Genomic DNA, 52,324 nt, shown 5'->3' on the forward strand with positions numbered 1-52,324 from the left:
CTCCCGCCACCGCATCGCCATCGCACGGCGCATGGTCAACCAGTATCCATGGCTCTATGAGCGCGCAGGACCCTTCGCCTGGCGCGAGCGCACCCCGGCCCGCGGCTGAGCGGCTACTTTTCTGATGCGGCTCGGCTTCTGAAATATAACCGATCCGAGCCAGGAAGAAATAACTCGAAAGAAGAAGACGATCCGGAATACCGATGATTCCGGCAGATAAAGGCGCCGCATCGTCAAAAAGACAACGGCGCCTTCATTTTACCTGCATCAACACAATACTTTCGTCTTGCCTGCCAACATTGGCAGTCTTCCGAAAGTCAGAGAAGAAGGTCATGGCACATGTCGTGACATTCTGTTACAATACCATTTAAATATTGCAATTCGTTGACGCTTCGACAGTGAACGCCGGCCCTGCCGGCGGCGCGTCGGCGCGCCCTGGCGTCGCGGCGTTGCACCGCCGGCAGGGCGGCGGCCGGAGACAGGCGAAGGCGGCACGGGAAGGGACAAGAGCATGGCAGTGGACAAGGCGGCCGCATCCCGGCCGCGTCGGTTCTGGAGTGTCGGCCGCAAGGTGACGGTGGCCTTCGTCGCGGCCATCGTCGGCGGTTTCATCGTCATCATGGGACTGCAGGCCAAGATGCAGTATGACGACGCGGTGCGGCTCGCCACGCACGACGCCCGCGTCAAGACCGACATGCTGGCGAACGCCACCAAGACCAGCTTCGTCGCCGGCGACGGCGCCTCCATCGAGACGGAGTTCATGCCGTTGGCCGACAGCAGCGAAGTGCAGCTCGCTTCGCTGCGCGCCGCCTCGTCATCAGCCACGCTGGCCGACTATTCCAACCCGCGCTTCGCCAAATACGACCTGACGGCCGACCGGGACCTGATCGAAGGGGTGCTGGCCGGCAAGGGGGCGCAGAGCCGCTCCGCCAACGGCCACATCGTGGTGACGGTGCCGGTGGTGACCGGCAAGAGCAACCGGCTGGTCGGCGCCCTGCAGATCGCCTGGAGCCTGGACCAGCAGGTCGAGGCCATCGCCACCCAGATGCGCAACCAGATCGCCATCTGCCTGATCGCGCTGGTGGTTCAGATCGCCCTGCTGAACGTCCTGCTCGGCCGCATCGTCATCCGCCCGCTGCGCGCCATGTCGGCGGCGATGGCGACTCTCGCCGCGGCGACACCGCCATCGAGGTGCCCGGCACCGGCCGCTCCGACGAGATCGGCGCCATGGCCGGCTCCGTCACCGTCTTCGCGACATGCCCGCGCCATCGAGCGCATGCACGCGGCGCAGGCCGAAGCCGATGCCAAGGCGGAACAGGCCAAGCGCGCTGCCCTGCTCGACCTTGCCGACCGCTTCCAGGGCACGGTGAAGCGGCTGGTCGAGGGCATCGCCGAGTCGGCCGCCGGCATGGCCGACAGCGCCGACCGCATGGCGATGGTGGTGGGCGAGGCGTCGAGCCAGACCCGCAACGTCGCCCGCGAATCGGACGAGATCCAGTCCAACGTCCGCTCCGCTGCCGCCGCAGCGACCGAGCTCGCCAGCTCCATCGGCGGCATCACCGATCAGGTCGGCCATTCCGCCCGCATCGCCGGCGAGGCGGTGTCGCACACCGACCGCACCAACGCCACCGTCCAGGGGCTGATCGCCAATGCCGAACGCATCGGTCAGGTGGTCGGGCTGATCCACGCCATCGCCAAGCAGACCAATCTGCTGGCGCTGAACGCCACCATCGAGGCGGCGCGGGCGGGCGAGGCCGGCAAGGGCTTCGCCGTGGTGGCGACCGAGGTGAAGGGGCTGGCCGACCAGACCGCCAAGGCCACCGACGAGATCGCCGCCCAGGTCACCGCCATGCAGTCGGTCACCCGCGAGGCCGCCGACGCCATCGGCACCATCGGCGCGACCATCACCGAGATCGACGGCATTTCCGGCACCATCACCCAGTCGGTGCAGGAACAGAACTCCGCCACCCAGGAGATCGCGCGGGCGGTGGAAATGGCGGCACTCGGCACCCAGGACGTGTCGGCCACCATCGCAGCACTGGCCCACACGGCGGAGAGCGCCGGCAGCACCGCCCTTGGTGTCCAGGACGCCGCCCGCGGCCTGTCCGGCCAGACCCGCGCCCTGGCGGCGGAGGTCGAACGCTTCCTGACGGAGGTACGCCAGCAGGCGACGGGGACTTGAAACGCCCTCTCCCGCCCTGGGGGAAGGAGGGAAGACCCGACGCCGTCGGGCGGGAAAGGACAGGATCGCTCCGAGCAACCCGCAACCACACCGATCCTCGGAGCGTCCCTCACCCTCCCGCCGTTTAACGGCGGGTCCCTCCCTCTCCCGGGGCGGGAGAGGGCGTACTTAAACCCTTAGAAGAACGCCTGCAGGCCCGTCTGCGCCCGGCCCAGGATCAGGGCGTGGACGTCGTGGGTGCCTTCGTAGGTGTTCACCGTCTCCAGGTTCACCATGTGGCGGATGACCTGGAATTCCTCGGAGATGCCGTTGCCGCCATGCATGTCGCGGGCGACGCGGGCGATGTCGAGCGCCTTGCCGCAATTGTTGCGCTTGATCAGCGAGATGGCTTCCGGCGACCAGCTGCCGTCGTCCATCATGCGGCCGACCCGCAGGCAGGCCTGCAGGCCCAGCGAGATCTCCGTCATCATGTCGGCCAGCTTCTTCTGCACCAGCTGGGTCTGGGCCAGCGGGCGGCCGAACTGCTTGCGGTCCAGCGTGTACTGGCGGGCGGCGTGCCAGCAGAATTCCGCTGCGCCCAGCACGCCCCAGGCGATGCCGTAGCGCGCCTTGTTCAGGCAGCCGAACGGACCGCCCAGACCCGTCACGTTGGGCAGCAGGTTCTCGTCGGGGACGAAGGCCTCGTCCAGCACGATCTCGCCGGTGATCGACGAGCGCAGCGACAGCTTGCCCTCGATCTTCGGGGTGGAGAAGCCCTTGGTGCCGCGCTCGACCACGAAGCCCTTGATCTTGTTGTCATGGGCGTCCGACTTCGCCCAGACGACGGCGAGGTCGGCGATGGGGGAGTTGGTGATCCACATCTTGGAGCCGGACAGCAGATAGCCGCCGTCGACCTTGGTGGCGCGGGTCTTCATGCCACCGGGGTCGGAGCCATGGTCCGGCTCGGTCAGGCCGAAGCAGCCGATCAGCTCGCCGGTGGCCAGACGCGGCAGCCACTTCTTCTTCTGCTCCTCGCTGCCATAGGAATAGATCGGGTGCATGACCAGCGAGGACTGCACCGACATGGCGGAGCGATAGCCGCTGTCGACCCGCTCGACCTCGCGGGCGACCAGACCGTAGGCGACGTGGCTGACGCCCGGCCCGCCATACTCCTCCGGAATCGTCGGACCCAGCAGACCCAGCTCGCCCATCTCGGTCATGATCTCGCGGTCGAACCGTTCCTCGCGGAAGGCGGAGATGACACGGGGCTGCAACCGGTCCTGGCAGTAGGCGCGGGCGCTGTCGCGCACCAGCTTCTCATCCTCGGTCAGCTGGGCTTCAAGGAGGAAGGCGTCGTCCCACTGGATGCTCTGCACGGTGCGTCTCCTGGTCGTGTCACATGGCGGTTCGGCCATCGATTGAGCGGCACTTTGCCGCGCCACCACCATATCTGCAAACACATATTTTCTATCATGCCCATACCGTTTCCATATGGCCCAAAAGAAACAGTCGCCATGTCGCACGGTTCCATAAAAGTTTTAACGTGAAGCTTACCATTTCCTATGCAATTTTGCCGAAGGCACCGTAGCCGCCCCCTACCCAACGGACACCCGCCCCGTGTTTGCTGCATTGCAACCAATAACCGCCTTCGCTGGCTTTCCCCTATTGCTGGGCCTTGCTTTGCTTACGCTTTTGCACGAAGACGTTGCAATTGCGGTTGGCGCGAGCCTCGTCAGCGTCGGCACCGTCAGCATCGGCGTGACTGCCATCACGTTGCTGTGTGGGATTGTTATCGGCGATTTGTTCATTTATGTCCTTGGACTATTGTCCCTGCGGATCAGTTGGATCCGGCGGCGGACCGAGGGACCTATGCTTGAACGCTGCCGCGGCGCCTTGCAGAGGAACCTGCTGCCGACGCTGGTGACTTGCCGTCTGGTGCCCGGTGTCTTGTTCCCCACCTATTTCGCCTGCGGCGTGATGCGGGTGCCGCTGCTGCGCTTCGTCGCCATCACGCTGGCGACCGCCGGCGTGCATGTCGGGCTACTGCTGACGCTGATGACCTCGTCGCTGGAGGCGGCGGCGCTGCAGGTCCAGGTGATCGGCATCGGCTGCGCCGCCATGCTGGTGCTCCTGCGCACCAAGCGCGCGCAGTCCATCGCCCGCGGGCTGATCGGCCGCATCCGGGCGCGGCTGGAGCCGCTGCTGCCCGGGGCCTTGCGCGATGCCCTGCACGGCAGCCCGACCCCGCGCGACATCGCCCTGCCCGGCCTGCCGCTGGTGCCGGCCGGTGCCCGCACCATCGGCTGGGCGGAGCGCATCCCGCCGCTGCTGTTCTACATCCCGCTGGTGGTGCAGTGGTTCGCGCTCGGTGCCCGTTACCGCAGCCTGTCCCTGCCGACCGCCGCCAACCCGTCGATCGAGGCGGGCGGCCTGCTCGGCGAATCGAAGATCGCCTGCATGGACCTGATCGGTCCGGAGGCGCGCCAATGGGCCGCGAGGTCCGTCGACCTGATCAACCGGCCGTCGCTGACCCCGGCGCTGCTGGACTCGCTGGCCTCGGGCGCCGGCCTGTCCTTCCCGCTGGTCGCCAAGCCCGACATCGGCTGGCGCGGCATCGGCGTGCGGCTGGTGCGCGACAGCACCGACCTCTGCGCCTATCTCCGCGGCTTCCCGGCCGATGTCCGGCTGATCCTGCAGGAGCATGTGCCCTATGCCGGGGAGGCCGGCATCTTCTACGTCCGCAAGCCCGGCGAACGGCACGGGCGCATCTTCTCGATGACCTTCCGCTATTACCCGCATGTGGTGGGCGATGGCCGCTCCACCCTGCGCCAGCTGATCGCCGCCGACCCGCGGGCCTCCTGGAAGGCCGACCTGCATCACGAGGCGCTGGCCGACCGGCTCGACGAGGTGCCGGAGTCCGGGCGCACGGTGCGGCTGTCGCTGGTCGGCAGCAGCCGGGTCGGCGGCCTCTACAAGGACGCCTGCGGCCATGTCACGGCGACGCTGACCGCGCGCTTCGACGAGATCGCCGACAGCATGCCGGGCTTCCATTTCGGCCGCTTCGACGTGCGTTTCGCCTCGGTGGAGCGGTTGGCGGTGGGCGAGGATTTCCGCATCATCGAGGTGAACGGCGCCGGGGCCGAGGCCATCCACATGTGGGATCCGGAGTTCAAGCTGGGCGACGCCTATGCCACCCTGTTCCACCAGCAGGCGTTGATGTTCGAGGTCGCCGATGCCTGCCGGGCGGCGGGGGCGCGGCCGCTGACCGCGCTGGAGCTGGTGCGCTATCAGCGCCGCCAGCAGACCTTGCTTCCGCTCTATCCCGCCTCCAACTGAAGCGCTGCGGCTTCGGCTGCGGACAATCGTTGGAGTAGAGATGCGCGGCAGCCTGACCCATCTGCGCAACCGCCCGTCGCTCAGCGGGGCCTTGGCGACCGCCCTGCTCGCCGGCGCCGGCGCCGCCGTCTGGCTGCGGCCGACCAGCGCGCTGCTGATCGGCTGGGACAGCGGGGCCGCCGCCTATGTCCTGCTGGCCAGCATCCTGATGAGCCGGGCCACGGTGGCATCGATGCGGCGCCGGGCGAGACTGCTCGACCCCGGCAAATGGGGGGTGCTGGCCGGGGCGGTGCTGGCCTCGCTCGCCGCCCTGGTCGCCATCGTGGCGGAGCTGGTGTCGGCCAAGGGCTCCCCGCACGAGGGCGCGGCGGCAATCCTGTCGGCGGTGACGGTCCTGCTGTCCTGGGGCTTCCTGCACGTCTTCTTCGCCCAGCATTACGCCCATGATTACTGGCTGGGCGGGCAGGCGGTGGAGGAACGCAGCCTGGACTTTCCCGGCAACGACGCGCCGGATTACCTGGAGTTCCTCTATTTCAGCTTCACCGTCGGCATGACCGCCCAGGTGTCGGACGTCACCACCCGCGGTGCCGGCATGCGCCGGCTGGTGCTGATGCACGGCGCGCTGTCCTTCCTGTTCAACACCGCGGTGCTGGCGCTGGGCGTCAATCTCGCCGCCGGGCTGGTCAGCTGAGGGCGGTTTTCAGAATGCCGTGATGCGGTTAGCGACGATGAAGATAGCGGCGGCAGTGAGCAAGGAGAGAACGACCCGTCCGAGCCTATCCTGCCGTCGATCCAGGCGTTTGTTGGCGAGCAGCCAAGCGCAGCCGTGCCCGACAACGCATCGGACCTTGCCGAGCCCGGAGCCGCAGGGCTCGCCGATCTTGCGGATGTACGGTTGAACCCCGTCACGTAAACAGAGCCAACGGTCATCGGCACTGTCGTAGCCTGCGTCGGCATAGAGCCTGCCGATGGCGGCGCAGACGACCTGGGCCAAGCGCAGCAAGTCGGGGAAGAGCATGGTGTCATGGACATTGGCGGCAGACGGCATGACCGCCAGCGGCAGGCCGTCAGTCGAGACGACGACGTGATGCTTGGTGCCGGGTTTGCCTCGGTCGGTGGGGTTCGGCCCGGTTAAGTCACCACCGTACCTACCCCGTACTGAGCAACTGTCGACCACGACGTCCCAAGCGGCGGCGCAGGGTTGAGCCTGAGGCGCGCCCGTCCGCCACCCGAAGCTTGCGCCGCTGGACGCCCTCACGCAGGAAGAAGCGAAGCGTCTCGATGATCTCCACAGCGGGCATCGGCGGGCGCCCGGAGCCGACAGGCCGAGCCTCACTAGGGCCGATGATCCCCGCCACCACTTCCGCAACTGTCGGTCCCATGCCCGCCTCTCTCCGCCAAAGGCACAGGAAACCGACAGTAGATCAGCCGGTTTCCAGAGGGGGACATCGGATGAGGGTTCTGGAAACCGCCTCTAACAGGGTGCGGAAAAAGGCTTTTGCGTCGCGAGAGAGGGGGCTTTTCGGCAAGATTAGGAATGACCTTGCAAGATACTGGTGGTATCTTGCAAGGTCCTGACACGAGATTGCCGGAAAGAACCCGACCGCAGCAGCAAAATGGCTTTTTCCGCACCCTGCTAAGGCGAGACCGGCGCAGAGCCTTCGTCGCGGATCGTTTTGCCTTTGACGGCCAATCGCCCACGAAGTTGGTCGATGGCACGTTGGAACACTGCCGGGTCATCCAGTGCCCGAGAGAGAACGATCGCCCCCTGGATGGCGAGAACGGCGTCTTCGGAGAGGAGGCGCGCCTGTTCGGCCTCGCGGCCCTGCCGAACGAGCGCCGACTGCAGCGCGTCTACCCAGGCTACGAAGTACCCCCGGATCGCTTGCGCGAAAAGGTCACGTGTGTTGGCGACAGCCAGAGCACCAACAAGACAGACGCGCCTGCCCGACCTGAAATATTTCGTAGTTTCATCGAGCATCGCAGCGATGGCTGCATCGGCATCGGTCCCGTCTCGCAGAGGGGAATAGACGGAATCCTCAAACCATTGCTCAATTTCGGCAAGCACAGCCTGCACCATCTCCTCCTTCCCATTCGGGAAGAAGTGGTACAAGCTGCCCTTGCCAAGGCCGGTGGCCTTGCCGATCAAGGCAAGGCTTGCACCTTCGTATCCATGTTCGCGAAATACTTCGGCCAAGGAGGCGATGGCGTCGGATCTTTCAGCGACCATGCGGGCCATGATTTACAGACCCAGATCGCTGAGGCCGGGATGATCATCCGGACGGCGGCCGAGCGGCCAATGGAACAAGCGATCGCCTTCAGCAATTGGCATCTCGTTGATGCATGCATGACGGTGTGCCATCAGACCGTCCTCTGCGAATTCCCAGTTCTCGTTACCATACGCGCGGAACCACTGCCCATTGTCGTCACGATATTCGTAAGCATACCGTACAGCGATTCGGTTTCCGGTGAAAGCCCAGAGCTCCTTGATGAGGCGGTATTCGTGCTCTCTATTCCACTTGCGCGTCAGGAATGCCTGAGCTTCTTCGCGGTTGGTCGCGAATTCGACGCGGTTCCGCCAGCGGGTATCGACCGTGTAAGCCAGGGCGACCTTGGCGGCGTCGCGGCTGTTCCAGCCGTCTTCGGCCAGACGGACCTTCTCGATGGCAGTTTCGCGGGTGAACGGGGGAAGAGGAGGACGTGACATGTTGATTCTCCTTTGCAAATCTCTGATTTGTACCGATTGGTAATGTCTTTACTGATCGGTACAGTAGCCCCGGCGATTTTGAGCGTCAACGTGTTTCTTGCGGTGTCGCGAAACATTTTTTAAAAGCGATTCTCCTGGCCCGAACCGCGGGCTCCGATCTTTGAAACAGCCAGAAATGGCACCGCCGGCCGAGGCTATCGCCCGGTACGTGCCAGATCCTGTCGCCAAAGCTGCGTAGCCAGACCATGACGGAAGCGATCTCGACGAAAGCACGGTAGTAGGCGTCGAGCATGTCGTAGCGGGTCGCCACGCGACGGAATTGCTTCAATTTTCCGACCAACCGCTCGACAAGGTTAGGCCGCCGATAGGCCATGTGGTCGAAGTCTGGATTTACCGGCTGGTCGGCTCGACTGGGAATGATCGGCACGAAGCGAAGCGCTTCGATGATCTCCGCAGTGGGCATCGGCGGACGTCCAGGACCGCAAGACCGATCGTCGATCCGGTCGATGATCCTCGCCACCAGGTCCGCAACTGTGGGTCCCATACCCGCCTCCCTGTGCCAAAGGCACAGAAAACCGACGGCAGATCATCGGGTTTCCGGAGGGGGTATCGGATGAGGGGTCTGGAAACCACCTTTTAGAGTCCGCCCGCTGCTTCAACAAGCACCGGCCGGATTCTCAGCTTTTGGCCTTCCGTGTGAGTCAGGTNTCAANNGATANNGCNNGAANCCTGACTCACACTCCAGCCGTCTGGCGTCCCGGCCATTGCCGCCACAGCTTGACGAGGCAGACGGCCAGCGGCACCGCCAGCGTGGCCCAGCACAGCCAGTCCCAAACGCCATCGCCCAGGATGGCGGCGGCCAGCCCGAAGACGGACAGCCCGGCCAGCGCCGCCGGAATGCGCCAGACGCCGCTCATGCCCCCGGTCATGCCCCCGGTCATGCCTTGCTCCCCAGCTTGGCGCCGGACGCGCCCCTGTTGGCGGAGGCCGACCGCGCCCGCGGCCGCTTCAGCCAGACGACGAAACCGCTCACCGTCACCACGCCGGTGACGATGGTGAACAGCGCCCAGAGGATCTGCAGCGGCAGCCCGCCGTAATCGCCGAAATGGAACGGGCCCGACAGCATCAGCACCGTCATGTACCAGGGCGTGCCGGCCGCCTCCGCCACCACGCCGGTCTCGGCATCGACCAGCGCGACGCTGAGCAGCCGCTGGGTCAGTTCGGTGTGGCCGCGCACGATCACGCTGAAATGGCGGCTGCCGGCATATTCGTTGCCGGGATAGGCGATGAAGGCCAGTTCCTTGCCGGGAAAGGCGGCCAGCCCGGACGCGGCCACCCGGTCGATCGACACCGCCGGACCGGTCATCGGCTCGGGATGGCGGGCGGTCATCGCCGCCAGCTCGGTCTTCTGCCAATAGCCGGTGATCAGCGGCGAGAAGGACAGGATGGCGCCGGTCAGCCCGACGACGAAGGCCCAGACCAGCGTCGCCACGCCGAACAGATTGTGCAGGTCGATGGAGCCGATGCGGGTTCCCCGCCCGAAGCGCAGGATGCCGAAGGCCAGCTTCTTCATGAAGGGGCCGTAGACGACCAGCCCGCTGACCGTGCTGACCACGAACAGCAGCCCCATCATCCCGACGAACATCTGGCCGGCGAAGCCGGTGAACAGGTCGACATGCAGCTTCAACAGGAAGCCGACCAGCGTCTCCTCCGGCTGTTTCAGCATCTGGTTGGCGCCGGTGAAGCCGTTCAGCACCACCCAGCGCCCCAGGTCGAAGCCGCGCTCCTCCGGCTTGGCCAGATAGATGTAGTTGACCGCCTTGTCCTCCGGATCGAAGGACAGCAGCTTCGGCACCAGGGCGGGATCGGCCTTCTGTGCGATGTCGACCAGCGACTGGAGCGGCAGGCGGGCCTGCCCCTCCGTGTAGCTGCTGTCGAGATCCTCCCCCATCAGATGCTCGATCTCGTGGTGGAACACCAGGATCAGCCCGGTCACGCAGAGGATCAGCAGGTTCGCCGAACAGATCAGGCTGGTCCAGCGGTGGACGAGGCGCCAGCCCCGCAGGCTCGCAGGCGTCATGACGGCTTCCTTCGTCAAGGGGGGAGGAGGGACGGCACGGACGCTTACCAGCGGTAACGCAGGCCGGCGGTCACCGTCCGCCGATAGCCGTAGGCGCACCAGTCGCCGTAATAGCAGGAGGCGACATACTCCTTGTCGAACAGGTTCTTGCCGTTGACGGTGACCTCCGCCCCCTGGAGCTTGGAGGACAAGGCGCCCAGATCGTAGGACACCGTGGCGTCGACCAGGGTGAAGGACGGCACCTTGAAGCTGTTGGCGGTGTTCATGGTGCTGCCGGTGTAGCGGACGCCGGCGCCGACGCCGAGGCCGGTCAGCGGCGTGCCTTCCGGCATGTGGTACATCGCCCAGGCCGACGCCTGATGGCGCGGCACCGCGGCGAGGCGCTTGCCCTCCAGCCCGTCATTGTCCTTGGTGTATTTGGTGTCGAGGTAGGTGTAGGCGCCGATCAGCTCCAGCTCCTTGGTGACGCCGACCTTGGCCTCCAGCTCGACGCCGCGCGACCGCGCTTCGCCGCTCTGGATGGAGAAACCGGGATGGGCGGGGTCGCTGGTCACAAGGTTGCTGCGCGTCAGGTCGAAGGCCGACACGGTGAACAGGCTGTTCAGGCCGGGCGGCTGGTACTTCACGCCGACCTCGTACTGGGTCCCCTCCTCCGGCTTGAAGGGCGTGCCGGCGAAATCGACGCCGCTGCTCGGCGTGAAGGATTCGGCATAGCTGACATAGGGGGCGATGCCGTTCTCGAAGACATAGGTCAGCCCGGCGCGGCCGGTCCAGGCCTGATCGGACTGGGTGCTGCTGCCATAGGCGGTGGTCGAGGTGGTCTTCGCCCAGTCGCGGCGCCCGGCGACCGTCAGGATGAAACCGCCCAGCTTCATCTGGTCCTGCAGATAGACACCGGTCTGGCGCCCGTCGATGTCGGTGCGGTAGACCGCCGGCGGGGTGACGGCGATGCCGTAGACCGGATTGAACACGTCCAGCGACGGCGCCATCCCGAAGCCGGCGGTGTAATGGCCGTCCAGCCGCTGGTGGTCGACGCCGGCCAGCAGGGTGTGGCCGACCGGACCGGTGGCGAAGCGCCCCTCGATCTGGTTGTCGAAGGCGTAGGCGTTCATCTCCTCCCGCGAGGTGGCGACGCCGCGGAAGAGGCTGCGGTTGTCGGTGTCCAGCCCGTTGGCGTACAGGCTGTCGTAGGCGACCTTGGCATTCAGCCAGCGCCCGTTCAGCCGCACGGTCCAGACGTCGCTCAGCTTCTTGTCGAAGGCATAGCCGACCGAAGCCTGCCGACGGTCGAACTTCTCGTAATTCGGGTCGCCGTCATAGAAATCGGTCGGGATCCTGCCCAGCGGGTTCGGCAGCACCGTGCCCTGCGGCGGGATGCCGCCATAGGAATTGCCCTTCGGGTCATGCTGGTAGAAGCCCAGCAGGGTCAGGCTGGTCTCGGCGTCCGGCCGCCAGGTGAAGGAGGGAGCGACGGCGATGCGCTCATTCTCCGTCATCCGGATCTGGCCGTCCTCGCTGAGGCCGACGGCGGTCAGCCGGTAGAGGAACTTGCCGTCCTTGTCGATGGGACCGGAGAAGTCGGCGGTGCCGCGCCAATGGTTGTCGGTGCCGTATTCGATCCCGACCTCGTTCAGCGCGCTGGCGGTCGGACGCTTGGAGACCTGATTGATCAGGCCGCCGGCCGGCGCCTGTCCGTACAGAACGGAGGTCGGGCCCTTCAGCACCTCCGCCCGCTCCAGCAGATAGGGATCGATCTGCGAGGCGGTGTAATAGAGCGACTGGAGCTTCAGCCCGTTCAGATAGGTGTCGGCATCGAAGCCGCGGATCTTCAGCTGGTCGTAACGGGTCGCCACCGCGCCGCGGGTTTCCGCCGTCACACCGGAGGTGTAGCGCACCACCTGATTCAGCGTCTGGGCGTTCTGGTCGCGGATCTGGTCGGCCGGAATGACCGAAATCGACTGCGGCGTCTCGATCAGCGGCGTGTCGGTCTTGGTACCGGTCGCCTGCTGGCTGGCGACATAGCCGGTCACCGGCGTCAGCGCCGTTTCCCCCTGCCCGGTCACCGTCACCGCCGGCATCTGCATCGCGGCTCCACTGCCCGCGCCGCCGGTGCTTTGTGCCCCCGCGGCCGCCGGCACCATCAGGCCACCCAGCACCATGGCGCCGAACGCCGCCCCCCGCGACATCCGGCCACCGTCCACTCGTCTCTTCACCTGATTGCCCCCAAGAACGAATAAGAATCATTCGCATTCTCAGGCCGTCATAGTGCAAATGATTATTATCTTCAATACCTATTCGAGTATGCAAACCGATAATCGCTTTCACCGATCTCTCGGGAGGGGAGGCGGGCTGCGGGCCGGAAAAATATTTGCCGCCCCCCGACGAATCCGCCCCGCCGCCCCGTATCAGGGACGGACAGAAAGACCGGGGTGGCGACAGCGCCGCCCGGTCGAGCGTCGGGCAAGCGTCGGAACAGGTCATGACGATTCGTTGGAAGCCGGTGGTCACCGGCGTTGTTCTTGCCGGTCTGGTCGGCGGCGTCGGCTATGCGGTCCAGCAGAAGCTGGCGACCCCGGCGGCGACCCAATCGGGCCAGCCTCCCGGCCCTCCCGGCCCTCCTCACGGCGGCCCCGGCGGCGCGCGCAGCAGCGTGGTGGCGGTACAGGCCGGCACGGTGGCGCGCGAGGACGTGCCGATCTGGTTCGACGGCATCGGCACGGTCCAGGCCTTCAACACGGTCACCGTGCGCGCCCGCGTCGATGGCGAACTCCAGCGCGTCTCGCTTCAGGAAGGGCAACTGGTCAAGGCCGGCGACCTGCTGGCGACCATCGATTCCCGCCCGCTGCAGGCCCAGCTGGCCCAGGCGGTCGCCAAGAAGGCGCAGGACGAGGCGCAGCTCGCCAACGCGCGGCGCGATCTCGACCGCAACATGGGCCTGAAGGAATTCGCCTCCCGCCAGACGGTGGACACCCAACGCGCCCTGGTCGCCCAGTACGAGGCGCAGATCCGCGCAGACGAGGCGGCGATCGACGCGGTGCAGGTTCAGCTGAACTACACCACCGTCACCGCCCCGCTCAGCGGCCGCATCGGCCTGCGCAACGTCGATCAGGGCAATGTGGTGCATGCCAGCGACCAGACCGGCATCGTCACCATCACCCAGATCCAGCCCATCGCCGTCCTCTTCACCCTGCCGGAAAAGCAACTGCAGGCGGTGCTGGCCGCCCAGGCGCAGGGACCGGTGACGGTGGAGGCGCAGGACCGCGAAGGCCGCCGCGTGCTCGACACCGGCAAGCTGTCGGTGGTGGACAATCTGATCGACACCGGCACCGGCACCATCCGCCTCAAGGCCGAGATGCCCAACGACCCGCAGAAGCTGTGGCCCGGCCAGTTCGTCAATGTCCGCCTGCTGTCCACCATCCGCCGCGGCGCCACCACGGTGCCCGCCACCGTGGTGCAGCGCGGACCGCAGGGCACCTACGCCTACGTCATCAAGGACGACCTGACGGTGGAGCAGCGCCCGATCAAGGTCGCCCGCCAGGAGGAGACCAAGGCCATCATCGACGAGGGCCTGACCCCCGGCGAGCGGGTGGTGGTGGACGGCCAGTACCGCCTGCAACCCGGCTCGAAGATCCGCATCGTCGAGCCCGTCGCCTCGGCAGCCCCAGCCGGCACCGCTCCCGCCGCCCCCACCGTTCCCACCGCGTCAGAGGCCGCAACCGCCGACCGGCCGCAGGGCCAGCCACGCGACCCGGCCACCCGCGAGGAACGGCGGCGCGAACGGCAGCAGCAGCGCGAGAATACCGGAAGCGGCAACGCTCCCGCCCCCGGCACTGCCCCGCGTGAGGGACGGCAGCCCTCATGAACATCTCCGCCCCCTTCATCCTGCGGCCGGTCGCCACCGGCCTCTTGATGCTGGCGGTGGTGCTGCTGGGCCTGCTGGGCTACAGCGCGCTGCCGATCTCCTCGTTGCCCACCGTCGATTTCCCGACGGTGCGCGTCACCACCCAACTGCCGGGCGCCGCCCCCGACGTGATGGCCTCCTCGGTCACCGCGCCCTTGGAACGCCAGCTCGGCCAGATCGCCGGCATCTCGTCGATGGTGTCGACCAGCTCCTTCGGGCTGTCGGTCATCACCCTGCAATTCGACCTGACCCGCGACATCGACGCGGCGTCGCAGGACGTGCAGTCGGCGATCAGCGCCGCATCGGGCACGCTGCCCAAGGGGCTGCCCAATCCGCCGGTCTACGACAAGGTCAACCCGGCCGACACGCCGGTGATGGTGCTGGCGCTGAGTTCCGACTCCTTGCGCCTCGAAACCGTCAGCGACGCCGCAGACACGCTGCTGGCGCAGAAGCTGTCCCAGGTGGATGGCGTCGGCTATGTCGGGATCGAAGGGGGCCTGCGCCCCGCCGTCCGCGTGCAGGTCAACCCGGCCGCCGTCGCCGGCCTCGGCCTGACCTTGGAGGATGTGCGCACCACCATCACCCAGGCCAACGTCAACGCGCCGAAGGGCAGCTTCGACGGGCCGCGCCAATCCTGGTCGATCGGCGTCAACGACCAGATCGAGAATGCCGCCGCCTACCGCCCGATCATCGTCGCCTACAAGAACGGCGGCCCGGTACGGCTGACCGACATCGGCACCGTGGTCGATTCGGTGGAGAACACCCGGCTGGCGGCGTGGCATGACGGCAAGCCGGCGGTGCTGCTGAACGTGCTGCGCCAGCCCGGCGCCAACATCATCGACACGGTGGACCGCATCCACAAGCTGCTGCCCTCGCTCCAGGCCAGCCTGCCGCCGCAGATCCACATGGCGGTGCTGACCGACCGGACGGAGACCATCCGCGCCTCGGTGGTCGATGTGCAGAAGACGCTGGTGCTGACCGCCGGGCTGGTGGTGCTGGTGATCTTCCTGTTCCTGCGCAAGGCCTGGGCGACGGTGATCCCGGCGGCGGCGCTGCCGCTGTCGCTGATCGGCACTTTCGGCATCATGGCGCTGTGCGGCTTCAGCCTCGACAATCTGTCGCTGATGGCGCTGACCATCGCGTCGGGCTTCGTCGTCGACGACGCCATCGTGATGATCGAGAACATCGTCCGCTACATCGAGGAGGGCGAGACGCCGTTGCAGGCGGCGCTGAAGGGCGCGCGCCAGATCGGCTTCACCGTGGTGTCGCTGACCCTGTCGCTGATCGCGGTGTTCATCCCGCTCTTGTTCATGGGCGGGGTGGTCGGCCGGCTGTTCCGCGAATTCGCCATCACGCTGTCCATCGCCGTGCTGGTGTCGGCGGCGATCTCGCTGACGCTGACGCCGATGATGTGCGCCCGCCTGCTCAAGCCCGAGACGGAGACCAAGCCCAACGGCCTGTTCCGCTGGACCGAGCGCGGCTTCGACGCCCTGCTGGACGGCTATGCCGCCTCGCTGCGCTTCGTGCTGCGCCACCAGCCGGCGACCCTGCTGGTCACCATCGCCACGCTGGCCGCCACCCTCTACCTCTACGACGTGGTGCCGAAGGGCTTCCTGCCGCAGCAGGACACCGGCGTCATCATCGGCGTGACCGATGCCGCCCCCTCGATCTCGGTCAAGGCGATGGCGGAGCGCCAGCGCGAGGTCGCCGACATCGTGCGGCGCGACCCCGACGTCGCCGGGGTGGCGAGCTTCGTCGGCACCGGCACGGTGAACGCCACCACCAACACCGGCAATTTGACCATCGCGCTGAAGCCGCGTGACCAGCGGACCTCCTCGGCGGAGGAGATCATCGCCCGCTTGCGCGCCCAAACCTCCGACCTGAAGGGCGTGTCGCTGTTCATGCAGGCGGTGCAGGACGTGCAGATCGACAGCCGCGTCAGCCGCACCCAGTACCAGTATGTCCTGCAGGACGCCGACCCGCGCGAGCTGGAGAACTGGACCCCGCGCCTGCTGGACGCGCTGCGCGCAAGGCCCGAACTGACCGACGTGGCGACCGACCAGCAGCCCGACGGCTTGCAGGTCTATCTCACCATCGACCGCGACGCGGCGAGCCGCCTGCATGTGCTGCCGCAGGCCATCGACGACACGCTGTACGACGCCTTCGGCCAGCGGCAGGTCTCGACCATCTACACCCAGACCAACCAGTACCGCGTGATCCTGGAGGTCGAGCCGTCCTTCCAGATGGATCCGGTGTCGCTGTCGAAGATCTATGTGAAGGCCAGCGGCGGCACCGTCGTTCCCTTGAACGCCATCGTGTCGGTGCAGCGCAAGACAGCACCCCTGGTCATCACCCACCAGGGCCAGTTCCCCTCCGTCACCCTGTCCTTCAACGTGGCGCACGGCGTCTCGCTGGGGGCGGCGGTGGCGGCGATCCAGCAGGCGCGCGACGGCATCGGCATGCCCGACACCGCCACCGCCCGCTTCGCCGGCACCGCCGCCGAGTTCCGCGCCTCGCTCGACACCCAGCCCTGGCTGATCCTGGCGGCGGTGGTCGCCGTCTACATCGTGCTGGGCGTGCTGTACGAGAGCACGATCCACCCGATCACCATCCTGTCGACCCTGCCATCCGCCGGCATCGGCGCGCTGCTGGCGCTGATGGCGACCGGCCATGACCTGTCGCTGATCGCGCTGGTCGGCATCGTGCTGCTGATCGGCATCGTCAAGAAGAACGCCATCATGATGATCGACTTCGCCCTGGAGGCGGAGCGTCACCAGGGCATGGCGCCGGAACGCTCGATCTACGAGGCGTCGCTGCTGCGCTTCCGCCCGATCATGATGACCACCATGGCGGCCCTGCTCGGCGCCCTGCCGCTGGCGCTGGAGAACGGCACCGGGTCGGAACTGCGCAAGCCGATGGGCATCGCCATCGTCGGAGGCCTGCTGCTCAGCCAGGTGCTGACGCTCTACACCACGCCGGTGGTCTATCTCTACATGGACCGTCTCGGCAACCGGCTGGGCCGCTGGCTGCGGCCGTGGCGGCGGAAGGACGCGGCGGAGCCGGCGGGCAACGACGCCTCCGCCGGCCGGGCGGCGGCGGAGTAGCCGGCCATGCTGCCCTCCAACCTGCTCCCCTCAGCATCCTCGCTCTCCGCCCTGTTCATCAAGCGGCCGGTCGGCACATCGCTGCTGATGGTCGGGCTGATGATCCTGGGGGCGGTGGCCTACCGCTTCCTGCCGGTGGCGCCGCTGCCGCAGGTGGAATTCCCCACCATCATCGTCACCGCCTCGCTGCCCGGCGCCAGCCCGGAGACCGTGGCGGCCTCCGTCGCCACCCCGCTGGAGCGCCGGCTCTCCCGCATCGCCGGCGTGTCCGAGATGACCTCCAACAGCAAGCTCGGCAGCACCACCGTCGTCGTGCAGTTCGACCTGAACCGCAATGTCGAGGCGGCGTCGCGCGATGTCCAGGCAGCGATCAACGCCGCCGGCGGCGACCTGCCGGCCGACCTGCCGAGCCCGCCCAAGATGCGCCGCATCAACCCGGCCGACGCGCCGGTGATGACGCTGGCGATGACCTCCACCACGCTGGCCCCCGCAGACCTCTACAACCTCGCCGACAGCATCATCGGCCAGCGGCTGAGCCAGATCGAAGGGGTGGCCCAGGTCACCATCAACGGAGCGGAGAAGACGGCGGTGCGCGTGCGGGTGAACGCCACCGCCGCCGCCAACATGGGCGTCAGCCTGGACTCGATCCGCACCGTCATCTCCCAGGCCAATGCCAACGGCGCCAAGGGCAGCTTCGACGGCACCCACGAATCCTGGTCCATCGGCGCCAGCGACCAGCTGTTCGGTGCCGACGCCTACCGCCGGCTGATCGTCACCGAGAAGAACGGCGCCACCATCCGGCTCGGCGACGTCGCCGACGTGATCGAGGCGCCGGAGAACAGATACACCGCGGCCTGGCAGGACGGCCACCGCGCCATCCTGATCAACATCCAGAAGCAGCCGGGTTCCAACGTTGTCGACACGGTGGACCGCATCCGGGCGGAGCTGCCGACGCTGCGCGGCTGGATGCCGCCGGGGGTCACGCTGTCGGTGCGCACCGACCGCACTCCGACCATCCGCGCCTCCATCGACGACGTGCAGAAGACGCTGGCGGTCACGGTGGCGCTGGTGGTGATGGTGATGGCGCTGTTCCTGCGCCGGCTGTGGGCGACGGTCATTCCCGCCGCCTCGGTTCCGCTGTCGCTGGCCGGCACCTGCGGCGTGATGTGGATCGTCGGCTACAGCCTGGACAATTTCTCGCTGATGGCGCTGACCATCTCGGTCGGCTTCGTGGTCGACGACGCCATCGTCGTCATCGAGAACATCGTCCGCCACATCGAAAAGGGCGCCAAACCCTTCGAGGCGGCGGTGAAGGGCGCCCGGCAGGTCGCCTTTACCGTGGTGTCGATCAGCCTGTCGCTGGTCGCCGTCTTCATCCCCATCCTGTTCATGGGTGGCATCCAGGGCCGGCTGTTCCGCGAGTTCGCCGTGGTGCTGTCGGTCGCCATCGCCGTCTCGGCGGTGGTGTCGCTGACCCTGACCCCGATGATGTGCGCCCATCTGCTGGAACCGGAGGCGGAGCGCGGCCCGCCCGGCCGGCTCGGCCGCGCGCTCGCCTGGATCGGCGACCGGCTGTTCGGCCTCTATGCCGGCGGGCTGGACTGGGTGCTGGCCCACCGCCGCACCATGCTGCTGGCGACCTTCGCCATCATCGGCGTCAGCGTCTGGCTCTACGGGCAGGTGCCGAAGGGCTTCGTGCCGCAGCAGGACACCGGCCTGCTGATCGGCTTCAGCGACCCGCCGCCGGACATCTCCTTCCGCGCCATGGTCTCGCGCCAGCAGGCCTTGCAGGACGCGGTGGCCGGCGACCCGGCGGTGGACAGCGTCGGCGGCACCATCGGCGGCGGCGGGCCGGGCGGCACCTATTCCGGCCAGATCGTCATCGGCCTGAAGCCGAAGGCGGAGCGCGACGACCTCGCCACCGTCACCCAGCGGCTGCGCCAGCGCGCCGGCCGGGTGCCGGGGGTGCAGCTCTACCTGACGCCGGTGCAGGACATCCGCGTCGGCGGCTTCCAGGGGCGCAGCCAGTACCGCTACAGCCTGCAGGATGCCGACATCAACGCGCTGAACGAGTGGGCGCCCAAGCTGGTCGACAAGATGCGCACCCTGCCGGAGCTGGTCGACGTCGCCAACGACCGCCAGAATGGCGGCATCCAGGCCAACGTCATCGTCGACCGCGACGCCGCCACCCGGCTCGGCGTGTCGCTGAGCGCCCTGGAATCGACGCTCTACGACGCCTTCGGCCAGCGGCAGGTCTCGACCATGTATCTGGCGCAGAACCAGCACAAGGTGGTGCTGGAGGTCGAGCCGTCCGAAGCGCTCGGCCCCGACGACCTCAAGCGCATCTATGTTCCGGGCCGCGGCGGCATGGTGCCGCTGTCGGCGGTGTCGCGCGTCGTCATCGGCAACCAGGCCGCCAGCATCCAGCACCAGAGCGGCTTCCCGGTCGCCAACCTGACCTTCGACCTCGCCCCCGGCGTCTCGCTGTCCCAGGCGACCGAGCTGATCCAGCGCGCCGCCGAGGACATCGGCATGCCGGCCAGCATCCGTGCCGGCTTCCAGGGCGACGCCCGCGCCTTCCAGCAATCCTCCTCCAGCCAGCCCTTGCTGATCCTGGCGGCGCTGATCACCATCTACATCGTGCTGGGGGTGCTCTACGAAAGCCTGATCCACCCGCTGACCATCCTGTCGACCCTGCCGTCCGCCGGACTGGGGGCGCTGATCGCGCTGATCCTGACCGGCTACGACCTGTCGATCGTCGCCCTGATCGGCATCATCCTGCTGATCGGCATCGTCAAGAAGAACGCCATCATGATGATCGACTTCGCCCTGGAGGCGGAGCGGACCCGCGGCCTGTCGCCGCTGGAGGCGATCCGCGAGGCCGGTCTGGTCCGCTTCCGCCCGATCATGATGACGACGATGGCGGCGCTGCTTGGCGCCGTGCCCCTGGCCTTCGACTACGGCACCGGCGGCGAGATCCGCCGCCCGCTCGGCATCGCCATCATCGGCGGGCTGCTGGTCAGCCAGATGCTGACGCTCTACACCACGCCGGTGGTCTATCTGACGCTGGAACGGCTGGCCCTGCGCCACAAGCGCCGCGCCGCCATCGCCGCCCCGGCGGAATAGGGGGCGGCGGATGGGGGCGGTGCTTCTATTCCACCTGACAAGATCCCCTCTCCCCCCCGGGGAGAGGGTTAGGGTGAGGGGGTCGCGCGGCGGCCCTCTCCCAAAAGTCCTGCAATGCATCCCCCTCACCCCGACCCTCTCCCCGCTTTCAGCGGACCAGACGTCCGCCTGTCGCGTCAGCGCAAACTTCGTTTGCGCGAGAGCGGGGGGGAGAGGGAGGTGGCGCCTCTCCGCCCTCTTCGGCATAGTTCTCGCCCACGGCAGGAGCGGAGCCCCGGTGGTCGAGGCGGGCGACACGGACGACGAACTGATGGGGCGCGTGGCCGGCGGCGACGCCGCCGCCTTCGACCGTCTGGCCGCCCGCCACATGCGCCGCGCCGTGGCGCTGGCCCAGCGGATGACCGGCAACCCCTCCGACGCCGACGAGATCGCGCAGGAGGCCTTCCTGCGGGTCTGGCAGCATGCCGGCCGCTGGGACGGGGCGCGGGCCGCCTTCACCACCTGGCTCTACCGCATCGTCCTGAATCTCGCCATCGACCGTGGCCGACGCCCCGGCTGGTCGCCGCTGGAGGAGGCCGGCGATCCGCCCGACGAGCGCCCCGACGCCCTGACCCGCATTGCCGAACGCCAGACCGCCGAGCGCGTCAACCGGGCGCTGGCCGCCCTGCCCGACCGCCAGCGCGCCGCCGTCGTGCTGTTCCACCAGGAGGGCCTCAGCCTGCGCCAGGCCGCCGAGATCCTGACCATGAGCGAAAGCGCCTTCGCCTCGCTGCTGGCCCGCGCCCGCGCCGCGTTGAAGAGCGCGCTCGCCACCTCCGAGATCCTGTGAGGGAGGATGCCATGACCGACGAAGACTTCCTCCGCCACCTGGACGATTACGGCGCCGCGCCGGAGCGCTGGCCTGCGGAGCTGCGCGCGGATGCCGATACGGCGCTCGCCCGCTCGCCCGCCCTGCGCACCGCCTTGGAAGAAGCCCAGTCCTTCGACCGTCTGCTGGCCAGCCCCGCCATGGCGGTGGACGACGCCCGCGTCGCCCGCCTGCTGTCCAGCGTCGGTGCGGCGGCGCGAACCGTGCCGCAGGAAGGCGTGGTCATGCTGCTGCTCGGTCCCATGCAGCGGCGGAGGGTTGCCGGTTTCTGCGTCGCGCTGCTGGCGCTGGGCTGGCTGACCGGGGGCTGGGTCGCCGGCCATCTCGCCAGTCCGGGCCTCGCGGCGTCCCGCGGCCAGGAGCTGGCCCTGCTGAACGACGAGGTCGTCACCCTGTTCGACGGAGACACCCGATGAGCGGATTGGCCGCCCCCCGTCGCCCGCAGCACTCCCTCCTGACCCGCCTCCGGCAACGGATGAGCCTGCGCCGGCTGGCACTGATGTCGCTGGCGCTGAACCTGTTCCTGGCCGCCATCCTGGGGGCCATGCTGGCCGGCACCGCCCGCCAGCCGGAGCCGCCGCCCTTCCGGCCGATGCCCGACCGCTTCGTCGAGCATATGGCCGCCAGCCTGTCCGGTGCCGATGCCGCCCGCCTGCGCGCCGTCTTCGAACCGCTGCGCCCGCGCTACGAAGCGCTGACCCAGGACTATCGCGAGGAGGGGCAGCGGGTGCGCGACCTGCTCCAGGCGGAGCCGGTGGATTTCGACTCCCTGAACGCCACCATCGCCGCCGCCCGCGCCAAGCGCCGCCTGATCGCCGAATTGACCGAGCAGACCGTTCTGCGCGTCCTGCCCGACCTTTCCCCGGCCGGGCGGCTGAAGATGGTCGGCGGCTGGGGAACCGCTGGCGCTCCCGATACGCCCAAAAAATAGGCAAACCCACTCATCCACAGGCCGGGTTGGCTGGCCGGAACGGTGCGGATGATTCTGTTCGGAGATTGCGCACACATCTATCCACAGATTCTGTGGAGAAGAAAACCGGACGAGATTTTATCCACACAAATTCACAAGTTATCATCCCCAAGTTTTATCGGCAGCCTTCCCAAGGATCCTTGTGTCCACCGTCGATCCGGCATATCCAAATGACGTGACCAGGTCGTGTAGACTGGCAAGATCGGTGGGGGATCGTCATGATCGCAGATCCATTTCATCCAAAGAAGGCGACGATCTCTTTGCGAGTCGACCGCAGAATCAAAGATGTCGCCAAGAATTACGCGCGCCAGCGCCAGACGCCTTTGGCCGAGGTCATGCGCGACCTCTTGGCCCGCTATGTCGCCGAATGCGCGCGGGAGAATGCCCACGCCGCCCCGGACCTGTTGAAGGACCGGCCGGCGCAATATGTGGATTTCGCAAAGCTGGAAGGCCTGATGGGCCGACAGGAGTAAACCCGCCCGTCTTGAGCGGGCGGCTCCGGCCCCATACATCGACGGTGGACAAGCTGCCAGGGGAAGGAGCCCCACGATGCCGCCCACCGCCAATTCGTCCACAGCCGCTCAGTCATCCACCGGCACCGACAGCCTGCACGTCGCCTGCCCGCATTGCGACACGCTGAACCGCGTGCCCCCGGCCCGTCTCGGCGGCGGCAAGTGCGGCCGCTGCGGCAAGGCCCTGTTCGAAGGAAAGCCGGTGGCGCTCGACACCCGCCGCTTCGCCGCCCATGCCGAGCAGGGCGACCTGCCGCTGCTGATCGATTTCTGGGCCGACTGGTGCGGCCCCTGCCGCATGATGGCCCCCGTCTTCGCCCAGGCCGCGGCCCAGCTCGAACCCCGGGTCCGCCTCGCCAAGATCGACACCGAGGCGTCTCCCGACCTCGCCGCCCGCTTCGGCATCCGCAGCATCCCGTCGCTGGTCCTGGTCCATCGCGGCCGCGAGATCGCCCGCACCGCCGGCGCCATGCCGCTGCCGGCGCTGGTGGCCTGGGTGCGGCAGACGCTGGGCCGGTAGCCCGGCGCCTGCCGCCGGCGGGCTTTACGCCGCCCGCACCGTCGCGATGAAGGTCCCCACCTCCTTGCGCAGGCGCTCGGCTTCGGCAGCCAGCTCCTCGGAGGTGCCGTGGACGCGGCCGGCGGCGTCGCCGGTCTCATGGACCGCGGTGCTGACACCGGCGATGTTGCTCGACACCTCCTCGGTGCCCTGGGCCGCCTGGGTGACGCTGGAGGCGATTTCGCGGGTGGCGGCGGCCTGTTCCTCGATGGCGGCGGCGATGGCGGTGGTGATCTCGCTCATGCGGCCGATGGTCTGGCCGATGCTGCCGATCGCCTTCTGGGCGCCGCCGGTGGTCTGCTGGATCTCCTGCACCTTGGCCTGGATCTCGTCGGTGGCGCGCGAGGTCTGGGTCGCCAGCGCCTTCACCTCGCTCGCCACCACGGCGAAGCCCTTGCCGGCCTCGCCCGCCCGGGCCGCCTCGATGGTGGCGTTCAGCGCCAGCAGGTTGGTCTGGGCGGCGATGCCGCTGATCAGTTCCACCACCGCGCCGATCTGCTCGGCGGCGGAAACCAGATCGCGCATGGTGCGGTCGGCGCCGTCGGCGTCGGCCACCGCCTGGCTGGCGATGCGGGTGGAGTTCTCCACCTGCTGGCCGATCTCGGAGATGGATGCCGACAGCTCCTCCGTCGCGGTGGCGACGGTCTGCACGTTGGCCGATGCCTGTTCGGAGGCCGAGGCGACCAGCAGCGAGCGCTCGCTCGCCTCATGCGCGGTGGCGGTCAGGGCGGTGGCGGCGTCGCGCATGCCGGTGGCGGCGGTGGCGACGGTGTCGACGATTCCCTTCACCGTGCTTTCGAAGGTGTCGGCCATCTGCATCATCGTCTGGCGGCGCTGGGCGGCGGCCTGCCGCTCGCTCTCCTCCTGCGCCTTGCGCATCCGCTCGATCTCCAGCGCGTTCGTCTTGAAGACCTGGAGCGCGCGGGCCAGCGCGCCGATTTCGTCGCGGCGGTCGTCGTCGGTGACGGTCACCGTCAGGTCGCCTTCGGCCAGCCGCCCCATCTCCCGCGTGATGTTGCCGAGCGGCCGGGTGATCGCCCGCGAAATCGCCCAAGCCAGCAACAGGCCGAGCAGCACCGCCACGACCGTCACCGCCGTGCCACGCCCCTCGGCGGCGGCCACCTCGGCGGCGGCGGTGACCTCCAGCCTCGACAGGAAGCGGGCGGACTGATCGCGGATCATGGTGATCCTGTCGTTGATCTGCTTGCCGGCCTTGCCCAGCGTTTCTCTGTTCAGCGACTGGAGCTGGTCGCTCAGCGTCGAGATGCGGTCGATGCCGGCGCCGTAGGCGGGAAGCTTGGCGACCGCCTCGGACAGCTTGGCCTTGACCGGGCCGTCGGCCATACCGTCGCGCAACGCCGCGGCCTTCGCCGTCATTTCCCCCAGATCCTTGCGGATGCGGGCCAGATCCTCCGCTTTCATCTCCACCACGAAACGGGCGACCAGCACGCGGACCAGCAGAAACTGTTCGCTGACGTCGGCGGCCAGCACGGTGCGGTCCAAGTCGCCGCCGGCCTTCTCCGCCTTGACCGTCTCGCTCAACGCGCGGCGGATGTCGGCGCCCAGCGTGTTGACCACCGAGGCGACGATGGAATCGCGCTCGGTCCGTGCGGCGACCAGCTGGTCGAACCCGGTGGTCAGCGTCTGGTACAGGGTGGCGATCTCCTGCGCCGCCTGCCGGTCGCCCGCATCGGTCATCTGCGCCGACGCCTGATCCAGCCTCTGGCGGAAGCCGGCCAATTCGCTGCGGAAGCGGTCGGCGACGGCAGGCGCCCCGCTGGACAGGAATTCCTGCGCCGCCGCCAGGGTGTCCGACATGTTGGTGTCGGCCTCCCCCAACGTCATGGCGATATGCGACTGCGCCGCGTAGCGGTGGAGCGCGTCGTCGCTCGATCGCAGACCGGTCCAGGATACGCCCCCAAGCCCGACCAGCAGCGCCAGCGTGATGCCGAAGCCGGTGTAGATCTTGGTCGCCGTCCGCAGATTGGCGAAAGGACCAGCGTTTCTGGTTTGGGCTGTGCTGGCGGCGTTCATGGCTGGGGACCTCGTCTTCTGACCCTAATTCCGCAGGCCGCCCTCGCTTTTGGACGGTCGCTTGTCAGCGAGGTACCCTACAAGAACAGTGCCAAAGGACCATTAACGCCGCCCTTGTTTTTCTACCCAGCGAAATCGCTCCAATTTTGGCAAAAACCGTCCTTCACCAGTCGCATTTCGCCATGACCACTGAGTTTGCTTCGCATTTTGCCAAAGCCTGCCCTTAGCGGCCGCAAAAACAATGACGTTAGTTATAGAACTGACCGCCATTCACTTCGATCGTCTGGCCGGTGATGTAACCGGCAAGCCGGTTCGACGCGAGGAACAGGTAGGCGCCGACGCAATCCCCGGCGGTGCCCAGCCGCTTCAGCGGGATGCGGGCCGCGGTTTGCGACAGTTTGTCCGGGGTCGAATAGCGCTGGTGGAAATCGGTGTCGATGGTGCCGGGCGACACCGCGTTGACGCGGATGCCGTGCGGCGCCAGCTCGGTCGCCAGCGAGCGGGCGAGACTGGCCTGGAACGCCTTGGCGGCGCTGTAGAGCGACGAGCCGGCGCTGCCGCCGGTGCGGCCGGAGATGGAGCCGGTGTTGACGATGGCCCCCCTCGACACGATCAGCGCCGGCAGGGCGACCCGGCTGGCGACGACGGCCGAGGCGGCGTTCAGGTCGAACTGCTGTTGCAGGAATTCGTCGTCGATGTCGGCCAGCCCGACCCGGCCCAGCATGGTGCCGGCATTGTTGACCAGCACGTCCAGCCCGCCCAGCCGGTCGATTGCCTGCTCCACCACCGCGCGGGTCTGTCCCTTGTCGGCGAAGTCGCCGGCCAGCCCGATCACACTGTTTCCCATCCCGGCCGCCACCGTTTCCACCGCCGCGAGGTCGCGGCCGTGGATGGCGACACGGGCGCCGAGCTGGGCGAAGGCCGCCGCCACGGCGGCGCCGATGCCGCGGCTGCTGCCGGTGACCAGGACCCGCTTGTCCCGGAATTCCTGCGCCAGCAGATCGGCGGGCCAGCCGGCAGACTCGGTTGCAGTCTCGATGGCGGTCATGTCGAGGGTCCTCCCGCAGGGGCCGGCCCATCCCATGTTCGGATTCGCAAGCCGGCTTGATTGTTCGCGTTCCAATCCGATCATAGGGGCCGGCGGCCCACCGTCAACCGGCAGTCCTTGGCACCGGTCGCCGCCCTGCCCTTCCGCGAGAATCCTGTCGATGAAACGCAGCCCTTCGCGCTATGTAGGCGCATGACGACCGACCCGACCAGCCCCGCCCAGCCTTTCGAGATTTTCCTGGTGGCCGCCCCCGGCCTGGAACCCGTGCTGTGCGCGGAGGCCAGCGACCGCGGCTTCACCGACCCCACCCTGGTGAAGGGCGGGGTGACGGTCAGCGGCGGCTGGCCGGAGGTGTGGCGGGCCAATCTGGAGCTGCGCGGCGCCACCCGCGTGCTGGCGCGCATCGCCAGCTTCCGCGCCCTGCATCTGGCGCAGCTGGACAAGCGCGCCCGCCGCGTGCCCTGGGCCGAGATCCTGCGCGCCGACGTTCCGGTCCGGGTCGAGGCCTCCTGCAAGGCCTCGCGCATCTACCATGCCGGCGCCGCCGCCCAGCGCATCGAGCGCGCCATCGCCGAGGAACTCGGCGCCCCCATCGTCAAGGCAGCACCCAAGAAGCCCGGCAAGTCCGCCGACCGGGATGCACCGGAGGAGGACACCCGCGCCGTCCAGATCAAGGCGCGGATCGACGACGACCTCTGCACCATCAGCGTCGACAGTTCCGGCGAGTCGCTGCACAAGCGCGGCCACAAGGAGGCGGTCAACAAGGCGCCGATGCGCGAGACGCTGGCGGCCCTGTTCCTGCGCCAGTGCGGCTATGACGGGCGCGAGCCGGTTCCCGTGGTGGATCCGATGTGCGGCTCCGGCACCTTCGTCATCGAGGCGGCCGAGATCGCCGCCGGCCTGAAGCCCGGCCGCTCCCGCTCCTTCGCCTTCGAGCAGCTCGCCAATTTCGACCCCGCCCGCTGGCAGGACCTGCGCGGCAATGCCACGGTCACGCCGCCGGCCATGCGCTTCTACGGCAGCGACCGCGACGCCGGCGCCGCCACGATGAGCCGGGCCAATGCCGAGCGGGCCGGCGTCTCCGCCTGGACCGACTTCGCCCACCACGCCATCAGCGACCTGACCCCGCCGGAGGGTCCCCCCGGCCTCGTCATCGTCAACCCGCCCTATGGCGCCCGCATCGGCGAGGGCAAATCCCTGATCCCGCTCTACCACGCCATGGGCCAGACGCTGAAAACCCGCTTCGCCGGCTGGCGCGTGGGCATCATCACCAACGAGGCCGCCCTGGCGAAGGCGACGGAACTGCCGTTCCAGGAGGGCGGGGTGTCGGTGTCGAACGGGGGGATCAGGGTGACGCTGTATCAGACTGGGGTGTTGGGGTAAGATGCCGATCCCGATGGAAATCCAGCATGCGTCGGAGGAGTTCGAGCGTTTTCTGGCCGATGCGCGCGATTTCTCAGCCCTGACAACCCGCAACCAGACCTACACCATGGTGCAAGGGGTATTGCAGGTCTTCCGGCGCCGCTTGTCGGTCGAAGACGCAATCCGTTTCGCCCAGGTTCTACCGCCGGTTCTGCGGGCGATCTTCGTGTCCGACTGGAAACTGGACGAGCCACGCCTGGATTTCAGCGACTGCGCAGCCATGACCCGAGAGGCACAATCGTTACGCCGCGACCATAATTTCGCCCCCGATAGCTGCATCCGCGATGTGGCGATGGCACTGCACAAGCATGTGGACCGGCAGGCGTTCAGCCGTGTGATCGGCACACTGCCTAAGGGAGCGGTCGAATTCTGGCGCGTGAAACTATAGAAGATCGGCAACATGGCCTGAACGGATCAAAGGTGCATGCCACGGAAAAACGGTGTCATCGACGTGCTTTTATCTTGGAGAGTTCAGAAGTTTTCATTGCGGAAAATGGCGTCCCCGACGGGACGGGGAGGCTTGGCTCGGAAACATCTTTTCTAACGCCATACGGCGGCACAAACAGTGAAGTGTGTGGAGATGATGTGTCGAGTTTTCAGGACATCCAAAACGGATATCAACCGTATTCGGAATTCCATCAAGCATTGGCTACGGGTGACCGTTTCCTAGATGTCCCGCCTGTGAAACTCGATGTCTTCCGAGGTGAAGGTTCCGGTTGAGATACGCTCCATTCTCTGTCGCTCAACACGTAAGCCTTCATCAAGAACGTAGAGTAATGCCTCTGCACCACTGTGACTGATACCTAGGTGGAAAGCAGTTTCTGAATCCTCGTAATGGCCTGAAACAGCGTTCATCACATCTGCAACTGCCTTCAACGCGGCCTTGACCATTGTACGGTCTACCGGTTCAAGCGGAGTTGCTGCCCTCTCCAATGAAAGGTCAAGATCACGGTGAGCAAGATGTCGGTTTCGCCAATCACGACAAAATGATGATGCCGCAACGGCAACATCCACTCGATTTTGGACGCACTCCCTCAGTTTAGCATCTGGGATTAATCCTGAAATACCCTGAATCGATAAATTCTTCTTCGTCTTCAATGTCACCGCGGGATCAGTTATCCGAGCCAAATGAAGTATTATATCCTCCCATAGAACCCCCTGAATCATCCCAAAGAAATGGGCCGCCGCTTCATTAAGCAATCCAACGCGTGACTCGCGGGATCCAAAAAGGTGGACAAACTCATTCCACTTTCTATGAACAGATGCAACCTCCTGCCATAGAGCAGAATATACATTCCCAAGTTCTTCTCCCATCAAATCAACATAGCTTAACCTTGAATCTTCTGCGTTCCGCTCGTTCATATGCACATTCCCAAAGAAATATTATTCAGGAAGCTTGCCGACCATATCCCTTAGACGCTCGAAATCGGTGCGATCCATAGGCGCCCTGATTCAAAGAAAATCGCCTCAAAGGTGATTTTTTATGAAGAAGCTACCTCAAAAATGATGTTAGGGCGATGGGTTTTGTCGTATTCCGATCCACCAAGGGCACTTATGCCCGTTTCGGGTTGGCAGTCGTGACAACCCGTTGGTTTTGATCGAAAACTGCGAAGTGGCGTCCCCGACGGGAGTCGAACCCGTGTCGCCGCCGTGAAAGGGCGGTGTCCTAGGCCTCTAGACGACGGGGACGTTGTACCTTCAAGCCCGCGCTCAATGAACTCACCCAGCGCGTGGATGGCGTCCCCAAGGGGAGTCGAACCCCTGTTACCGCCGTGAGAGGGCGGTGTCCTAGGCCTCTAGACGATGGGGACGTCTGGTCCCGATGCGTGTCGCGGCGGTGGAGGCTGCCACCGGCCGCGCGATCCAACCTGGAAAGGTTGGCGTCCCCAAGGGGAGTCGAACCCCTGTTACCGCCGTGAGAGGGCGGTGTCCTAGGCCTCTAGACGATGGGGACGTCATCGGCGTGGGCGGGTTTCTAACCAAGCCGGCCCCGCCGATCAAGCCTTTTCTTACAGGCTGCGCAAAATACCCAACAATCCGTCGACCGCCGCCGCCGGCGTGTCGAAGGCGGTGACGAAGCGCGCCGTGCCGTCGTCCCAGCGGTAGAAGCCGTAACCGGCCCCTTCCAGCGCCTCGGCATAGGCCGCGGGCAAGCGGACGAACAGCTCGTTCGCCTCCACCGGGTGGGCCAGCTCGACGCCGGGCAGCAGGGTCAGCCCGGCGGCCAGCCGGTCGGCCATGGCGTTGGCGTGGGCGGCCAGCCGCAGCCACAGCCCGTCCTCCAGCCAGGCGTCCAACTGCGCCGACAGGAAGCGCATCTTCGACACCAGATGGCCGCCGCGCTTGCGGCCAAGCCAAAATCCTCGGCCATCGCCGGGTTGAAGAACACCACCGCCTCGGCGGGGAGGCAACCGCCCTTGGTGCGCCCAGCGTCAGCACGTCGACCCCGGCCCCGCACGTCACCTTCGGCGGGTTGCAGCCCAGCCGGGCAATGGCGTTGGCGAAGCGGGCCCCGTCCATATGCACGGCCATGCCGGTGGCATGGGCGGCCTCGACCAGCGCCTCGACCTCCGCCGGGGTATAGACGGTGCCGGCCTCGGTCGCCTGGGTCAGGCTGAGGGCGGCGGGCTGCACCCGGTGGACGACGCCGACACCGGCCTTCGCGATGTGGCCCAGCACAACGTCCGGCGTCAGCTTGCCGTGCGCGCCGGCCAGCGGGACCAGCTTGGCGCCGCCGGTGAAGAATTCCGGTGCGCCGCACTCGTCGATGGTGATGTGCGCCTCGTCATGGCACAGCACGGCGCCATAGGGCGGCACCAGCGCCGACAGCGCCAGCGAGTTGGCCGCCGTGCCGGTGGCGACGGGGAAGACCGCGACCTCGGTCGCGAAGATCGCGCACAGCCGCTCGGTCACCCGCGCGGTCCAGGGGTCGTTGCCATAGGGCGACGCGGTGCCGGAGGACGCGGCGGCCAGCGCCGTCATCACCTGCGGGGCGGCACCGGCGACGTTGTCGCTGCGGAAATCATGCATCATCTGTGTCCGGATAGGGGGAAGCGGTCACTTGCCGGCGGTCACCGTCGCGGTGACGGCGCCGTTGCGCGGGTCGATCAGATAAAGGCGGTCCGGCCCCTGCGGCAGGGTCACCTTGAACAGGACGCGGTTGCCGACGACCAGAATCTCGCCGATGCGGGCGCCGGCCGGAACGTCCAGCGTCACCTCGGCCGGGCGCTCGGCCGGAACCTGCGCCGGGGCGGTGGCGGTCAGGGAGGCGCGGGTGGGGTCCGACATCCGCTTGTACAGCTCCACCCCCAGAAAGGTGAAGCCGGCGAGGATGAGAACGCCCATGATGACGACGAGTGCCTTGAGGATCTGCACGGTTTGGGGTCCACTCCCGGACGATTGAAACAGGACGCGATACGCAAAGCCGATGGCCGCCAACACGCCAGATGATGACCTGTCCGACGATGTCCTCGATGCGGACGACGACGCCGGCTCCTCCGCCGCTCCCCAGCTGCTCGCCTACACCATCCCCGACGAGGCGGCGGGGCAGCGGCTGGACAAGGCGTTGGCGGCGGGCCTGCCGGACCTGTCGCGGTCGCGCGTGCAGGCCCTGCTCGACCAGGGTTGCGTGCGCGGCGACGGCCGGACGATAACGGACCCGTCCCTGAGGGTCAAACCCGGCCAGACCTTCGAGGTCCAGGTTCCGGGGGCGGAAGCCGCTGAACCGGTGGCGCAGGACATCCCGCTCGACGTGGTCTATGAGGATGCCGACGTGCTGGTGATCGACAAGCCGGCCGGGCTGGTGGTGCATCCCGCCGCCGGCAACCCGGACGGCACGCTGGTCAACGCCCTGCTCGCCCATTGCGGCGACAGCCTGTCCGGCATCGGCGGGGTGCGGCGGCCCGGCATCGTCCACCGGCTGGACAAGGACACCAGCGGCCTGATGGTGGTCGCAAAGAACGACCGCGCCCACCATGGCCTGTCGGGACAGGTTCTCCGACCGCACGCTCAGCCGCACTTATCTGGCGCTGGTCTGGGGCGTGCCGAATCCGACGCAGGGCCGGATCGAGGGCAACATCGGCCGCAGCAGCGCCGACCGCAAGAAGATGGCGGTGGTCACCGGCGGCGGAAAGCCGGCAGGCACCAAATACCGCGTGGTCAAGAGCTTCGGCATGGCCGCCTCGCTGGTCGAATGCGTGCTGGAGACCGGGCGCACCCACCAGATCCGCGTCCATCTGACCCACATCGGCCATCCGCTGGTCGGCGACCCGCTCTATGGCCGCGGCCGGTCGGGGCGGCCCGGCGGCAAATTCGCCTCGCTTCTGCCGGAACCGGTACGGTCCGGCCTTGTCGGGTTTCCGCGTCAGGCGCTGCACGCCGCGGCGCTGACCTTTCGCCATCCGATTAGTGGCGAAATTGTGGCATTCCACTCCTCAATTCCGACCGACATTCATGAACTAATTGTCACCCTTGAATCGGTTTAAAACGGTACACCGGGAAATGTTTCTTGGTTAGACTCCCGGCCAATGGCGAGGTTCCTTCGCCCGCTCATTGCGAGGGGCCTGTGGAACCCGCGCTGAAGCGCGGCGGCGGCCCCTGAAATCCTTCGGATGGGAACGCCGGCTGTCAGGAGAGGGGTTTTACCATGGCGACGGCATCCAACCTTCCGGCGATCGGGTCCGAGAGCAATCTGTCCCGCTATCTCCAGGAGATTCGCAAGTTCCCGATGCTGGAGCCGGAGCGGGAATACATGCTGGCCAAGAGCTGGCAGCAGCATGAGGATTCCGGCGCCGCCCACCAGCTCGTCACCAGCCATCTGCGGCTGGTGGCCAAGATCGCCATGGGCTACCGCGGCTATGGCCTGCCGTTGTCGGAGCTGATCTCCGAAGGCAATGTCGGCATGATGCAGGCGGTGAAGCGCTTCGATCCCGACCGCGGCTTCCGGCTGGCGACCTACGCCATGTGGTGGATTCGCGCGGCGATCCAGGAATACATCCTGCACAGCTGGTCGCTGGTGAAGATGGGCACCACCGCCGCCCAGAAAAAGCTGTTCTTCAACCTGCGCCGGCTGAAGGGCCAGATGCAGGCCATCGAGGAGGGCGACCTGTCGCCCGAGCAGGTCCAGGCCATCGCCACCAAGCTGGACGTGCCGGAACAGGACGTCGTCAACATGAACCGGCGGCTGGCCAGCCCCGACCATTCGCTGAACGCGCCGCTGCGGGCGGAAAGCGAGGGCGAATGGCAGGATTTCCTGGTGGACGAGAGCGCCAGCCAGGAAATCACGCTGGCCGACCGCGAGGAGCTGGGCAAGCGCCGCACGCTGCTGGCGAATGCGATGACCGCGCTGAACGAGCGCGAGCGCGACATCCTGACCGAACGCCGCCTGCGCGAGGCGCCGACGACGCTGGAGGATCTGTCGCAGAAATACGGCATCAGCCGCGAGCGCGTCCGCCAGATCGAGGTGCGCGCCTTCGAAAAGCTGCAGAAGGCGATCAAGGCCGCCGCGGTGGAACAGAAGATGGAGACCGAGGCGTAAGGCGGGACAGCACCGCAAACGGCTCAAGATCACGGACATGCAGGACACCGAGGTTACACTCGCGGCCGTCGAACCGCGCGATCTGCCGGTCTTCAAGGCCGACATGGAGGCTGCCTTCGCGGTCGCCGTCATCGAGGCGTTCGGCTGCCTCCCCGACGATTCGATTCCACGCGGCAGCGATCTCGACGAGTCGATGGGCGCGCCGGGCACCGAGCTTCTGCATATCCTGTGCGGGGACGAACGGGTCGGCGGCGCCGTCGTCGTGATCGACGCGGCGACGCAGCACAATTCGCTGGACCTCTTCTTCCTGTCCCCGGCGCAGCATGGCCGGGGATTGGGCTTCAAGGCCTGGATGGCGATCGAGCAACGCTATCCCCGGACCCGGGTCTGGCAGACCCACACGCCCTATTTCGAGAAGCGCAACATCCACTTCTATGTGAACAAGTGCGGCTTCAGGATCGTCGAGTTCTTCGGCGCCCGCCACCCCGACCCGCATTGGCCAGGGCCCTCCGGCCTGCCCGGCGGCGGCGAGATGTTCCGCTTCGAGAAAGTCATGTGACACCGCCATCGCGCCTTTACAGACGCCGTCCTTTCCGCACATAGTTGTATGATACAACTATGTGCGGACCGATCATGCCCGTCACCGAGGATGCCGTCCTGCCGATCCGCGATGCGTCACGCCGGATCGTGCGCGAACTCGGCTTCATGAAGCCGACCCTTGCCGGAACGGAGCTGCCGGCTTCGGCGGTGCATGCGCTGATCGAGATCGGCAACCGGGGCGGCCTGACCGCGACGGAGCTGTGCGACCGGCTCAACCTGGAGAAATCCAGCGTCAGCCGGATGCTGCGCAAGCTCGTCGACGGCGGCGAACTGGCGGAGGAAAGCAGCGATACGGATGGACGGGCGAAACGGCTCACCCTGACCGCCCAGGGGCGGCGGACGCTGGCCGCCATCGATTCCTTCGCCCATGAGCAGGTCGGCGGCGCCTTGGCCTGCCTGCCTGCCGCCGACCATGCCGTGGTGATGGAAGGGCTGCGGCTCTACGCCGACGCCCTGCATGCCCGCCGGGCCACGAAGACCGCGGGGGTGCCGGCGCGGGCCGCCCCGGCGGTGCGCCTCGAACGCGGCTATCGGCCCGGACTGATCGGCCGCACCGTGGACCTGCATGCGCAGTTCTATGCCCGTGCCCATGGCTTCGGCGCCGTCTTCGAAAGCAGGGTCGCCGCCGGGCTGGCGGAGTTCCTGCCTCGGCTCGACCGTCCCTGCAACGCCATCTGGACGGCACTGGACGGCGACCGCATCGTCGGCACCATTGCCATCGACGGCGAGGACCTGTCCGGCGATGCCTTCGGCGCCGGCCCCACTCCCCGTATCGCCCATCTGCGCTGGTTCATCGTCGAGGATGGGCGGCGCGGCGGTGGCGTGGGCCGGCGGCTGCTCGACGAAGCGCTGGCCTTCGCCGACCGCAGCGGCTTCGCCGAAACCCGGCTCTGGACCTTCCGCGGCCTGGACGCCGCCCGGCGCCTCTACGAAGACGCCGGCTTCGCCCTTGCCGACGAATGGTCCGGCAGCCAGTGGGGCACCGAGGTGACCGAGCAATCCTTCGTTCGGCCCTTCGCCCGGCCCCGCCGGTCCTGACGGTTCCTCACGCCTTGATGTAGACCCAGGCCTCCGCCCCCGATTTCAGCCGGACCATGACCCGCCTGTAATCAGCGACCTCGTAGGAATCGGCAGCGGCCAGCTCTTCCCGGGTAATCTCGAACAGGGTGCCGGCAACCTCGTCGGCCGGGTCGCCGCTTTCGCTGACCACGGGGTGGAAGCGCTTGCCGCTGGTGCGGATCACCTCCGGGTCGGTGATCTCCAGCATGTCGCAGCGATAGCCCGGCAGGGCGTCCGTCCGCCCGGCGAGCAGCCGGCCGAAGGACGCCAGCTGCACAGTGTCCTGCTGCAGCGTGCCGTAGGAAAACAGAAGGACCGTATCGTCAGCCATTGCCATCCCTCCCCGCTTCCGCACCGACCCGCAGCAGATTGCCGTCCGGATCGATGTGGGCGAACTCGCGCAGGCCATAGGGGGTTTCGGACACCGCCGTCAGCCGCCCGCCGGCCTTCGCCGCCGTCCACGCCGCATGGAGCGCGTCGGCGTCGCTGACATAAAGATAGCAGGCGACGGCCGAGCGGTCGGGATCGAGGTCCGGAACCCGGGTCAGATGCAGGCCGACCCCGCCCCAATCGAGGAACCCATAGACGGGATCCGCGGCGGCCTCGTCATAGGCGGTCACGGTAAAGCCGAGGCTCCAGTAATGGGCGAGTGCCGCACGCACATCCCGCACCGGCAGGATCGGCGCCACCCGCTGGAACTGAACGGTCATCGCAGCCTCACACCAGGATCGAGCCTTCGAGATACAGCACCGCCTGGCCGGCAATCTTCACCCGGTCGCCGGCCAGTTCGCACAGCAGGTCGCCGCCGCGGGCCGAGACCTGGCGCGCCGTCAGCACGGTCTTGCCCAGCCGCTCCGCCCAATAAGGCGTCAGCATGCAATGGGTGGAGCCGGTGACCGGATCCTCCGGGATGCCCTGGGCCGGGGCGAACAACCGCGACACGAAATCGACCCCGTCCTCTCCCGGCGCCGTGACGCAGACCGCCCACTTGTCCAGCTTCGACAGCAGCGACATGTCCGGCGCCAGCGCCCGCACCGCGTCGGCCGACTCGTACACCACCAGATAGTCGCGCCCGCCCAGGATCGCGACCGGCGCCGGTCCGCCCAGCGCCGCAACCAGGGTCGGGTCGGGGCTCTCCGCCGGCTGGGGCGGGCGGTTGGGGAAGTCCAGCGTGTAGCGGTCGCCGTCGCGGGTGACGGTCAGCGTGCCGGCCTGCCGGGTGGCGAAGTCCATGCGCGCGCGGCCCGGCTCCAGAATCGTGGAGATGACGAAGGCTGTCGCCAACGTGGCGTGGCCGCACAGCTCGACCTCCACCGCCGGGGTGAACCAGCGCAGCTCGAACTCCTCACCGCTGCGGATGAAGAAGGCGGTCTCCGCCAGATTGTTCTCCGCCGCGATGGCCTGGAGCTGCGCATCGGGCAGCCAGGACTCCAGCGGCACCACCGCCGCTGGATTGCCGGCGAAGACGCGGTCGGTGAAGGCATCGACCTGATAAATGGGCAGGCGCGTGGCTTTCCCGGTCATGAAGAGGGATCCCTTACGTCTTGGGGGAACGTGAGTCGCAAAAAAACGGCGGTCAGTCCGCTTGCACCAGCGAGGCGAAGCGGGCGAGGTCGACATTGCCGCCGGTGACGACGATGCCGACGCGCTTGCCGCGGACGTCGAACTTGCCGGACAGCACGGCGGCGGCGGCGAGGCAGCCGGTCGGCTCCACCAGCATCTTCATCCGGCCGGCGAAGAAGCGCATGGCGTCGACCAGCTCGCCGTCGGTGACGGTGACGATGTCGTCGACCAGCCGCTGCAGCACCGGGAAGGTCAGCTGGCCGACCGCGCGGCTCTGGGCGCCGTCGGCGATGGTCTTCGGGGCATCGATGCGGACGATGGCGCCGCTGCGCAGGCTCTGCTGGGCGTCGTTGCCGGCTTCCGGCTCGACCCCGACGACGCGGCAGCCGGGATTGAGCGTCTTCGCGGCGACGACGCAGCCGGACAGCAGCCCGCCGCCGCCGGTCGGCACCACCAGCAGGTCGAGCGGCCCGCCCGCCTGCCCCGCCTCCTCGATCAGCTCCTTGGCGACGGTGCCCTGGCCGGCCATCACATGCGGATGGTCGAAGGGCGGGATCAGCACGCCGCCCCGTTCCTCCAGCACGCGGGCGACGGCGGCGTCCGGCGGCTCGGCATAGCGGTCGTACAGCACCACGTCGGCGCCATAGCCGCGCGTCGCCGCCAGCTTGGCCGCCGGGGCGTCCTCCGGCATGACGATGGTCGACTTCACCTTCAGCATCGACGCCGCCAGCGCCAGCGCCTGGGCATGGTTGCCCGACGAATAGGCGACGACGCCCAGCGCGCGCTGCACCGGGGTGAAGCGCGACACCGCATTGTAGGCGCCGCGGATCTTGAAGGCGCCGGTGCGCTGGAAATTCTCGCACTTGAACAGCAGCTCGCCGCCGGTCAGCGTGTCGGCGGTGCGGCTGGTCAGCACCGGCGTGCGGTGGGCGACGCCGGCGATCCGCTCCGCCGCCCCCGCCACATCGGCATAGGAGATGGCGAGGCCGGTCGTATCGGCCACGGTGCTGGTGATCGTATCGGGCATGGCGGCGGTGCTCCCCCTCGCCCCGGTGTCTTGTTCCGGAGGCTTATTCCAGATCGGTGAACAGGAAGGCCTGCTCGTGCCGTTTCAGCCCGGCCTGCTCATAGAAGCTGACGGCCTTGGGTGCGGACAGCAGCAGGCACATGGTGCCCGGCCCCATCGCGTCGCGGGTGCGGCGCATCAGCTCCTTGCCGATGCCGCGCCCCTGCAAGGCGCGGTCGACGGCAAGGTCGGACAGATAGCAGCAATAGACGAAGTCGGTGATCGAGCGGGCGACGCCGACCAGCCGCCCCTGTTCCCTTGCGGTGACGATCAGGCCGGCGTTGCGCAGCATCGCCTCCACCCGCGGCCGGTCGCCCACGGGCCGGCGTTCCGCCAGCCCGGAGCGTTCCAGAACGTCGATGAACGCATCTGCGCTCAGCTCCGGTTCGACCGCGTATTCGATTTGAACGGACCGGTGCTGAACGGATTCGTCGGCCATCGTCTCATCCCCGCCAGAACGGCTTCGACACCTCCTGATCCGCCTCGGACCGGCTGATTCCGATGTCCTTCAGCAGATAGTCGTCGAGCCCCATCAGTGCCTGACGTTGTTTGCGCCGTTCCATCGCGGAAAACAACACGTCGAGCAGCCGCCAGAGCGGGCGACGGGCGACACCGGTGACGCGGTTGGCGGCCGGAACGGCGCCCGGGGCTGCCGTGTAAAGGCCGGAACTGCGGGTCACATCGGTCTGGCGCATCGGATCCTCCATAATCTGGCGCACATCGCTCGAACAATCGAGACAATCAGGATTATGAGGACGAAATCGACGGGGTCAAACGGAACATTGTCACCATTACATTTCCGATATCGGATGTATCTTTTCGGCCACAGGCGGAGAAAGCCCCCACCGCGTCGCTGGAATATCTTCAAAAACCCCTGGTTTGTTACGGTGTTCGCCGGCCCGCCGGACGATCGTTCGTCCCGACCGATCATTTGTGGGACAAGTCAGCGCCGCAAGACAGGATTGTCCCGATCACATAGCCCCAGAATCGAAGCGGCGGCGGCCGGCCCGAGAGGACGCGAGACGTTCAGGCACGCCAACTGCACGACTGCGGGGGCAGGCTGTGCGCCCCGCCATCCGATTCGGAAAACCGGGAGTGATATGACCGGCGGAGCCGTTGCACGGCGGTGCCCTGCCGCCCTATGCTGATATATCACTAAGAACCGATTGGGGAGTTCGCCATGCAGCCGCCCTACCTTGCCGCCGATGGGCGTTACGAGGGCATGAGCTATCGCCGCACCGGCCGCAGCGGGCTGGACCTGCCGGCCATTTCGCTGGGTCTCTGGCAGAATTTCGGCGGCGCCGACGTGTTCGCCACCGGGCGCGCGGTGCTGCGCCGGGCCTTCGACCGCGGCGTCACCCATTTCGATCTCGCCAACAATTACGGCCCGCCGCCGGGGTCGGCGGAGGAGAATTTCGGCCGCATCCTCGCCACCGATTTCCGCCCCTACCGCGACGAGATGGTGATCTCGACCAAGGCCGGCTACGAGATGTGGCCCGGCCCCTACGGCAACTGGGGTTCCCGCAAATATCTGGTCTCCAGCCTGGACCAGAGCCTGAAGCGGATGGGGCTGGATTACGTCGACATCTTCTATTCGCACCGCGTCGATCCGCGCACCCCGCTGGAGGAGACGATGGGCGCGCTCGACCACATCGTCCGCCAGGGCAAGGCGCTCTATGTCGGCATCTCCTCCTACTCGCCGGAGATGACGCGGCGGGCGGCGGGGATCCTGAAGCAGCTGGGCACCCCCTGCCTGATCCACCAGCCCTCCTACTCGATGCTGAACCGCTGGGTCGAGGGCGGTCTGCTCGACACGCTGGACGATCTCGGCATGGGCTGCATCGCCTTCTCGCCGCTGGCGCAGGGCATGCTGACCAACAAATATCTGGGAGGTCAGCCTGCCGACGCCCGCGCCGCCAAGGGCGGGAGCCTGCGCGCCACCTTCCTGTCGCCGGAGAATCTGGAGCGCATCCGCGCGCTCGACGCCATCGCCCGGCGGCGCGGCCAGACGCTGGCGCAGATGGCCATCGCCTGGGTGCTGCGCGACCCGCGCGTGACCTCAGCCCTGATCGGCGCCCGCAACGTCGAGCAGCTGGACAACTCGCTGGACGCGCTGAAAACCCTGTCCTTCAGCCCGGAGGAACTGGCGGAGATCGACACCCACGCCGTCGCCGACGCCGGCATCAATTTGTGGAGCGCCTCCTCCTCGGCGGAAGCGGGCTGATGCTTAGCCCCCTCTCCCCAGGGGGGAGAGGGGGGATTCCTCCGTCCTAAAAAGCCGCCACCCTCAGTCCACCGTGACGGTGTCGGTGGCGCGGTAGCGTTCCAGCCAGTGGGCATAAGGCGCCGGCAGCACCCAGGACGGACGCTCGACGCCCAGTTCCTTGGCGGCACGGTAGGGATAATGCGGGTTGGCCAGATGGGCGCGGCCGACCATCACCAGATCGAGCTGCCCGTCGGCGACGGTGCGGTCGGCGATCTTCGGCGCGTCGATGCCCCAGGCTGCCGCCACCGGCAGTTCGGCCTCGCGCCGCACCCGTTCGGCGACCGGCGCCAGGAAGGCCGGCCCCCACGGCACCTGGGCCTCAGGGGTGGAGAAGCCGACGCTGACGCTCAACAGATCGAGCCCGCCGGCCCGGAAGTTGCGGGTCAGTTCGATCGACTCGGCCAGCGTCTCCTCGTCGCGCCCGTCATACTCGATGACGCCGAAGCGGGCGGTCAGCGGCAGGTTTTCCGGCCACACCGCGCGCACCGCCGCCAACGTCTCCAGCAGGAAGCGGCTGCGGCCGGCAAAATCGCCGCCATACTGATCGGTGCGTTTGTTGGCATGGACCGAGAAGAAGCTCTGGCCGAGATAGCCGTGGGCGAAATGCAGCTCCAGCCACTTGAAGCCGGCATCGCGGGCGCGCACGGCGGCGGCCACGAAATCGGCGCGGACGCGGGCGATGTCGTCCAGCGTCATCGCCGTCGGCACCTTCGGCAGGTGATGGCCGAAGGGCACCGCCGAGGGCGAGATGGTGTCCCAGCCGCGCGGATCGTCCTCGGCGATGTGGTCGTCGCCTTCCCACGGGCGGTTGGCGCTGGCCTTGCGGCCGGCATGGCCGATCTGGATGCCGGGAACGGCCCCGGCGGCGGCGATGGACGCGGCGATGCGCGCCATCCCCTCGGCCTGGGCATCACTCCACAGGCCGGTGCAGCCCGGCGTGATGCGGCCTTCCGGCGAGACCGCCGTCGCCTCGACGATCACCAGACCGGCGCCGCCGCGGGCAAGGGCGGGATAATGGACGAGATGCCAGTCGTTGACGACGCCGTCGACGGCGCTGTACTGGCACATCGGCGGAACCGCGATGCGGTTGCGCAGGGTGACGTCCTTCAGCGTGAAGGGCGTGAACAGAGCGGACATGCGGATTCCCGTCTCGATCGTGTCGGTGGCGGCAGGGGGTATGTTCTCCCCCGCCGCGGATCGGGGAGATTTAGGTGCGCCCCAGCCTCAACCAACCCGTCCTGCCGCCAAACGCCCCACGATTGCCGCATGGCTGCGGATACCGGTGCGCAGGTGTTCGGGCACCGACGTCCCGTCCGGAGATCCTTCGATCCCATCGGCATATTTTTCACGGCTCGCCGGGAAATTCCGACTGCACCGGATCGGCGTTTTCTGCCCGCCCGCAACACCCCATAGCGACAACGACGGGAGCGTGCGGCGGTTTCCTCGGCGCGGGCAATGGCACGAAGATTGCGTTTCATTCCCCGTCATCAACCGGGAGGACCCCACTATGACCAGCATCGCCACGATGCCCGGATCGCAGCCGGCGAACGCCTATCGGCTGGCCGGCGGGACACCCGTCGCCGTGGTCGGCGCCGTCAGGGCGTCCGCCGAGCTGACGGCGCAGGTGCGCGCCAACGACACCGCCTTCCAGCAGCAGATGAAGCTGTCCAGCGATCCGGATGCGGTCGATCCGAGCGTCGCCAGCAAGAACCGGGCGGTTCAGGCGCACACGGTGTTTCGCGAGGGCGGCCGGGTGGTCGCTGCGGTATGGCGGGACGGTCAGACCCTGATGTCCAACGGCATCTCCACCCGGATCGACTGGACCTCGCTCCAGGCGCGCACCTCCGGCATGACGGACGCCCAGCGCCGCGACACCATCGCCGATGCCATCGCCAGGCAGCTCGGCTCGTCGGTCCAGGTGCAGCGCTATGGCGAAGCGGGATCGGCGCCGGCGCGCGGCTTGATCCTGGACGAGATGAACGCCGCCAACATCAAGGCGCGCGGCGGCCGGTAGGCCGCCGTACCGGCCCCCCCTGGGGAGAGGGAAGACCTCACCCCCCAAGCCCAAGCAATTTCCCGAGGACCGGCTGCCCCACCGCCGCCCCCAGCGCGAAGCCGGCGACCACCCCGATCACCAGCCCGATGATGCCGGCCGCCATACCGCCGCGGCCGGAGGACTGCGCGCGCTCCGCCTGCCGCCCACGTTGCCCCCGCCGGCGCCGACGGCTCGTCGCCCTCGTCGATGAGGAGGCGCGCCGCGCGCTGTAGGAGGTGTCGGTCGCCTCGTGCCACGACCGGATCCGCTCCAGCGCCGGCTTCAGCTGGGCGTCGTCCGGCGTGCTGCCGCGGCCATGGACGATCTCCCAGGCCAGCGCGGCGAAGCGGCTGGTCGTCCGCCCTTCGGGCGTGAAGATCATCGCCGGCATGCGGCGGTAGTCGCCCTTCACCACATCCACGTCATAGGGGAAGGCGGTGCGGAACATCTGCTCAGGGAATTCGTTGCGCAGCTGCGTCAACGATTCGCGCCCGACCTCGTCGTTGGTGATCGACATCATCAGGATGCCGGCCAGCGACAGGTTGGGGTTCAGCCCGTTCTGGATATGCTCCACCACCTGCAGGGTGCGCCGCAGCCCGTCCAGCGCATAGCGGCCGGGGAAGACCGGCACGATCAGCCGGTCCGACGCCGCCAGGGCGCCGGCCGCCAGATGGCCCAGCGCCGGCGGGCAGTCGATGACGACATAGTCCGGCGGGTTGCGGGAAAAATGCAGGGCCTTGCGCAACCCCCGCTGCGAACCGCCGCGGCTGTCCAGCGCATGCTCCAGCGAGTAGAGCTTGCGCGCGCCGACGATCATCGACAGCCCGTCGAAGGAGGTCGGAGTGATGGCGTCCTCGACGAAGGTTTCCTTGCGCAGCAGGTCGTTGATGCCGACCTTGGCCTTGTCGCGCAGCAGGAAGTTGCTGGTCGCGCTGCTCTGCGGGTCGAAATCGATCAGCACGACGCTCCTGCCCAGCGCCGCCAGCGCGAGCGCGAGGTTCACCGACGTGGTCGTCTTGCCGACGCCGCCCTTTTGATTGTAGACCGACAGGATGGTCGGCTGCCGTGTCTCCGGCGTGTCGAAGACGTCTTCGTGGCTGGTCATATCCATTCCGCTTCGCCGTTTCTGCGGCTATCCCTCCGCCCCGGACCGGGTTCCCCCCGGCTGGAGCGCGGGCGCACTATAAGCGCCGGACGCGCCCAAGTCTTCCCGCACGTTCGGGGGTTGCGGACGGCCATCGGAGAGCGCTTGGCGCATTCCTGCACAACCGATGCGCAAAGTTTCGGGTCGATCCGCGACGCCGCTCAGGTCCACATGGTGACAAACAATCATGAGGGAGGACAATAGGATGACCACCGAGCTTCAGCACCTGATCGGCGGCAAGCTGGTTTCCGGCACGTCGGGCCGGTTCGCCGACGTCTACTCCCCGATGACCGGCGAGGTGCGCGCCCGCGTGCCGCTGGCGAGCGTCGAGGAGATGCGCGCCGCGGTCGAGAACGCCAAGGAGGCGCAGCGCGGTTGGGCCGCCACCAACCCGCAGCGCCGCGCCCGCGTGCTGATGCGCTTCCTCGACCTCGTCCAGCGCGATTACGACGAGCTGGCGCTGCTGCTGTCGCTGGAGCATGGCAAGACCATCGTCGACGCCAAGGGCGACATCCAGCGCGGTCTGGAGGTGGTGGAGTTCGCCTGCGGCATCCCGCACCTGCTGAAGGGCGAGTTCACCGACGGCGCCGGTCCCGGCATCGACATCTATTCGATGCGCCAGCCGCTGGGCGTCGTCGCCGGCATCACGCCGTTCAACTTCCCGGCCATGATCCCGATGTGGAAGTTCGCCCCGGCCATCGCCTGCGGCAACGCCTTCATCCTGAAGCCGTCGGAGCGCACGCCGGGCGTGCCGGTCAAGCTGGCCGAACTCATGCTGGAGGCCGGCCTGCCGGCGGGCATCCTCAACGTCGTCCATGGCGACAAGGTGGCGGTGGACGCCATCCTCGACGACCGCGACATCAAGGCGGTGGGCTTCGTCGGCTCCACCCCGATCGCCGAGTACATCTACAACCGCGGCTGCGCGGCGGGCAAGCGCGTCCAGTGCTTCGGCGGCGCCAAGAACCACGCGCTGGTCATGCCGGACGCCGACCTCGACCAGGCGACCGACGCGCTGATCGGCGCCGGCTTCGGTGCGGCGGGCGAGCGCTGCATGGCGATCTCCGTCGTCGTGCCGGTGGGGAAGAAGACCGCCGACGCCCTGATGGACCGCCTGATCCCGCGGGTGGAAAGCCTGAAGGTCGGCCCCTCGACCGACAGCAGCGCCGATTTCGGCCCGCTGGTGACGGCCGAGCATCTGGCGCGGGTGAAGTCCTACGTCGATCTCGGCGTCAAGGAAGGTGCGAAGCTGGCTGTCGACGGCCGCGAGTTCAAGATGCAGGGCTACGAGAACGGCTTCTACATGGGCGGCTGCCTGTTCGACGAGGTGAAGCCGGACATGCGCATCTACAAGGAGGAGATCTTCGGCCCGGTCCTCTCCGTCGTCCGCGCCGACTCCTACGAGGAGGCGCTGTCGCTGCCGAACGACCATGAGTACGGCAACGGTGTCGCCATCTTCACCCGCGACGGCGACGCCGCCCGCGACTTCGCGAGCCGTGTCGATGTCGGCATGGTCGGCATCAACGTGCCGATCCCGGTTCCGCTCGCCTACTACACCTTCGGCGGCTGGAAGCGGTCGGGCTTCGGCGACCTGAACCAGCACGGCCCCGACGCGGTGCGCTTCTACACCAAGACCAAGACCGTCACCTCGCGCTGGCCCTCGGGCGTCAAGGACGGCGCCAGCTTCGTCATTCCGACCATGGAGTGATTACGCTACGGCCCATATCCCCTCTCCCCCCCCCGCTCACGCGCAAACGAAGTTTGCGCTGACGCGACAGGCGGATCGAAGATCCGCCGAAAGCGGGGAGAGGGGGATTTGGAGGGAGGTGATGCATGTCCTTTGAACTGACCGAAGACCAGGTCGCCATCCGCGACATGGCACTGTCCTTCGCCCGCGACGAGCTGGCGCCCAACGCCGTCGAGTGGGACCAGAAGAAGCATTTCCCGATCGACACGCTGCGCGCCGCTGGTGCGCTCGGCATGGGCGGCATCTATGTGTCGGAAGACCATGGCGGCTCGGCGCTCAGCCGCTTCGACGCCGTGGTGATCTTCGAGGCGCTGAGCCAGGGCTGTCCGACCATCGCCTCCTACATCTCCATCCACAACATGGTGGCGGGGATGCTGGACAATTTCGGCAGCGACGCGCAGAAGGCCCAGTGGCTGCCGAAGCTCTGCACCATGGACTGGCTCGCCAGCTACTGCCTGACCGAGGCCAATGCCGGCTCCGACGCCGCGGCGCTGCGGACCAGGGCGGTGCGCGACGGCGACTCTTACGTCCTCAACGGCGCCAAGCAGTTCATTTCCGGCGCCGGCAGTTCCGACCTCTACCTCGTCATGGCCCGCACCGGCGAGGACGGCCCCGGCGGCATCAGCGCATTCCTGGTGCCTGCGGACACCCCCGGCCTGTCCTTCGGCGCCAACGAGCACAAGATGGGCTGGAACGCCCAGCCGACCCGCGCCGTCATCCTGGAGGACGCCCGCATCCCCGCCTCTGCCCTGCTGGGGCAGGAGGGGATGGGCTTCAAGTTCGCCATGAAGGGGCTGGACGGCGGCCGCATCAACATCGCCGCCTGCTCCATCGGCGGCGCCCAGGCGGCGCTGGACAAGGCGCTGACCTACATGAGCGAGCGCAAGGCCTTCGGCCAGACGCTCGACCGCTTCCAGGCGCTGCAATTCCGCATCGCCGACATGGCGACCGAGCTTGAGGCCGCCCGCACCTTCGTCCACCGCGCCGCCTCGGCTCTGGATGCGAAGAACAAGGATGCGACGCGCCTCTGCGCCATGGCGAAGCGCTTCGCCACCGATACCGGCTTCGAGGTGGCGAACAACGCGCTCCAGCTGTTCGGCGGCTACGGCTATCTGGCCGACTACGGCGTGGAGAAGATCGTCCGCGACCTGCGGGTCCACCAGATCCTGGAAGGCACCAACGAGATCATGCGCCTGATCGTCTCGCGCAGCGAGATCGGGCGGATGGGTTGACCCAAGACGACCTCTAATCCCCTCTCCCCGGGGGGGAGAGGGGGAAGCACCCAAAAAACCAAAGCGACGGGAGACGCGACGATGGCGGTGATCGGTTTCATCGGATTGGGCAACATGGGCGGCCCGATGGCCGCGAACCTCGTGAAGGCGGGGCATCAGGTGGTTGGCTACGACCTCGTGCCCGCCGCCGTCGAGGCGGCCGGGGCGGCCGGCGTCACCATCGGCGACAGCCCCGCCGCCATCGCCGCGGCGGCGGAGGTGGTCATCACCATGCTGCCGGGCGGCAAGCATGTGCTGAGCGTCTATGGCGACATCGCGCCGGTGGCGCGGCCGGGCACCCTGCTGATCGACTGCTCCACCATCGACGTGGACTCCGCCCGCAAGGCCCATGCGCTGGCCACCGGCACGGGCGCCGCTTCGCTCGATGCGCCGGTGTCGGGCGGCGTCGGCGGTGCCGCCGCCGGCACGCTGACCTTCATGGCAGGCGGCGAGGCCGACGCCTTCGAGCGTGCCCGCCCGATCCTGGAGGCGATGGGCAAGAAGATCGTCCATTGCGGCGGCGCCGGTGCCGGTCAGGCGGCGAAAATCTGCAACAACATGATCCTCGGCATCTCGATGATCGGCGTCTGCGAGGCGTTCGTGCTGGCGGAGAAGCTCGGCCTGTCGCATCAGGCGCTGTTCGACGTGTCGTCGACCTCGTCGGGCCAATGCTGGTCGTTGACCAGCTATTGCCCGGTCCCCGGCCCGGTCCCCGCCAGCCCGGCCAACCGCGATTACCAGCCCGGTTTCGCCGCGGCGCTGATGCTGAAGGACCTGAAGCTGGCCCAGGAAGCGGCCCAGAGCGCCGGCGCCCCCACCCCGCTGGGGGCCGCGGCAGCCCAGCTCTACGCGCTGATGAACGCGCAAGGCGACGGCGGCACCGACTTCTCCGGCATCATCCGCATGCTGCGCGGCGAAGGGTAAATCAGGCTGCGGGCGGGGGCAGGAACAGTGCCTGCTCCCGCCGCACCAGATCGGCGATGTAGTCGGCGGTCATCGAAATCCGCGCCAGCGAGCGCAGATCCTCATGCACGATCAGCCAGAAGGACCGGGTGATCGTCACCTCCTCCGCCAGCACCGGCACCAGATCCGGCTCGCCGAACGCGATGAAGGCGGGCAGCATGCACAGGCCGGCCCCGGCCAGCGTCGCCTTCAGCTGGGCGACCAGGCTGCTGCTCTTGATGCGCGGCGCCACCTCGCCGATGGTCTCGACATAGTCCAGTTCGGGGGCGAAGATCAGGTCGTCGATATAGCCGATGAAGGAGTGGCCGCGCAGGTCGGCGCGGCTGCGGATCGGCGGCCGGGCCTCCAGATAGCCAGCGGTGCCGTACAGCCCCAGCCGGTAATCGGTCAGCTTGCGCGCGAACAGCCGCCCCTCCTGCGGGCGCGACAGGCTGATGGCGATGTCGGCCTCGCGCTTGGACAGGCTGAAGACGCGCGGCATGGCGACCAGCTGCACCTCCAGTTCCGGATGACGTTCGCAGAGCGCGCCGATGCGTGGCGCCAGGAAACAGCTGCCGAAGCCGTCCGGCGCCCCGATGCGCACGGCGCCGGCCAACGCCAGATCGCCGTCGGCCACCATGCCCTGGGCCAGCAGGGCCGCACTCTCCATCACCTCGGCGGTCTGTTTCAGCCGCTCGCCCTGCGGCGTCAGGGTAAAGCCGCTGGGCCGGCGCTCGAACAGGGTGACGCGCAGCGCGTCCTCAAGCGCCGTGATGCGGCGGCTGACCGTGGTGTGGTCGGCCCGCAGGCGCTGGGCCGCCGTCGTCAGCGTGCCGGCGCGAGCCACCGCCAGGAAAAAGCGCAGGTCGTTCCAGTTGAAGTCGGCCATGTCGCCGGCGCCGCCGTCCGTCCGCTGGGGAAGAGGGGGCGAACTGTCCCACCAACCCGCCCGCCTGACAAGAGCGCCAACCCGCCCCTGCGACAACGCCGCATGCCGGGCCGCATGCCGGGCCGCATGCCGGGCCGCATGCCGGGCCGCACGCCGATGGGCAGGCTGCGGCCGAGAGTTCCCGCCCCGAAGGGGTACCGCATCTTCCGGACACCCGCCCCCATTTCGCGCGGACAAACAGGGCCGCTGTTGCGTTTATCTGTTGAGCGACGCGATTGAGATCATCGAGAGGACGGGGAATGCCGGGCGCGGGCCGGACGGTGAGGGTGAGCGGGGCGATCATCGTGGCGGCACTTGCGGCCTTGCTCACCATGCCTGCCCCAGACCGCGCCGCCGCGGAACCGCTGCTGTCCGCGTCGGAGGCGGGCGCTCCCCTGCCCTCCCCCGCTCCAACCCTGGCCCCGTCAAAGCCGCAGATCGACGCCTTCGATTGCTGGCTGCTGGCTCCGGATCGACTGGAGCAGGCATCCGACCGCGGCCTGTGCGGCGACGCCTTCGCCCGCGCCCCGGAAACCGCCGCCCTGCCGGAGGCCCCTCCCCCGCCCACGCCGTCGGCAACCCCGGCCCGCAAGCCGAAGGCGCCGGAACGGCGCGTCCGCAGCGTCAGCAACAGCGAAACCCACGCGACGGCCAGTTCGGCCGCCCGGCTGTCCCGCGGCAACGACGGCGACTTCTTCACCAGCTTCCAGCGGGATTTCCGCTCGCTGACCAACCTGCTGGGCGGCGGCAGCCCCTCCCCCCGCCGAGGCGACGACAGCCCGGCTTCCCACACCTCGCACAACCATTGATCTGCCACTGATCTGGCACTGATCTGGCACTGAGCTGGGATCCGCGGTTTACCCCCGGTCGCCGTCGGCATCCGCCCCATTATCGGCCGCCCCGATGTCCTCTGCCTCCACATCGATGGTCACCCCGGCCCGACCATGGTCGTGCTCCGGGTCGATGCCATGGTCGCGCCGCAGCTCGTCGCGGACCTCCGCCATGCGGGTGCGCAGCCGGGCATATTCGGCCAGAAGCTGGCGGCGGCGGTCGTTCGGCGTCACGTCCTTCGGCGGACGCAGCGAGCGCTTGAAGTCGATCAGCTGGCGGCGGGTCACGTCCGGACGGATCAGCCCCTGCGCCTTCGCGCGTTCCAGCTCGTCCGGCGTCATGGTGACGATCTGGTAGGCGACGCTTTCCGCCCCCGGCAGCACGTCCAGCGACAGCCGGCCGGTGTCCACCGCCTCCGCCACCGCGCGGAAGCGGAAGGCGGTCTCGACCGAGAAGGGCATGTCGCTCTCGATCATCGCCTCGAAGTCGCCGTGCGGCAGGATGTCCTTGGCGCGGTTCAGGTATCGGCCGATCGACAGGAACTCCTTGCGGCTGCGGTTCCAGTGATAGCGGATTTCCTGGGCGAATTCCTGCCGGGTGTGGCAGGGCACGATGGCGTCGCTGATGTCGGATGCCCGGCGGTCCGCCTTCGACGGCGCCACCGCCGTGGACCGCACAGGGGTAGACGCTACCTCCGGCCTGGCCGCCGGCGGGGGGGCGGCCTTGCCCTGCTCCGCCACCTTCTTCATGAAGGACTTCACATTGGCCATCTCTAGATCCCCAGCTCGTGCCGGATGAAGTACCAGGCGCCCAGGCACTCGTCGGCGCCGTTCACCGCGCCGACATCGACGATGGAGCAGCCGACATCGTCGACCCGGTGCATGTCCTCGATGTCCGGCACCTCGTGCGGCACCAGCCGGCCGACGCGCCCCAGCTCCAGCTTGGCCTCGCGCAGGCTGACCGACCGGCGCTTGACCCGGTTCAGCAGGAAGGCGGCCGGGCGGCCATAGTCGCGCAGGAACTCCATCCAGGGGATGACGCTCATCTTGTCGAAACGCCCCACCCCGGTCGGCACCAGCACCAGATCGGCCCGGCGCAGCAGGATCTTGGTCGCCTCCGGATACAGCTCCACCGATGGCGGCGTGTCGACGAAGACCACGTCGTAGCGGCAGGGATCGATCTGGGCGAGCGCCGCCTCGATGTCGTCCAGCGTGCCCTCGTAATGGTCGATGGCCGCCACGTCATGCGGGCGGCGCAGCTCGTGCCACTGTCCCAGCGTGCGCTGCGGGTCGAAATCCAGCGTCGCCACCCGCATGCCGTCCTTGGCTGCGGCGACGGCGGTGTTCTTGCAGCTGGTGGTTTTGCCGGTACCGCCCTTCGGCGCACTGTAGACCACCCAGCGCGCGGGCAGCGGCGCCGATTTCTTTACCGCATCGCCGCGGCCCTGGGCCGCCTGCTTGCCCGTTGATTTACCAGTGGCTCTGCCCGCAGACTTCCGTGTGGCGACGGCGGTCGGATCGGCCATCTGTTCCCCCTGCATCGCGTGCCCGTCTTCCTGACGGTCTTCTTATTAGCGGATCGGCCGCCGGCTCGAAAGGGCAAAGGCGGCACCTGCGCCATGGAAATAGGCATTCCCTGTACCGCAATACCCGTTACCGGTAACGCTTCCCCGACCGGATCCGTTACCGGTAACGCTTCCACCATGACATGGCGGACCGCCCCGCGTTGCGCTCACGAAACATTCTGTCACCACTTTCGGTATTTCCGTGCCGTGCCGCCGTCGCTAAAATGTCCCCAATTCCTTGAAATTGGACAGCGTAATGCCTTCCCCCCGGCAGAGGGGGTGGACATGAGGATCGGACTGGCGATGCGGGACTGGGCTGTGGTTGGCGGGGCGACGGGTGGATGCGAAGGCGTGCGGCCCCGGACAATCTTGCGCGACAGCACGGCATTGGCCGGGCCGGCACGTCTGGCCATCGTCGCCGCGATGCTCGCCCTGCCGCTGCCGGCACTTGCCAATCCCGAGGGCGGCATGGTCACCGACGGCGCCGCCACCATCCGCCCGACGGCCCCCGGCCGGCTCGACATCATCCAGTCGACGCCGAAGGCGGTGATCGACTGGCAGCGCTTCGGCATTGCCGAGGGCGAGCACACCAACTTCCAGCAGCCCGACTCCGGCTCGATCACCCTCAACCGCGTCACCGGCTCCGATCCGTCGGCGATCCTGGGGCGGCTGACCGCCAACGGCCAGGTCTGGCTGGTCAATCCCAACGGCATCCTGTTCGGCCGCAACGCCCAGGTCGATGTCGGCGGGCTGGTCGCCACCACCCACGACATCCGCAACACCGACTTCATGGCCGGCCGCTACAGCTTCGAGGGCCGCGCCGGTTCGACCGCGACGGTGGAGAATGAGGGGACCATCACGGTGGCCCAGGCCGGACTGGCGGCACTGGTCGCCCCCGGCGTCGCCAACCGCGGCACCATCCAGGCCCGCATGGGAGAGGTGACGCTGGCGTCGGGCCGCCGCTTCGTCGTCGACCTGTTCGGCGACCAGAAGATCAACATCGCGGTGGACGCCAAGACCGATGCCCGCCCCGTCGGTGCCGACGGCAAGCCGGCCGACGCGCTGGTCAGCAACAGCGGCAAAATCTTCGCCGATGGCGGCCGGGTGCAGATGACCGCGTCGGCAGCCAAGGGGCTGGTCGACCGCGTCGTCAACATGTCCGGCACCGTCCAGGCCCGCCGGGTCGAACAGCAGGGCGGCGACATCGTGCTGCTGGGCGACGGCGGCGAGGTGGAGGTGTCGGGGACGCTCGACGCCAGCGGCAGCGGCGCCGGCCAGACCGGTGTCGGCCAGACGGGTGTCGGCCAGACCGGCGGTTCCGTCACCGTGTCCGGCACCCGCACGACACTGACCGCCACGGCGCGCGTCACCGTGTCCGGTCCGGCCGGGGGCGGGGAGGTGCTGATCGGCGGCGACGTGCAGGGCGGCAAGGCGTCGGCCGCCACGCTGGCCGGCTACCGGATCCGTCCGGCGCGCAAGCCGGTGCCGCCCTCGACCGAGACGGTGGTGGCGCAAGGGGCGACCATCGCCGCCGACGCCACGGAGAGCGGCAGGGGCGGCAAGGTCGTGGTCTGGGCCGACGGCAGCACCCGCTTCGACGGCGCCATCACCGCCCGCGGCGGCTCGGCCGGCGGCGATGGCGGCTTCGTCGAGACGTCGGGCAAGCTGTCGCTGCAGGTGCGCGGCAGGGTCGATGCCGGGGCCAGGGCGGGGCAGGGGGCGGGGCAGGGACAGGGCGGCTTCTGGCTGCTCGACCCCACCGACATCACGGTGTCGGCGACGGGCGGCACCGTCTCCGCCGACACGATCCAGGCCACGCTGAACACCGGAACCGCTGTCACCTTGCAGACCGACACGACGGGGGGTGAGGCCGGCGACTTCACCATCGACCAGGGACTTCCCAAGTCGGCAGGCGGCGATGCCTCGCTGACCCTGACCGCCTATCGC

Annotated in this window: 48 protein-coding genes, 3 tRNA genes and 2 pseudogenes; 25 read left to right on the forward strand and 28 right to left on the reverse strand. The window is 67.8% G+C overall.

Annotation, left to right across the window (positions count from 1 at the left end):
* Positions 1-19 precede the first annotated feature (19 nt).
* Together I71_RS41145 and I71_RS29395 are read left to right on the forward strand one after the other, a co-directional pair.
* On the forward strand, positions 20-109 hold the full coding sequence (locus tag I71_RS41145) for a DUF6867 family protein (RefSeq protein WP_375731230.1): 90 nt from the start codon (positions 20-22) through the stop codon (positions 107-109).
* Positions 110-511: 402 nt separating this feature from the next.
* Positions 512-2,182 carry a methyl-accepting chemotaxis protein gene (locus tag I71_RS29395; protein WP_244434129.1) on the forward strand — a complete coding sequence of 557 codons (1,671 nt, stop codon included), beginning with the start codon at positions 512-514 and terminating at the stop codon, positions 2,180-2,182.
* A 176-nt stretch (positions 2,183-2,358) separates the two neighbouring features.
* On the opposite strand, the gene I71_RS29400 is transcribed toward I71_RS29395, so the two are convergent.
* Positions 2,359-3,537 carry an acyl-CoA dehydrogenase gene (locus I71_RS29400; protein ID WP_042702754.1) on the reverse strand — a complete coding sequence of 393 codons (1,179 nt, stop codon included), beginning with the start codon at positions 3,535-3,537 and terminating at the stop codon, positions 2,359-2,361.
* Between the two features lie 241 nt (positions 3,538-3,778).
* Here I71_RS29400 and I71_RS35340 point away from each other — a divergent pair, with 241 nt between their 5' ends.
* Entirely contained in the window at positions 3,779-5,497 is a 1,719-nt protein-coding gene (locus I71_RS35340) for a DedA family protein (RefSeq protein WP_049976397.1), read from the forward strand.
* Positions 5,498-5,537: 40 nt separating this feature from the next.
* Complete coding sequence (locus I71_RS29410; protein WP_042702756.1) at positions 5,538-6,188, forward strand: DUF1345 domain-containing protein; 651 nt, start codon at positions 5,538-5,540, stop codon at positions 6,186-6,188.
* 9 nt (positions 6,189-6,197) lie between these two features.
* Here I71_RS29410 and I71_RS29415 read toward each other — a convergent pair whose 3' ends face one another.
* The 7 genes from I71_RS29415 to I71_RS29445 form a co-directional block, all read right to left on the reverse strand.
* Entirely contained in the window at positions 6,198-6,674 is a 477-nt protein-coding gene (locus I71_RS29415) for a transposase (protein WP_159107450.1), read from the reverse strand.
* Positions 6,675-7,133: 459 nt separating this feature from the next.
* Positions 7,134-7,736 (reverse strand): TetR/AcrR family transcriptional regulator, encoded by a 603-nt coding sequence (locus I71_RS29420; protein ID WP_042702758.1) that lies wholly within the window; start codon positions 7,734-7,736, stop codon positions 7,134-7,136.
* Positions 7,737-7,739: 3 nt separating this feature from the next.
* The gene (locus I71_RS29425) at positions 7,740-8,204 is read right to left on the reverse strand and encodes a DUF1348 family protein (protein ID WP_042702761.1); all 465 of its coding nucleotides are present in this window, start codon (positions 8,202-8,204) and stop codon (positions 7,740-7,742) included.
* Between the two features lie 85 nt (positions 8,205-8,289).
* Positions 8,290-8,724, reverse strand: a complete 435-nt coding sequence (locus I71_RS41150) for a transposase (RefSeq protein WP_211098454.1) — start codon at positions 8,722-8,724, stop codon at positions 8,290-8,292.
* Positions 8,725-8,938: 214 nt separating this feature from the next.
* Positions 8,939-9,145, reverse strand: a complete 207-nt coding sequence (locus tag I71_RS29435; protein WP_244434131.1) for a hypothetical protein — start codon at positions 9,143-9,145, stop codon at positions 8,939-8,941.
* A complete protein-coding gene (locus tag I71_RS29440; RefSeq protein ID WP_042702763.1) occupies positions 9,142-10,284 on the reverse strand; it encodes a PepSY domain-containing protein in 1,143 nt (380 codons plus the stop codon). Before I71_RS29440 ends, I71_RS29435 begins: the two co-directional genes overlap by 4 nt.
* A 44-nt stretch (positions 10,285-10,328) precedes the next feature.
* Entirely contained in the window at positions 10,329-12,497 is a 2,169-nt protein-coding gene (locus I71_RS29445) for a TonB-dependent siderophore receptor (RefSeq protein WP_244434132.1), read from the reverse strand.
* Between the two features lie 266 nt (positions 12,498-12,763).
* On the opposite strand from I71_RS29445, the gene I71_RS29450 reads away from it, so the two are divergent.
* From I71_RS29450 to trxC, 8 genes are all read left to right on the forward strand, one after another.
* Positions 12,764-14,146 carry an efflux RND transporter periplasmic adaptor subunit gene (locus I71_RS29450; protein WP_042702767.1) on the forward strand — a complete coding sequence of 461 codons (1,383 nt, stop codon included), beginning with the start codon at positions 12,764-12,766 and terminating at the stop codon, positions 14,144-14,146.
* Complete coding sequence (locus tag I71_RS29455; RefSeq protein WP_042702770.1) at positions 14,143-17,289, forward strand: multidrug efflux RND transporter permease subunit; 3,147 nt, start codon at positions 14,143-14,145, stop codon at positions 17,287-17,289. The genes I71_RS29450 and I71_RS29455 overlap by 4 nt, the downstream gene beginning before the upstream one ends.
* A 6-nt stretch (positions 17,290-17,295) precedes the next feature.
* Positions 17,296-20,415 carry an efflux RND transporter permease subunit gene (locus I71_RS29460; RefSeq protein WP_042702773.1) on the forward strand — a complete coding sequence of 1,040 codons (3,120 nt, stop codon included), beginning with the start codon at positions 17,296-17,298 and terminating at the stop codon, positions 20,413-20,415.
* A gap of 277 nt (positions 20,416-20,692) precedes the next feature.
* A complete protein-coding gene (locus tag I71_RS29465) occupies positions 20,693-21,244 on the forward strand; it encodes an RNA polymerase sigma factor (protein ID WP_083897460.1) in 552 nt (183 codons plus the stop codon).
* An 11-nt stretch (positions 21,245-21,255) separates the two neighbouring features.
* A complete protein-coding gene (locus I71_RS29470; protein WP_244434133.1) occupies positions 21,256-21,699 on the forward strand; it encodes a hypothetical protein in 444 nt (147 codons plus the stop codon).
* Positions 21,696-22,214, forward strand: coding sequence for a periplasmic heavy metal sensor (locus I71_RS29475; RefSeq protein ID WP_083897461.1), 519 nt, complete (start codon positions 21,696-21,698; stop codon positions 22,212-22,214). The genes I71_RS29470 and I71_RS29475 overlap by 4 nt, the downstream gene beginning before the upstream one ends.
* A gap of 257 nt (positions 22,215-22,471) precedes the next feature.
* A complete protein-coding gene (locus I71_RS29480; protein ID WP_042702778.1) occupies positions 22,472-22,726 on the forward strand; it encodes a hypothetical protein in 255 nt (84 codons plus the stop codon).
* A 76-nt stretch (positions 22,727-22,802) separates the two neighbouring features.
* Positions 22,803-23,285 carry a thioredoxin TrxC gene (gene trxC / locus I71_RS29485; RefSeq protein WP_042702780.1) on the forward strand — a complete coding sequence of 161 codons (483 nt, stop codon included), beginning with the start codon at positions 22,803-22,805 and terminating at the stop codon, positions 23,283-23,285.
* Positions 23,286-23,309: 24 nt separating this feature from the next.
* Here the strand turns inward: trxC and I71_RS29490 are convergent, their stop codons facing one another.
* Both I71_RS29490 and I71_RS29495 read right to left on the reverse strand, forming a co-directional pair.
* Positions 23,310-25,358: a methyl-accepting chemotaxis protein gene (locus tag I71_RS29490; RefSeq protein WP_042702782.1), complete on the reverse strand. Its 2,049-nt coding sequence runs from the start codon at positions 25,356-25,358 to the stop codon at positions 23,310-23,312.
* A 247-nt stretch (positions 25,359-25,605) separates the two neighbouring features.
* Positions 25,606-26,406 carry an SDR family NAD(P)-dependent oxidoreductase gene (locus I71_RS29495; RefSeq protein ID WP_042702784.1) on the reverse strand — a complete coding sequence of 267 codons (801 nt, stop codon included), beginning with the start codon at positions 26,404-26,406 and terminating at the stop codon, positions 25,606-25,608.
* Positions 26,407-26,598: 192 nt separating this feature from the next.
* Here I71_RS29495 and I71_RS29500 point away from each other — a divergent pair, with 192 nt between their 5' ends.
* A complete protein-coding gene (locus I71_RS29500) occupies positions 26,599-27,789 on the forward strand; it encodes a class I SAM-dependent RNA methyltransferase (RefSeq protein ID WP_042702786.1) in 1,191 nt (396 codons plus the stop codon).
* 1 nt (position 27,790) lies between these two features.
* Entirely contained in the window at positions 27,791-28,216 is a 426-nt protein-coding gene (locus I71_RS29505; RefSeq protein WP_042702788.1) for a DUF2267 domain-containing protein, read from the forward strand.
* Between the two features lie 278 nt (positions 28,217-28,494).
* Here the strand turns inward: I71_RS29505 and I71_RS37865 are convergent, their stop codons facing one another.
* The 7 genes and pseudogenes from I71_RS37865 to I71_RS29530 all read right to left on the reverse strand — a co-directional run bounded on the left by I71_RS37865 (position 28,495) and on the right by I71_RS29530 (position 31,203).
* Complete coding sequence (locus I71_RS37865) at positions 28,495-29,190, reverse strand: hypothetical protein (protein WP_148294394.1); 696 nt, start codon at positions 29,188-29,190, stop codon at positions 28,495-28,497.
* A 251-nt stretch (positions 29,191-29,441) separates the two neighbouring features.
* Positions 29,442-29,517: transfer RNA gene (locus I71_RS29510), tRNA-Glu, on the reverse strand.
* Positions 29,518-29,563: 46 nt separating this feature from the next.
* Positions 29,564-29,639, reverse strand: a tRNA-Glu gene (locus I71_RS29515).
* A 67-nt stretch (positions 29,640-29,706) separates the two neighbouring features.
* Positions 29,707-29,782: transfer RNA gene (locus I71_RS29520), tRNA-Glu, on the reverse strand.
* Positions 29,783-29,837: 55 nt separating this feature from the next.
* Positions 29,838-30,155, reverse strand: a complete 318-nt coding sequence (locus tag I71_RS40900; protein WP_307189037.1) for a hypothetical protein — start codon at positions 30,153-30,155, stop codon at positions 29,838-29,840.
* Between the two features lie 151 nt (positions 30,156-30,306).
* Positions 30,307-30,861: pseudogene (locus I71_RS40905) on the reverse strand (threonine aldolase family protein); the annotation flags it as partial.
* Positions 30,862-30,885: 24 nt separating this feature from the next.
* On the reverse strand, positions 30,886-31,203 hold the full coding sequence (locus I71_RS29530) for a hypothetical protein (protein ID WP_042702790.1): 318 nt from the start codon (positions 31,201-31,203) through the stop codon (positions 30,886-30,888).
* A 52-nt stretch (positions 31,204-31,255) separates the two neighbouring features.
* Between I71_RS29530 and I71_RS29535 the strand changes: the two are divergent.
* The 4 genes and pseudogenes from I71_RS29535 (at position 31,256) to I71_RS29550 (ending at position 35,002) form a co-directional block, all read left to right on the forward strand.
* A pseudogene (locus tag I71_RS29535) lies at positions 31,256-32,312 on the forward strand (RluA family pseudouridine synthase).
* Between the two features lie 161 nt (positions 32,313-32,473).
* Positions 32,474-33,364 carry an RNA polymerase sigma factor RpoH gene (gene rpoH / locus I71_RS29540; protein ID WP_042702792.1) on the forward strand — a complete coding sequence of 297 codons (891 nt, stop codon included), beginning with the start codon at positions 32,474-32,476 and terminating at the stop codon, positions 33,362-33,364.
* Positions 33,365-33,401: 37 nt separating this feature from the next.
* The gene (locus tag I71_RS29545; protein WP_042702794.1) at positions 33,402-33,923 is read left to right on the forward strand and encodes a GNAT family N-acetyltransferase; all 522 of its coding nucleotides are present in this window, start codon (positions 33,402-33,404) and stop codon (positions 33,921-33,923) included.
* A gap of 74 nt (positions 33,924-33,997) precedes the next feature.
* Positions 33,998-35,002: a GNAT family N-acetyltransferase gene (locus I71_RS29550; RefSeq protein ID WP_042702796.1), complete on the forward strand. Its 1,005-nt coding sequence runs from the start codon at positions 33,998-34,000 to the stop codon at positions 35,000-35,002.
* Between the two features lie 7 nt (positions 35,003-35,009).
* On the opposite strand, the gene I71_RS29555 is transcribed toward I71_RS29550, so the two are convergent.
* From I71_RS29555 to I71_RS29580, 6 genes are read right to left on the reverse strand one after another with little or no spacing between them, the layout of a single operon-like run.
* Positions 35,010-35,354, reverse strand: coding sequence for a gamma-glutamylcyclotransferase family protein (locus I71_RS29555; protein ID WP_042702798.1), 345 nt, complete (start codon positions 35,352-35,354; stop codon positions 35,010-35,012).
* Positions 35,347-35,733: a VOC family protein gene (locus tag I71_RS29560; protein ID WP_042702800.1), complete on the reverse strand. Its 387-nt coding sequence runs from the start codon at positions 35,731-35,733 to the stop codon at positions 35,347-35,349. Before I71_RS29560 ends, I71_RS29555 begins: the two co-directional genes overlap by 8 nt.
* A gap of 7 nt (positions 35,734-35,740) precedes the next feature.
* Entirely contained in the window at positions 35,741-36,547 is an 807-nt protein-coding gene (locus I71_RS29565) for a PhzF family phenazine biosynthesis protein (protein WP_042702802.1), read from the reverse strand.
* Positions 36,548-36,599: 52 nt separating this feature from the next.
* Positions 36,600-37,613 carry a threo-3-hydroxy-L-aspartate ammonia-lyase gene (locus I71_RS29570; RefSeq protein WP_042702805.1) on the reverse strand — a complete coding sequence of 338 codons (1,014 nt, stop codon included), beginning with the start codon at positions 37,611-37,613 and terminating at the stop codon, positions 36,600-36,602.
* Positions 37,614-37,656: 43 nt separating this feature from the next.
* The gene (locus tag I71_RS29575; RefSeq protein WP_042702806.1) at positions 37,657-38,091 is read right to left on the reverse strand and encodes a GNAT family N-acetyltransferase; all 435 of its coding nucleotides are present in this window, start codon (positions 38,089-38,091) and stop codon (positions 37,657-37,659) included.
* A gap of 4 nt (positions 38,092-38,095) precedes the next feature.
* Complete coding sequence (locus I71_RS29580; RefSeq protein ID WP_244434134.1) at positions 38,096-38,347, reverse strand: DUF1127 domain-containing protein; 252 nt, start codon at positions 38,345-38,347, stop codon at positions 38,096-38,098.
* Between the two features lie 485 nt (positions 38,348-38,832).
* On the opposite strand from I71_RS29580, the gene mgrA reads away from it, so the two are divergent.
* Complete coding sequence (mgrA, locus tag I71_RS29585) at positions 38,833-39,876, forward strand: L-glyceraldehyde 3-phosphate reductase (protein WP_042702810.1); 1,044 nt, start codon at positions 38,833-38,835, stop codon at positions 39,874-39,876.
* A 63-nt stretch (positions 39,877-39,939) separates the two neighbouring features.
* Here mgrA and I71_RS29590 read toward each other — a convergent pair whose 3' ends face one another.
* Positions 39,940-41,055 (reverse strand): NADH:flavin oxidoreductase/NADH oxidase, encoded by a 1,116-nt coding sequence (locus I71_RS29590; RefSeq protein ID WP_042702812.1) that lies wholly within the window; start codon positions 41,053-41,055, stop codon positions 39,940-39,942.
* Positions 41,056-41,425: 370 nt separating this feature from the next.
* Between I71_RS29590 and I71_RS29595 the strand changes: the two genes are divergently transcribed.
* Positions 41,426-41,932: a hypothetical protein gene (locus tag I71_RS29595; protein WP_042702815.1), complete on the forward strand. Its 507-nt coding sequence runs from the start codon at positions 41,426-41,428 to the stop codon at positions 41,930-41,932.
* Between the two features lie 37 nt (positions 41,933-41,969).
* On the opposite strand, the gene I71_RS29600 is transcribed toward I71_RS29595, so the two are convergent.
* Positions 41,970-43,058 carry a ParA family protein gene (locus tag I71_RS29600; protein ID WP_244434135.1) on the reverse strand — a complete coding sequence of 363 codons (1,089 nt, stop codon included), beginning with the start codon at positions 43,056-43,058 and terminating at the stop codon, positions 41,970-41,972.
* Positions 43,059-43,302: 244 nt separating this feature from the next.
* Here I71_RS29600 and I71_RS29605 point away from each other — a divergent pair, with 244 nt between their 5' ends.
* The 3 genes from I71_RS29605 (at position 43,303) to mmsB (ending at position 47,036) form a co-directional block, all read left to right on the forward strand.
* Positions 43,303-44,802 carry a CoA-acylating methylmalonate-semialdehyde dehydrogenase gene (locus tag I71_RS29605; RefSeq protein WP_042702819.1) on the forward strand — a complete coding sequence of 500 codons (1,500 nt, stop codon included), beginning with the start codon at positions 43,303-43,305 and terminating at the stop codon, positions 44,800-44,802.
* Between the two features lie 125 nt (positions 44,803-44,927).
* Complete coding sequence (locus I71_RS29610; RefSeq protein WP_042702821.1) at positions 44,928-46,073, forward strand: isobutyryl-CoA dehydrogenase; 1,146 nt, start codon at positions 44,928-44,930, stop codon at positions 46,071-46,073.
* Positions 46,074-46,154: 81 nt separating this feature from the next.
* The gene (gene mmsB, locus I71_RS29615; RefSeq protein WP_042702823.1) at positions 46,155-47,036 is read left to right on the forward strand and encodes a 3-hydroxyisobutyrate dehydrogenase; all 882 of its coding nucleotides are present in this window, start codon (positions 46,155-46,157) and stop codon (positions 47,034-47,036) included.
* Between the two features lies 1 nt (position 47,037).
* Here the strand turns inward: mmsB and I71_RS29620 are convergent, their stop codons facing one another.
* Positions 47,038-47,943 carry a LysR family transcriptional regulator gene (locus I71_RS29620; protein ID WP_042702825.1) on the reverse strand — a complete coding sequence of 302 codons (906 nt, stop codon included), beginning with the start codon at positions 47,941-47,943 and terminating at the stop codon, positions 47,038-47,040.
* Between the two features lie 299 nt (positions 47,944-48,242).
* Between I71_RS29620 and I71_RS29625 the strand changes: the two genes are divergently transcribed.
* Positions 48,243-48,791 carry a hypothetical protein gene (locus tag I71_RS29625; protein ID WP_049976399.1) on the forward strand — a complete coding sequence of 183 codons (549 nt, stop codon included), beginning with the start codon at positions 48,243-48,245 and terminating at the stop codon, positions 48,789-48,791.
* Positions 48,792-48,839: 48 nt separating this feature from the next.
* Here the strand turns inward: I71_RS29625 and I71_RS29630 are convergent, their stop codons facing one another.
* Together I71_RS29630 and I71_RS29635 are read right to left on the reverse strand one after the other, a co-directional pair.
* Positions 48,840-49,583 (reverse strand): DUF3102 domain-containing protein, encoded by a 744-nt coding sequence (locus tag I71_RS29630; protein WP_042702829.1) that lies wholly within the window; start codon positions 49,581-49,583, stop codon positions 48,840-48,842.
* Between the two features lie 2 nt (positions 49,584-49,585).
* Positions 49,586-50,338, reverse strand: coding sequence for a ParA family protein (locus I71_RS29635; RefSeq protein ID WP_244434136.1), 753 nt, complete (start codon positions 50,336-50,338; stop codon positions 49,586-49,588).
* Positions 50,339-50,746: 408 nt separating this feature from the next.
* Here I71_RS29635 and I71_RS29640 point away from each other — a divergent pair.
* The coding region (locus I71_RS29640) for a filamentous hemagglutinin N-terminal domain-containing protein (protein ID WP_244434137.1) at positions 50,747-52,324 on the forward strand (1,578 nt) is incomplete at its 3' end.

This window comes from Azospirillum sp. B506 (assembly GCF_000333595.1).
Taxonomy (GTDB): domain Bacteria; phylum Pseudomonadota; class Alphaproteobacteria; order Azospirillales; family Azospirillaceae; genus Azospirillum.

What these genes read in the sequence shown, in the direction of transcription:
- I71_RS29450 (WP_042702767.1), top strand. Translation starts at nt 12,764, where the DNA reads ATGACGATTCGTTGGAAGCCGGTGGTCACCGGCGTTGTTCTTGCCGGT.
- I71_RS29625 (WP_049976399.1), top strand. Translation starts at nt 48,243, where the DNA reads ATGCCGGGCGCGGGCCGGACGGTGAGGGTGAGCGGGGCGATCATCGTG.
- I71_RS29480 (WP_042702778.1), top strand. Translation starts at nt 22,472, where the DNA reads ATGATCGCAGATCCATTTCATCCAAAGAAGGCGACGATCTCTTTGCGA.
- I71_RS29410 (WP_042702756.1), top strand. Translation starts at nt 5,538, where the DNA reads ATGCGCGGCAGCCTGACCCATCTGCGCAACCGCCCGTCGCTCAGCGGG.
- I71_RS29420 (WP_042702758.1), bottom strand. Translation starts at nt 7,736, where the DNA reads ATGGCCCGCATGGTCGCTGAAAGATCCGACGCCATCGCCTCCTTGGCC.
- I71_RS29470 (WP_244434133.1), top strand. Translation starts at nt 21,256, where the DNA reads ATGACCGACGAAGACTTCCTCCGCCACCTGGACGATTACGGCGCCGCG.
- I71_RS29455 (WP_042702770.1), top strand. Translation starts at nt 14,143, where the DNA reads ATGAACATCTCCGCCCCCTTCATCCTGCGGCCGGTCGCCACCGGCCTC.
- I71_RS29610 (WP_042702821.1), top strand. Translation starts at nt 44,928, where the DNA reads ATGTCCTTTGAACTGACCGAAGACCAGGTCGCCATCCGCGACATGGCA.
- I71_RS29590 (WP_042702812.1), bottom strand. Translation starts at nt 41,055, where the DNA reads ATGTCCGCTCTGTTCACGCCCTTCACGCTGAAGGACGTCACCCTGCGC.
- I71_RS37865 (WP_148294394.1), bottom strand. Translation starts at nt 29,190, where the DNA reads ATGAACGAGCGGAACGCAGAAGATTCAAGGTTAAGCTATGTTGATTTG.
- I71_RS29460 (WP_042702773.1), top strand. Translation starts at nt 17,296, where the DNA reads ATGCTGCCCTCCAACCTGCTCCCCTCAGCATCCTCGCTCTCCGCCCTG.
- I71_RS29600 (WP_244434135.1), bottom strand. Translation starts at nt 43,058, where the DNA reads ATGACCAGCCACGAAGACGTCTTCGACACGCCGGAGACACGGCAGCCG.
- trxC (WP_042702780.1), top strand. Translation starts at nt 22,803, where the DNA reads ATGCCGCCCACCGCCAATTCGTCCACAGCCGCTCAGTCATCCACCGGC.
- mgrA (WP_042702810.1), top strand. Translation starts at nt 38,833, where the DNA reads ATGCAGCCGCCCTACCTTGCCGCCGATGGGCGTTACGAGGGCATGAGC.
- I71_RS29575 (WP_042702806.1), bottom strand. Translation starts at nt 38,091, where the DNA reads ATGGCCGACGAATCCGTTCAGCACCGGTCCGTTCAAATCGAATACGCG.
- I71_RS29605 (WP_042702819.1), top strand. Translation starts at nt 43,303, where the DNA reads ATGACCACCGAGCTTCAGCACCTGATCGGCGGCAAGCTGGTTTCCGGC.
- I71_RS29620 (WP_042702825.1), bottom strand. Translation starts at nt 47,943, where the DNA reads ATGGCCGACTTCAACTGGAACGACCTGCGCTTTTTCCTGGCGGTGGCT.
- I71_RS29630 (WP_042702829.1), bottom strand. Translation starts at nt 49,583, where the DNA reads ATGGCCAATGTGAAGTCCTTCATGAAGAAGGTGGCGGAGCAGGGCAAG.
- mmsB (WP_042702823.1), top strand. Translation starts at nt 46,155, where the DNA reads ATGGCGGTGATCGGTTTCATCGGATTGGGCAACATGGGCGGCCCGATG.
- I71_RS29635 (WP_244434136.1), bottom strand. Translation starts at nt 50,338, where the DNA reads ATGGCCGATCCGACCGCCGTCGCCACACGGAAGTCTGCGGGCAGAGCC.
- I71_RS29440 (WP_042702763.1), bottom strand. Translation starts at nt 10,284, where the DNA reads ATGACGCCTGCGAGCCTGCGGGGCTGGCGCCTCGTCCACCGCTGGACC.
- I71_RS29425 (WP_042702761.1), bottom strand. Translation starts at nt 8,204, where the DNA reads ATGTCACGTCCTCCTCTTCCCCCGTTCACCCGCGAAACTGCCATCGAG.
- I71_RS29500 (WP_042702786.1), top strand. Translation starts at nt 26,599, where the DNA reads ATGACGACCGACCCGACCAGCCCCGCCCAGCCTTTCGAGATTTTCCTG.
- I71_RS29435 (WP_244434131.1), bottom strand. Translation starts at nt 9,145, where the DNA reads ATGACCGGGGGCATGACCGGGGGCATGAGCGGCGTCTGGCGCATTCCG.
- I71_RS29570 (WP_042702805.1), bottom strand. Translation starts at nt 37,613, where the DNA reads ATGCCCGATACGATCACCAGCACCGTGGCCGATACGACCGGCCTCGCC.
- I71_RS29565 (WP_042702802.1), bottom strand. Translation starts at nt 36,547, where the DNA reads ATGACCGGGAAAGCCACGCGCCTGCCCATTTATCAGGTCGATGCCTTC.
- I71_RS29595 (WP_042702815.1), top strand. Translation starts at nt 41,426, where the DNA reads ATGACCAGCATCGCCACGATGCCCGGATCGCAGCCGGCGAACGCCTAT.
- I71_RS29550 (WP_042702796.1), top strand. Translation starts at nt 33,998, where the DNA reads ATGCCCGTCACCGAGGATGCCGTCCTGCCGATCCGCGATGCGTCACGC.
- rpoH (WP_042702792.1), top strand. Translation starts at nt 32,474, where the DNA reads ATGGCGACGGCATCCAACCTTCCGGCGATCGGGTCCGAGAGCAATCTG.
- I71_RS29505 (WP_042702788.1), top strand. Translation starts at nt 27,791, where the DNA reads ATGCCGATCCCGATGGAAATCCAGCATGCGTCGGAGGAGTTCGAGCGT.
- I71_RS29495 (WP_042702784.1), bottom strand. Translation starts at nt 26,406, where the DNA reads ATGACCGCCATCGAGACTGCAACCGAGTCTGCCGGCTGGCCCGCCGAT.
- I71_RS29560 (WP_042702800.1), bottom strand. Translation starts at nt 35,733, where the DNA reads ATGACCGTTCAGTTCCAGCGGGTGGCGCCGATCCTGCCGGTGCGGGAT.
- I71_RS29395 (WP_244434129.1), top strand. Translation starts at nt 512, where the DNA reads ATGGCAGTGGACAAGGCGGCCGCATCCCGGCCGCGTCGGTTCTGGAGT.
- I71_RS29580 (WP_244434134.1), bottom strand. Translation starts at nt 38,347, where the DNA reads ATGCGCCAGACCGATGTGACCCGCAGTTCCGGCCTTTACACGGCAGCC.
- I71_RS29490 (WP_042702782.1), bottom strand. Translation starts at nt 25,358, where the DNA reads ATGAACGCCGCCAGCACAGCCCAAACCAGAAACGCTGGTCCTTTCGCC.
- I71_RS29545 (WP_042702794.1), top strand. Translation starts at nt 33,402, where the DNA reads ATGCAGGACACCGAGGTTACACTCGCGGCCGTCGAACCGCGCGATCTG.
- I71_RS29555 (WP_042702798.1), bottom strand. Translation starts at nt 35,354, where the DNA reads ATGGCTGACGATACGGTCCTTCTGTTTTCCTACGGCACGCTGCAGCAG.
- I71_RS29475 (WP_083897461.1), top strand. Translation starts at nt 21,696, where the DNA reads ATGAGCGGATTGGCCGCCCCCCGTCGCCCGCAGCACTCCCTCCTGACC.